At 44.8% G+C, this 57,671-nt stretch carries 54 protein-coding genes (2 of these 54 cut by a window edge); 34 read left to right on the plus strand and 20 right to left on the minus strand.

The genetic code is table 11. From position 1 onward, the window contains the following. Positions 1 to 530: the 5' portion of a class I SAM-dependent methyltransferase gene (locus OM416_RS00275; RefSeq protein ID WP_264926019.1), read on the minus strand. Its footprint begins 145 nt before the window's first position; only the first 530 of its 675 coding nucleotides appear in the window; the start codon lies at positions 528 to 530; its stop codon lies beyond the left edge, outside the window. 194 nt (positions 531 to 724) lie between these two features. Between OM416_RS00275 and OM416_RS00280 the strand changes: the two genes are divergently transcribed. The 4 genes from OM416_RS00280 to OM416_RS00295 all read left to right on the plus strand — a co-directional run bounded on the left by OM416_RS00280 (position 725) and on the right by OM416_RS00295 (position 5,833). Next, positions 725 to 1,705 (plus strand): SDR family NAD(P)-dependent oxidoreductase, encoded by a 981-nt coding sequence (locus tag OM416_RS00280; protein WP_264926021.1) that lies wholly within the window; start codon positions 725 to 727, stop codon positions 1,703 to 1,705. 231 nt (positions 1,706 to 1,936) lie between these two features. Next, entirely contained in the window at positions 1,937 to 3,967 is a 2,031-nt protein-coding gene (locus tag OM416_RS00285) for a methyl-accepting chemotaxis protein (protein ID WP_264926023.1), read from the plus strand. A gap of 114 nt (positions 3,968 to 4,081) precedes the next feature. Next, positions 4,082 to 4,990 carry a UDP-N-acetylmuramate dehydrogenase gene (gene murB, locus OM416_RS00290; protein WP_413775757.1) on the plus strand — a complete coding sequence of 303 codons (909 nt, stop codon included), beginning with the start codon at positions 4,082 to 4,084 and terminating at the stop codon, positions 4,988 to 4,990. Between the two features lie 147 nt (positions 4,991 to 5,137). Further along, positions 5,138 to 5,833, plus strand: a complete 696-nt coding sequence (locus tag OM416_RS00295) for a hypothetical protein (protein ID WP_264926027.1) — start codon at positions 5,138 to 5,140, stop codon at positions 5,831 to 5,833. Positions 5,834 to 5,884: 51 nt separating this feature from the next. Here OM416_RS00295 and OM416_RS00300 read toward each other — a convergent pair whose 3' ends face one another. The 4 genes from OM416_RS00300 to OM416_RS00315 form a co-directional block, all read right to left on the minus strand. Next, a complete protein-coding gene (locus OM416_RS00300; protein WP_264926029.1) occupies positions 5,885 to 8,134 on the minus strand; it encodes an FtsX-like permease family protein in 2,250 nt (749 codons plus the stop codon). Positions 8,135 to 8,164: 30 nt separating this feature from the next. Then, the gene (locus tag OM416_RS00305; RefSeq protein ID WP_264926031.1) at positions 8,165 to 8,863 is read right to left on the minus strand and encodes an ABC transporter ATP-binding protein; all 699 of its coding nucleotides are present in this window, start codon (positions 8,861 to 8,863) and stop codon (positions 8,165 to 8,167) included. Continuing rightward, positions 8,820 to 9,452 (minus strand): TetR/AcrR family transcriptional regulator, encoded by a 633-nt coding sequence (locus OM416_RS00310; RefSeq protein WP_264926033.1) that lies wholly within the window; start codon positions 9,450 to 9,452, stop codon positions 8,820 to 8,822. The genes OM416_RS00305 and OM416_RS00310 overlap by 44 nt, the downstream gene beginning before the upstream one ends. A 212-nt stretch (positions 9,453 to 9,664) precedes the next feature. Beyond that, positions 9,665 to 10,471, minus strand: a complete 807-nt coding sequence (locus OM416_RS00315; RefSeq protein ID WP_413775737.1) for a DUF817 domain-containing protein — start codon at positions 10,469 to 10,471, stop codon at positions 9,665 to 9,667. Between the two features lie 250 nt (positions 10,472 to 10,721). Between OM416_RS00315 and OM416_RS00320 the strand changes: the two genes are divergently transcribed. From OM416_RS00320 to OM416_RS00355, 8 genes are all read left to right on the plus strand, one after another. Further along, positions 10,722 to 11,057, plus strand: coding sequence for an antibiotic biosynthesis monooxygenase (locus tag OM416_RS00320; RefSeq protein WP_264926037.1), 336 nt, complete (start codon positions 10,722 to 10,724; stop codon positions 11,055 to 11,057). 135 nt (positions 11,058 to 11,192) lie between these two features. Next, positions 11,193 to 11,537, plus strand: a complete 345-nt coding sequence (locus OM416_RS00325) for a YojF family protein (protein ID WP_076331086.1) — start codon at positions 11,193 to 11,195, stop codon at positions 11,535 to 11,537. Between the two features lie 23 nt (positions 11,538 to 11,560). Then, entirely contained in the window at positions 11,561 to 12,235 is a 675-nt protein-coding gene (bshB2, locus tag OM416_RS00330; protein WP_264926044.1) for a bacillithiol biosynthesis deacetylase BshB2, read from the plus strand. A gap of 318 nt (positions 12,236 to 12,553) precedes the next feature. After that, on the plus strand, positions 12,554 to 13,942 hold the full coding sequence (locus OM416_RS00335) for a nitrous oxide reductase family maturation protein NosD (RefSeq protein WP_264926046.1): 1,389 nt from the start codon (positions 12,554 to 12,556) through the stop codon (positions 13,940 to 13,942). Next, positions 13,939 to 14,520 carry a nitrous oxide reductase accessory protein NosL gene (locus tag OM416_RS00340; protein ID WP_264926048.1) on the plus strand — a complete coding sequence of 194 codons (582 nt, stop codon included), beginning with the start codon at positions 13,939 to 13,941 and terminating at the stop codon, positions 14,518 to 14,520. The genes OM416_RS00335 and OM416_RS00340 overlap by 4 nt, the downstream gene beginning before the upstream one ends. 28 nt (positions 14,521 to 14,548) lie before the next feature. Then, the gene (locus tag OM416_RS00345; protein WP_264926050.1) at positions 14,549 to 15,370 is read left to right on the plus strand and encodes an ABC transporter permease; all 822 of its coding nucleotides are present in this window, start codon (positions 14,549 to 14,551) and stop codon (positions 15,368 to 15,370) included. Continuing rightward, positions 15,363 to 16,076: an ABC transporter ATP-binding protein gene (locus tag OM416_RS00350; protein WP_264926052.1), complete on the plus strand. Its 714-nt coding sequence runs from the start codon at positions 15,363 to 15,365 to the stop codon at positions 16,074 to 16,076. Before OM416_RS00345 ends, OM416_RS00350 begins: the two co-directional genes overlap by 8 nt. Before the next feature lie 2 nt (positions 16,077 to 16,078). Continuing rightward, on the plus strand, positions 16,079 to 16,630 hold the full coding sequence (locus tag OM416_RS00355) for a TlpA family protein disulfide reductase (protein ID WP_264926053.1): 552 nt from the start codon (positions 16,079 to 16,081) through the stop codon (positions 16,628 to 16,630). A gap of 162 nt (positions 16,631 to 16,792) precedes the next feature. Here OM416_RS00355 and metE read toward each other — a convergent pair whose 3' ends face one another. Then, on the minus strand, positions 16,793 to 19,087 hold the full coding sequence (gene metE / locus OM416_RS00360) for a 5-methyltetrahydropteroyltriglutamate--homocysteine S-methyltransferase (RefSeq protein WP_264926056.1): 2,295 nt from the start codon (positions 19,085 to 19,087) through the stop codon (positions 16,793 to 16,795). Between the two features lie 192 nt (positions 19,088 to 19,279). On the opposite strand from metE, the gene OM416_RS00365 reads away from it, so the two are divergent. Further along, entirely contained in the window at positions 19,280 to 19,903 is a 624-nt protein-coding gene (locus tag OM416_RS00365; RefSeq protein WP_264926058.1) for a hypothetical protein, read from the plus strand. A gap of 85 nt (positions 19,904 to 19,988) precedes the next feature. Here the strand turns inward: OM416_RS00365 and OM416_RS00370 are convergent, their stop codons facing one another. Beyond that, on the minus strand, positions 19,989 to 20,654 hold the full coding sequence (locus OM416_RS00370; protein ID WP_264926060.1) for an MBL fold metallo-hydrolase: 666 nt from the start codon (positions 20,652 to 20,654) through the stop codon (positions 19,989 to 19,991). 205 nt (positions 20,655 to 20,859) lie between these two features. Here OM416_RS00370 and OM416_RS00375 point away from each other — a divergent pair, with 205 nt between their 5' ends. Further along, a complete protein-coding gene (locus tag OM416_RS00375) occupies positions 20,860 to 21,330 on the plus strand; it encodes a GNAT family N-acetyltransferase (RefSeq protein WP_264926062.1) in 471 nt (156 codons plus the stop codon). 121 nt (positions 21,331 to 21,451) lie between these two features. On the opposite strand, the gene OM416_RS00380 is transcribed toward OM416_RS00375, so the two are convergent. Next, positions 21,452 to 21,817, minus strand: coding sequence for a winged helix-turn-helix transcriptional regulator (locus tag OM416_RS00380; RefSeq protein WP_264928743.1), 366 nt, complete (start codon positions 21,815 to 21,817; stop codon positions 21,452 to 21,454). Positions 21,818 to 21,922: 105 nt separating this feature from the next. On the opposite strand from OM416_RS00380, the gene OM416_RS00385 reads away from it, so the two are divergent. Beyond that, a complete protein-coding gene (locus tag OM416_RS00385) occupies positions 21,923 to 22,780 on the plus strand; it encodes an arginase family protein (RefSeq protein ID WP_264926064.1) in 858 nt (285 codons plus the stop codon). Positions 22,781 to 22,925: 145 nt separating this feature from the next. Continuing rightward, positions 22,926 to 24,104, plus strand: a complete 1,179-nt coding sequence (locus OM416_RS00390; protein WP_264926066.1) for an MFS transporter — start codon at positions 22,926 to 22,928, stop codon at positions 24,102 to 24,104. Positions 24,105 to 24,188: 84 nt separating this feature from the next. On the opposite strand, the gene OM416_RS00395 is transcribed toward OM416_RS00390, so the two are convergent. Further along, the gene (locus OM416_RS00395) at positions 24,189 to 25,001 is read right to left on the minus strand and encodes an undecaprenyl-diphosphate phosphatase (RefSeq protein ID WP_062834346.1); all 813 of its coding nucleotides are present in this window, start codon (positions 24,999 to 25,001) and stop codon (positions 24,189 to 24,191) included. A 211-nt stretch (positions 25,002 to 25,212) separates the two neighbouring features. On the opposite strand from OM416_RS00395, the gene OM416_RS00400 reads away from it, so the two are divergent. The 5 genes from OM416_RS00400 (at position 25,213) to OM416_RS00420 (ending at position 29,160) form a co-directional block, all read left to right on the plus strand. Beyond that, entirely contained in the window at positions 25,213 to 26,241 is a 1,029-nt protein-coding gene (locus OM416_RS00400) for an ABC transporter substrate-binding protein (RefSeq protein WP_264926070.1), read from the plus strand. A gap of 185 nt (positions 26,242 to 26,426) precedes the next feature. Continuing rightward, entirely contained in the window at positions 26,427 to 26,852 is a 426-nt protein-coding gene (locus OM416_RS00405; protein ID WP_264926072.1) for a MarR family winged helix-turn-helix transcriptional regulator, read from the plus strand. 137 nt (positions 26,853 to 26,989) lie between these two features. Then, the gene (locus OM416_RS00410; protein ID WP_264926074.1) at positions 26,990 to 27,634 is read left to right on the plus strand and encodes an SDR family oxidoreductase; all 645 of its coding nucleotides are present in this window, start codon (positions 26,990 to 26,992) and stop codon (positions 27,632 to 27,634) included. 50 nt (positions 27,635 to 27,684) lie between these two features. Then, positions 27,685 to 28,050 (plus strand): rhodanese-like domain-containing protein, encoded by a 366-nt coding sequence (locus OM416_RS00415; RefSeq protein ID WP_264926076.1) that lies wholly within the window; start codon positions 27,685 to 27,687, stop codon positions 28,048 to 28,050. A gap of 87 nt (positions 28,051 to 28,137) precedes the next feature. Next, positions 28,138 to 29,160 carry an NADH:flavin oxidoreductase/NADH oxidase gene (locus tag OM416_RS00420; protein WP_264928745.1) on the plus strand — a complete coding sequence of 341 codons (1,023 nt, stop codon included), beginning with the start codon at positions 28,138 to 28,140 and terminating at the stop codon, positions 29,158 to 29,160. Positions 29,161 to 29,299: 139 nt separating this feature from the next. Here OM416_RS00420 and OM416_RS00425 read toward each other — a convergent pair whose 3' ends face one another. Further along, positions 29,300 to 30,223 carry an AraC family transcriptional regulator gene (locus tag OM416_RS00425; RefSeq protein WP_264926078.1) on the minus strand — a complete coding sequence of 308 codons (924 nt, stop codon included), beginning with the start codon at positions 30,221 to 30,223 and terminating at the stop codon, positions 29,300 to 29,302. Positions 30,224 to 30,514: 291 nt separating this feature from the next. Between OM416_RS00425 and OM416_RS00430 the strand changes: the two genes are divergently transcribed. Continuing rightward, entirely contained in the window at positions 30,515 to 31,093 is a 579-nt protein-coding gene (locus OM416_RS00430; protein WP_264926080.1) for a TetR/AcrR family transcriptional regulator, read from the plus strand. A gap of 99 nt (positions 31,094 to 31,192) precedes the next feature. Here OM416_RS00430 and OM416_RS00435 read toward each other — a convergent pair whose 3' ends face one another. Continuing rightward, positions 31,193 to 31,606: a MerR family transcriptional regulator gene (locus OM416_RS00435; RefSeq protein ID WP_264926082.1), complete on the minus strand. Its 414-nt coding sequence runs from the start codon at positions 31,604 to 31,606 to the stop codon at positions 31,193 to 31,195. A 192-nt stretch (positions 31,607 to 31,798) separates the two neighbouring features. On the opposite strand from OM416_RS00435, the gene OM416_RS00440 reads away from it, so the two are divergent. The 3 genes from OM416_RS00440 (at position 31,799) to OM416_RS00450 (ending at position 33,955) form a co-directional block, all read left to right on the plus strand. Next, positions 31,799 to 32,839: an NAD(P)-dependent alcohol dehydrogenase gene (locus tag OM416_RS00440; RefSeq protein ID WP_264926084.1), complete on the plus strand. Its 1,041-nt coding sequence runs from the start codon at positions 31,799 to 31,801 to the stop codon at positions 32,837 to 32,839. A 178-nt stretch (positions 32,840 to 33,017) separates the two neighbouring features. Continuing rightward, positions 33,018 to 33,491 (plus strand): HIT family protein, encoded by a 474-nt coding sequence (locus OM416_RS00445; protein ID WP_264926086.1) that lies wholly within the window; start codon positions 33,018 to 33,020, stop codon positions 33,489 to 33,491. A gap of 92 nt (positions 33,492 to 33,583) precedes the next feature. Continuing rightward, positions 33,584 to 33,955 (plus strand): iron chaperone, encoded by a 372-nt coding sequence (locus tag OM416_RS00450; RefSeq protein ID WP_264926087.1) that lies wholly within the window; start codon positions 33,584 to 33,586, stop codon positions 33,953 to 33,955. Between the two features lie 73 nt (positions 33,956 to 34,028). Here the strand turns inward: OM416_RS00450 and OM416_RS00455 are convergent, their stop codons facing one another. The 3 genes from OM416_RS00455 to OM416_RS00465 all read right to left on the minus strand — a co-directional run bounded on the left by OM416_RS00455 (position 34,029) and on the right by OM416_RS00465 (position 36,581). Continuing rightward, on the minus strand, positions 34,029 to 35,009 hold the full coding sequence (locus OM416_RS00455) for an aldo/keto reductase (RefSeq protein ID WP_264926089.1): 981 nt from the start codon (positions 35,007 to 35,009) through the stop codon (positions 34,029 to 34,031). Positions 35,010 to 35,238: 229 nt separating this feature from the next. Next, on the minus strand, positions 35,239 to 36,117 hold the full coding sequence (locus OM416_RS00460; RefSeq protein ID WP_264926091.1) for an SDR family oxidoreductase: 879 nt from the start codon (positions 36,115 to 36,117) through the stop codon (positions 35,239 to 35,241). A 146-nt stretch (positions 36,118 to 36,263) separates the two neighbouring features. Continuing rightward, a complete protein-coding gene (locus tag OM416_RS00465; RefSeq protein ID WP_091016372.1) occupies positions 36,264 to 36,581 on the minus strand; it encodes a winged helix-turn-helix transcriptional regulator in 318 nt (105 codons plus the stop codon). 358 nt (positions 36,582 to 36,939) lie between these two features. On the opposite strand from OM416_RS00465, the gene helD reads away from it, so the two are divergent. Both helD and OM416_RS00475 read left to right on the plus strand, forming a co-directional pair. Next, entirely contained in the window at positions 36,940 to 39,354 is a 2,415-nt protein-coding gene (gene helD, locus OM416_RS00470) for an RNA polymerase recycling motor HelD (protein WP_264926094.1), read from the plus strand. Between the two features lie 221 nt (positions 39,355 to 39,575). Then, positions 39,576 to 40,280: an SDR family oxidoreductase gene (locus OM416_RS00475; RefSeq protein WP_264926096.1), complete on the plus strand. Its 705-nt coding sequence runs from the start codon at positions 39,576 to 39,578 to the stop codon at positions 40,278 to 40,280. Between the two features lie 117 nt (positions 40,281 to 40,397). Here the strand turns inward: OM416_RS00475 and OM416_RS00480 are convergent, their stop codons facing one another. The 3 genes from OM416_RS00480 to OM416_RS00490 form a co-directional block, all read right to left on the minus strand. After that, positions 40,398 to 41,228, minus strand: a complete 831-nt coding sequence (locus OM416_RS00480) for a carbohydrate ABC transporter permease (protein WP_017688542.1) — start codon at positions 41,226 to 41,228, stop codon at positions 40,398 to 40,400. Between the two features lies 1 nt (position 41,229). Beyond that, positions 41,230 to 42,102, minus strand: a complete 873-nt coding sequence (locus OM416_RS00485) for a carbohydrate ABC transporter permease (protein WP_264926106.1) — start codon at positions 42,100 to 42,102, stop codon at positions 41,230 to 41,232. 68 nt (positions 42,103 to 42,170) lie between these two features. Further along, entirely contained in the window at positions 42,171 to 43,484 is a 1,314-nt protein-coding gene (locus tag OM416_RS00490; RefSeq protein ID WP_264926108.1) for an ABC transporter substrate-binding protein, read from the minus strand. A 206-nt stretch (positions 43,485 to 43,690) separates the two neighbouring features. Between OM416_RS00490 and OM416_RS00495 the strand changes: the two genes are divergently transcribed. From OM416_RS00495 to OM416_RS00505, 3 genes are all read left to right on the plus strand, one after another. Further along, entirely contained in the window at positions 43,691 to 45,454 is a 1,764-nt protein-coding gene (locus OM416_RS00495; RefSeq protein ID WP_264926111.1) for a sensor histidine kinase, read from the plus strand. A gap of 16 nt (positions 45,455 to 45,470) precedes the next feature. Next, positions 45,471 to 46,997 carry a response regulator gene (locus OM416_RS00500; protein WP_264926113.1) on the plus strand — a complete coding sequence of 509 codons (1,527 nt, stop codon included), beginning with the start codon at positions 45,471 to 45,473 and terminating at the stop codon, positions 46,995 to 46,997. 240 nt (positions 46,998 to 47,237) lie between these two features. After that, on the plus strand, positions 47,238 to 49,223 hold the full coding sequence (locus OM416_RS00505) for a methyl-accepting chemotaxis protein (protein WP_264926115.1): 1,986 nt from the start codon (positions 47,238 to 47,240) through the stop codon (positions 49,221 to 49,223). Positions 49,224 to 49,304: 81 nt separating this feature from the next. Here the strand turns inward: OM416_RS00505 and OM416_RS00510 are convergent, their stop codons facing one another. Beyond that, the gene (locus OM416_RS00510) at positions 49,305 to 50,171 is read right to left on the minus strand and encodes an AraC family transcriptional regulator (RefSeq protein WP_264926117.1); all 867 of its coding nucleotides are present in this window, start codon (positions 50,169 to 50,171) and stop codon (positions 49,305 to 49,307) included. Positions 50,172 to 50,415: 244 nt separating this feature from the next. Between OM416_RS00510 and OM416_RS00515 the strand changes: the two genes are divergently transcribed. Both OM416_RS00515 and OM416_RS00520 read left to right on the plus strand, forming a co-directional pair. Beyond that, the gene (locus tag OM416_RS00515; protein WP_264926120.1) at positions 50,416 to 51,615 is read left to right on the plus strand and encodes an MFS transporter; all 1,200 of its coding nucleotides are present in this window, start codon (positions 50,416 to 50,418) and stop codon (positions 51,613 to 51,615) included. Between the two features lie 214 nt (positions 51,616 to 51,829). Beyond that, positions 51,830 to 52,585: a gamma-glutamyl-gamma-aminobutyrate hydrolase family protein gene (locus tag OM416_RS00520; protein WP_264926122.1), complete on the plus strand. Its 756-nt coding sequence runs from the start codon at positions 51,830 to 51,832 to the stop codon at positions 52,583 to 52,585. Between the two features lie 116 nt (positions 52,586 to 52,701). On the opposite strand, the gene OM416_RS00525 is transcribed toward OM416_RS00520, so the two are convergent. Together OM416_RS00525 and OM416_RS00530 are read right to left on the minus strand one after the other, a co-directional pair. Then, positions 52,702 to 55,026: an MMPL family transporter gene (locus OM416_RS00525; RefSeq protein ID WP_264926124.1), complete on the minus strand. Its 2,325-nt coding sequence runs from the start codon at positions 55,024 to 55,026 to the stop codon at positions 52,702 to 52,704. Between the two features lie 20 nt (positions 55,027 to 55,046). After that, entirely contained in the window at positions 55,047 to 55,694 is a 648-nt protein-coding gene (locus OM416_RS00530; RefSeq protein WP_264926126.1) for a TetR/AcrR family transcriptional regulator, read from the minus strand. A 232-nt stretch (positions 55,695 to 55,926) separates the two neighbouring features. Here OM416_RS00530 and OM416_RS00535 point away from each other — a divergent pair, with 232 nt between their 5' ends. After that, positions 55,927 to 56,820 (plus strand): TetR/AcrR family transcriptional regulator, encoded by an 894-nt coding sequence (locus tag OM416_RS00535; protein WP_264926128.1) that lies wholly within the window; start codon positions 55,927 to 55,929, stop codon positions 56,818 to 56,820. A gap of 218 nt (positions 56,821 to 57,038) precedes the next feature. Then, on the plus strand, positions 57,039 to 57,671 hold the 5' portion of the coding sequence (locus OM416_RS00540; protein ID WP_264926130.1) for a cytochrome P450 family protein. 627 nt of this gene lie beyond the right edge of the window; the window shows 633 of its 1,260 coding nt (coding positions 1–633); the start codon lies at positions 57,039 to 57,041; its stop codon lies beyond the right edge, outside the window.

A 57,671-nucleotide genomic window follows, 5' to 3' on the forward strand; every position in this document is an offset into this window, starting at 1 on the left:
GCTTCCTCAGACAGACCACTTCGATGAATCCCTTCTAGCCAGCAATGGCGGTAATAGCTATCCGTATCGGGGGTTCTTCCCTGAACCTGGTCTGCGTTGATGAAGCGTCCACCTGGTTCTAACAGCTGGTGCACAGTTTCAAATACCTTTTTCTTGTCAGCGTGTGTGAGATGGTGAATAGACAGGGAGGAAATAATCATATCGTAGGAACTGGTAAAATCGTAGTTGGAGTAATCCCCGACGACATACTGTACTTGGTTAGTATCAGCAAATCTTCGACGTGCTCCTTCGAGCATTTGATCACTAATATCGATCAGGGTTAATCGCGCGTTGGGATACTTTTGCAGGACCAATCCGGAGAGCAGTCCCGTTCCTGCACCCAGATCAAGAATACGTGGAGAATCAAGCGGGCTTACCATTAGATCCAGGGCCATTCCATAAAAATCATCAAAACAAGGGATAAGCTGCTTACGCTGCACATCATAATCTTGGGCTACCTTATCAAACAGCTGCTTTACTGAGAATTGCATATGCTCATCACTCCTTCAGGTTTTCTCCATAGTTTACAAACGGGAAGTGATCAAGGGAAATATCGATTATGGATAAGTTCATAGGTTGGACCTATGGGTTCCGAGCCCCTACCATGGGTAATAACCCATTTGACTTAGAGCACACTCTAAGGTGTAGACTAGCAGCAGAAACGATTCCAAAGGAGATGAACAGAATGACACAGGAGAATAATTTTAAAACTTTACAACATAAAATCGGCTCTGGCTTCAACCATAACAGCACAGCGCAGGATGTATTGAGAGATATGGACTTATCAGGGCAACTTGCTATTGTAACGGGTGGCTATTCAGGATTGGGGTTGGAGACGACACGCGCGCTTGTGAATGCGGGAGCACGTGTCGTGGTTACTGCGCGTCGTCCAGCGGTCGCAAAAGAAGCACTAGCTGGTTTGGAAGGCGTTGAAATAGACGAATTGGACCTCGCTGATTTATCCAGCGTTCGTGCTTTTGCAGAGCGGTTTCTATCGAGTGATCGGAGCATCGACATGCTTATTCTTAACGCTGGCATCATGGCTTGTCCGGAGACGCGGGTAGGTCCTGGTTGGGAAGCTCAATTTGCAACCAATCATCTGGGACACTTTGCCCTGACTAATCTGTTATGGCCAGCACTCGCAAGTCAGAGGGGAGCACGAGTTGTTTCCTTGGCATCAGCTGGACATCATTTCTCGCCGATTCGTTGGGAGGACATCCAATTTGAGCATGGTTATGAGAAATTCCCTGCCTATGGACAGTCCAAAACAGCAACGATTTTATTCAGCGTTGAGTTGGATAGACGTGGTGCTGAGCAAGGCGTACGGGCTTTTTCTGTTCATCCAGGCGGAATTCTGACACCACTACAGCGTCATATGCCAAAAGAGGAAATGATTGCACTGGGCTGGATCGATGAATCTGGACAAGTGGCTAATCCAGCATTTAAAACACCTGAGCAAGGGGCAGCGACGCAGGTCTGGGCAGCAACCTCTCCTCAGCTTGAGGGAAAAGGCGGCGTCTACTGCGAGGATTGTGACATCAGTGAATTGGCTCCTGCGGATGGAGGCTTCTATGGGGTCAAGGAGTATGCGATTGATCCCGAACAAGCTACTCGTTTATGGGAGCTATCGGCCAAGCTGACTCAAACGGACATTGAGCTCACCTGAACATGTAGTTAACTTGTGAAAGAGAAAACGATATTGCATGAGAAACGCCTTGCGGTGTATATCCAGCCCAGATGCTGGTTCCGCAAGGCGTTTTTTGTTTATTTCTGAAAACATCCATTTAAATCCATGAAAATTTTCATATATCTTTAAGTTAAAACTAATCGTATCCTCATCTACTTCATGCTTAATAGAGGATAAGCTACGATACATCATACATAAGGAGAAACGCCTATGAAAATCAAGAAAAAACTCGGTACGGTCAGGAACCGTCTGGTAGCATCATTTTTAATCGTATTGTTGCTTCCCAGTCTGGTTATCGGAGGATTCGCCTATCTGACCGCCAAACAGCAAGTAGATACACAGCTCGCCAACATGGCCGACACGGACATATCGCTCGTTAGCAGCATGGTCAACCAATACATACAAGCTAAACAATCAGATGTGGGTCTCTTAGCCGAATCCATTGCATCGATGAATCCGGAAACCGCATTAAAAGCCTATACCAATAACCATTTGGAGGTCGAATCGGCGATCTTCGTTAACAGCGACGGACAGCATGTATACGCTTCTTCCAGTCAGAGCCAGCCAGACAACGATAAACCTCTGGAGAGCGAATACTATACGAAGGCGATTGCCGCTCCAGGACAGGTTGTTCTGACAGAGCCGTTCACTTCGGAACAGTCGGGTAACACGGTAGTGACCTTAGCGAAAGCGTCCAGTGACAGCAAGTCAGTCGTCGCCGTAACCCTGGATTTAAGCACTCTGCAAGAAACTGTAGGCCAGATTAAAATTGGAGATAACGGCTTTGTCGTCATTTTTGGCGCGAATGGCTCCATGATCGTAACTCCACCGTGGGGAGCTGATGGTCCACAGGGTGAGGAAGCGGAAACTGCTAGTGCAACAACGGTCAACGCTTCTTCCGATGCAGAACAAGACAGCCCTCAAGGTGAGGGAGGACCCGGGACAACGATGTTTGAGGGCGACTCCGGGCAAATTGATCAAAGTTCTCCTGAAGGAGAAACACGCCAACTCGTCTATATTACCAATCAGCTTACAGGCTGGAAAATCGCAGGGGATCGCTCGCCGATCGAGATCGTACAAGCAGCCAAACCCATCTGGAACAATACATTGATGGTCATCTCTTTGTTTGCCCTGTTAGGTATAGGGATGACCATTTTGATCGTGCGTTCTATCACGAAACCGCTCAAAACATTGAATGATGTATCTGGGGAAGTCAGTCGGGGAGATTTGAGCCGAAGCGCAGCCATCCATTCGAATGACGAACTGGGTCAGTTGGGTGATGCCTTCAACCTGATGGTCGGTTCCCTGAATTCCATTGTATCCGAAGTGCAAAATTCGTCTAATCAACTGGTCGACGCTTCAGAACAGTTATCCGCTAATGCAGGTCAAAGTGCTACGGCAACAGGGCATATCCCTGAAACGATTGAACAGATGGCAGAAGGTGCTGACAGACAGGTCGCGCTGGTTGAAGAAAGTCTGCGTACCATTCATCATGTGGCGGAGCAAATCGGTCATATCGCCAATAACGCCTCAGCAACAGCTATAGCTACAGAACAGGTTGCAGAGAAATCCAAGGAAGGCGGACAGGCCATCAATGGCGCTGTGACACAAATGGGAACCATCCACCATTCCGTCAACCGTGTGTCGGATGTTATTAACCATCTGGTTCAGACTTCGTTGGAAATCGGGCAAATTATTAAGGTGATCTCCGACATCTCCCGTCAGACCAATTTACTGGCTTTGAATGCTTCCATTGAGGCTGCAAGGGCAGGTGAGCACGGTAAAGGTTTTGCCGTTGTAGCCAGAGAAGTAGGCGCACTCGCGGAGCAGGCAGCTAATTCAGCGAAGCAAGTCACTACACTAATTGGCAGCATCAACGAAGGAATCCAGCATGCGGATCAATCCATGGTTGAGGCGATTGGTGAAGTTTCCAAAGGGCTGAACGTAATGACTACAACGGGCCAGCTCTTTGACGAAATCACCTTGTCCGTGGATACGGTGAATAGCAAAGCCAGCGAGGTGTCCACCATGGCCGATGATATCGTTCAAGAAACCTCCCATGTGGTAGCGAAAATCGAGGACATTTCTCATGTTTCCCGGGAAACGGCGGAAGGAGCACAGACGGTATCTGCGGCAACCGAGCAACAGCTTGCTTCAATGCAAGAGATTAGTTCATCTTCATCTTATCTGGCTCGCATGGCATCACGTCTTCAGGAACTCACGGAAAAGTTCAAAATCTAAAGAGAATGCGATTAATTATAATGAAAACAACATAATCTCAAACAAAATCTCCTATTTAGCATATAATAAAGAAGGAGCATCTCAATTCGCGATGGTGCAATTATTTCTTTATGAATTCAGGGAGAGAAAATCATGAATATTTTTGAACATCAGATACCTATGGAAAAAGTGAAATTCAATGAACCGTTAAAAAATCACACGTTTATTAAAATTGGTGGTAACGCAGATATTCTCATCCATCCAACAACGATAGACGAAATCACAAAAATCGTAGAGATTGCCAACATACATCAATTGCCTCTGACGGTTATTGGCAAAGGGTCGAACGTCATCATTAAAGACGGGGGCATCCGAGGAGTAACGATTTCTCTTAGCCACTTCGATCAGATTAAAGTGAATGAGGACAGCATGATTGCGCAAAGCGGCGTTGATATCATTGATGTATCCAGACTCGCTTTGGAGCACAACTTGACCGGTTTGGAGTTTGCTTGTGGCATTCCCGGCAGCACGGGGGGCGCACTTTACATGAATGCTGGTGCTTATGGCGGTCAGATCGCTGATGTAGTTGAACGTGCGACTGTGATCACCAAAGACGGCAAAGTGTTGGAGATCCCGCGAGAAGAGATGAAGTTTGGTTATCGAAATAGTCTCTTCAAGATGGATCACTATATCATACTGGAGGCCGAATTCGGGCTCAAAAAAGGAAACAAGGATGACATTGCAAGCAAAATGAAGGAATTAACGTTCCTGAGAGAATCCAAGCAGCCGCTGGAGTACCCTTCTTGCGGGAGTGTATTTAAACGTCCTGAAGGACATTTTGCTGGAAAACTGATTCAGGATTGCAACTTGCAGGGCACTCGCATTGGAGGCGCTGAAATCTCCATGAAGCATGCTGGTTTTATCGTAAATGTGGATCACGCTACTGCCCAGGATTATATGGATCTGATCCAATTTATTCAGAAGAAAGTATATGATACGTTCCATGTTGAATTGGAAACCGAAGTAATCTTTCTGGGAGAATAACTTCGATGAACGACTTGAAAGGTCGCCTTTGGCGGCCTTTTTTGATTGTGGAGATTGCACGAAATAAAGTGCCTGTATGCTAATTATGGTAATATTAGAATGATTTTGTTTAATATTTCATCGTTATCATAAGGAGTGAATATGGAGATGTTCAAGCGTAACAGAAGAATTTTACTAATCGCGGCAATGGTGATTTTACTGTCGCTCTTGACAGTCGTTACGTATATGTACATGAATGAACGATCTGGCGGACTAGCTGATCGAAGGATATCCAAAGTTTGGGGATTGAATGAAACAATACATATTCCTATAGCGAACAGTCCTGAAGGGGCCGTTCAAGAATTTAGAGGCAAATTTTATACCTCGCAATTCATTCATCAGGAGGCTGTGGATGGGGGCATGATTTTGTTCGCACAAAAAAAAGGTCGAGATAATAACAGTAATCTTCAGATGGAGTTTGCCCGGAAGAACATTTTCGGATGGAAATGGGTATGGGGCGGAGGATATTCCATCAGTGAACCTCTACAAGCTAAGTTTGCTTTGAATTATATGAGCATACCGAAACTAGAAAAAGTCTCGGCCCCGTTTCCCATGCTGTTTGGTGACATCATAGACTCAACTATCCGACGTGTAACTGTTGAAATCAAAGAAAATGGAAAGCCCGAGACATTCGATGCGAAGCTCGTTGAGACAGGTGAGAACCAACAAATCTGGTACGTGTTCCTGCCTTCATCAGCGAATCCCCCTTATACGATCAAAGCATATGATGAAAAGGGGAACCTCATAAGCAACAAGGATATTGAAGAGTCAGATGGCAGTGGCTCATTACTTGTCGGTGAATAACTTCGATGATGTACGAAGAGCCGCCTTTTGGCGGCTTTTTTACGTATCAACCTATTCATGACTGGGGATACATTCAAGCCCTAAGCCTTTCGTCTGCTTGAACACTTTTCGCTTAAATAAGGAGACGACCAACTGATATTGAAGCAAAATTATTGTGAGGATCAGGATAAGAATCCACCAGTGAATCTGGAACGGGATATAATCCCCGGTTTGTAATGAGATCATACGCAAGATCGCACGCGCTGTTAGGATTGCAAAGGGTACAGCGAGCATATACAGAAGGACAAACAGTGGCTTGTATACATCGACGAGCATACGGTTAATGTCCCGATGGCTGTATCCAAGTAATCGAAGGATATGCATATCCTTCTGGCTATCCTGAACGTTAAGCAGAATGACCAGATATATCAGCAGGAAACCGACAAGTATCCCTGCCACTTGATTAATGACAGCACTGGATTGGCTCGATACTGCATCGCTACGCAGAGCAGCTAACTTGTTCTCGGCAGTAACCACTCGTGCATTTGAATCCTGAGAACTATCGTTACTGTATTCCCCGTTATGCATAGATGGGCTAACGTTCATCCACCTCGCTAATTGTGTTTTGGATGTATAGATTGTATCTGCTTCACCATTTCGGCTAATCTCCCGGACAGAGACGTTATGCGGTTGATGATTAATGATCAGTTGAACGGTATCTCCGGATTGGATTCCATACAACCTGCAGGTCGCTTCACTCACTACAATACCATCCAGCTCAGCAGGCAGAATTAGGGTGTTTTCATGATTCATGAATTGCACCTGTGTTCCCTGATTGTCCATGCCGACCAACTCTCCTGAGAATTCTTGACCATCAACTCCTATTAGTTGGACGGACTGTCTAAGGTAGTACATGCTAGTTCCATGCGAGGTTGCTTCATCTTCCCTCAGATCCGGGTAGCGGATATCGTACATGTAGTTCATGCCTGTCGTCTGCGATTCCAGGGCGACACCGCTCGATTGATACAATGAAGCACTCATGATAAATAACAAGGTCATCAGAAAGATTGCTGTTGCACTTAAAAATATGGCATTCCACTTGCGAAGTACGACGCGCAGAGGAAGCCTTAATGTTTCCGGCAAAAGGCCAATTACGGATTGAAAAGCTGCGGTTAATCTTCCGTTCGGGAGAGGTTTAATCGTGTTATGCATGACATAAAAGGTTTCCTGGCGTAAAAAAGGGAAGATTGCCATCCAGGTGACCAGCACCGTTCCGATGACAGGGATCCAAAGCCCGAACAAGATAGAACGGAGTTCCAGGCCACGTTCCCAGAAGGGAAAGGAGTACATTTGAGCATACATTTGGATTAGGACAGACGAACCGAAGAAACCCAAAACCATCCCGACGAGTCCTCCCGCGGTCGATAGGATCAGTGAATAAACGAGTGGTGCGCAGCTGATCTGTCTTGCCGTATATCCCAATGCCTTGAAGCAACCGAAATCTTGACGGTGAAGGCGGATGAAACGGGTGTAGAACATGTAGAAAATAAACAAAGTAATGAGTGTGAACAAAAAAAGAAAGCTGTGGGCCAGGCTTTGATTGGAATCGATTGCGATCAGTGGTTCAGTGCTACTTTCAAGACCAGAATCGAAAGCTAAATATGAGAAGGCGGGGTCACTACTTAAGCGCAATTCAGCTGAGCCGGAGTCCACACCTGGTTTGAACTGTGCTGCGTAATAACGCTCTTCCTGACCGTTTATCATATGGTACATATCAGGGGTAACGACTCCAAATGTGGCTTGATTATAATCCTGCTTCAGGTCATTGAAAGGAATAAACGATTGGTAGTCTGGCAAAAACATGGAGCCAACGATGGTGAGATTGTGATTGCCAATCGTAATCGAGTCTCCTATAGTCAGGGCATGATTATCCATATACTGCAGCATTAGGGCAACTTCCGTAGAAGCTACCGGCAGTCGGCCTTCCAATAGATAAGGTACATTAAGCATCTGGGGTGGAGCTAGCAGATAATAATTTGTACTGATTTGTGTAACTTTCTTGAATCTTTTTTCCTCGATAATAGCTTCTGTATGTATCTTCTCCAACACACGTGAACGATCTGTATCCTCTTGCAATTGGAAACGGAAATCTTCCAAATGCTGTGTCTCTGCGTATTCTTGAATACGAACCTGATTACGATCCACCGAGAATTCTACAAAGAAATACATAAACGAAGTCAGCACAACCATGAGAAATAGCAGGATGGTGTATCCACAGTTTTGCTTCAATAAACGGTACACATGCTTGTTAAGATAGCGCACTAGTCTTCCGCCTTCCCATTGTGAGTATCACTATGCCCAATGCATCTGCGCAGCAGTAATCGGGTGCTCGTTCAATCGATCCTGATAGATGGAGCCGTTCTTGATTGTAATTACGCGCTGAGCAGTCTTGGCAATTTCAGGGTTATGGGTGATGAACACAATGGTCACTCCGTATTGCTGGCGGGCAAGATGAAGAAGCGCTATCACATTTTTGCTGTTCATCTCGTCCAATGCACCCGTGGCTTCGTCGCAGAACAAGATACGGGGTCTCTTAATTAATGCCCGTGCGATGGCTACCCGCTGCTGCTGCCCACCAGACAGTTGACCGGGAAACTGATTCAATATGTCCTCTATCCCCAGAAGGGCAGCAAGCTCCTTAACCGTGTGGGGTTCCCCTGTGCCAGAGAGCCCAATGTATATATTTTCTCGAACCGTAAGATGGGAGAGCAGGTGGTAGTGTTGGAAAATGTGCCCCAGATGCAGTCTGCGAAAGTCGGCAAGTGAATCCTCGTTCAGTTCAGTAATGTCCTGGTCATTGATGAAGACGTGACCGTCCGAGGGTCTGAGCAGTCCTGACATCAGATTTAGCAGCGTGGATTTTCCGGAGCCACTTGGGCCAATGATGGCTGTAAATTCACCTTCGGCGAGATCCAGACTGATTTCACTGAGTGTCATTTCATTTTTCTTAAAATGTTTCGTTACGTTCTGAACGGATATGGCGATGTTCATTAGGCACGCTTCTTTCATAAAGATGAGTTTGGATGAAATCTAGCTGTTCGCGAATAAAATCTTCAGTCAGATGAGTAGACAGGGCAAGCACTCGTAGTCCCTCCAGAAAAATAACAATATGAGCAGCGGCCGTGCGGCTTGCCTGAACCTGTATTTCACCACGTTTGACCCCATAGTCGATCAGTCGACTAAGCTCTGTGATGCTATGATCCTGCTGACGGTGAAGCAACTCGCGATCTTCTGCATCGCGGTGTGACAAGAAGAACTCATACGCAGCGGTCATGATACTGTCATTGATCTCCGCCAGCTCGATCTGTTGACTTGACCAGAAAGCATCCATGATCTGCTGAAATGGCGTAGCCGCTTCCATCTGGGCTGTAAAAGCTTCTTGCGTCTGTTGGCTGTTTTCCATCAATAACGTTCTGAATATCTCCTCTGTGGAGTTAAAATAACGATAGAGGCCTCCTCGGCTAATTCCGCATTGATCCACAATGTCTGTCATGGTGACAGCATGGAATCCTTTCCTTACAAATACCTGATATGCGCCTGCAAGGATCATCATTTTTTTGGACAACGATTTTTGGGTCATAGTTTCCTCCTAATGTAACAGAATCCAAAAGTGACACTGTTGTCTCTTTTTTTGATTTTATGACACTGGCGTCACTTTTGTCAATTGAAATTGTCATCATGTGGGGAGGGGATATTTAAAGAATATTAACATAGCAAAAAACAGCGGCATTCGAAGACGTATACTCCAGTCTAAGCGTGCTGCTGTTCTTATGGTTAGGGATGTAATGGTGGTTAGATGGGTTTTGGATCATCTGCGGTTCTATTGGCCTTCACATATTTGAGCTGCGCAACGATGATGACACTGATGATCACCAGCAGGAACCACGAACTGATCTTGCTAAAGCTAACCAGTTGCCAGGCATCATGCTGATCAGGGTATTTCCAGGCATTGAAGAATGTAGCGATGTTCTCTGCAGTCCAGATGAAGAACCCGACAATGATAAATGCGAGCGATAACGGCATTCTATAGGTCGTTGCCCGTACCCGGTAGATAATCCACGTTTTCCAGAAGACAATAAATACAAGCGCCGTCAACCACCAGCGAAAATCGGGAATAAAATGATGCGTGAAAAAGTTAATATAGATGGCTGCTCCGAGCAGAACGGAAGGTAATAAACCAGGCCATCCGGTCATGTCCATGCGCAGTCTTCGCCACACCTGACACATAAAACTGGCTACACTTGCATACATAAATCCACTATACAGAGGAACCCCAAGGATTTTGGTATAAGCTTGCTCAGGGTATGACCATGATCCCATCCATACTTTATAGATTTCCAGCACCAAGCCAATAATGTGAAATACACAGATGACCTTGATTTCATCCCGGGTTTCCAAGCCACTTCGATACATCAGGTACTGCACACCAAGCAGTACAAGCAGAATGGCATCATATCGATGCAGGAAAGGAATCGGGATTACGCTGGAGAGAGCCAATGTTCCAAAGATCGCTACAGGAAATATGCAGCTCATGGCCTGATGATAGCCGAAATGAAGTAGTTGTATTAGAGGTTTCAATTCAAGTTTCGCTCCTTTCATAACACGTTTGAGCATAATTCAATAATATGATTTAAGGGTGTTCATCATGGGAGTTTTTTTGCCTACACTTCATAATATAGAGTTCATCGGTGAATAAAAAGAGAAAAAAACACGCAAATCTGTTCTTGTTTTCAAATTAAAACGAATACCCTTCATTGATAATGATTTTCAATTAGATTAGAATGAAAGAATAAAAAGCTCACACGTCTCGCATAACGAGAGGCATGTGACTCTACCAGGAGGAATGAATATGTTGATTCAAACTCGAAGCATTATTGTCCAAAAGGGATATAGCGATAAGATTGTGGAACGTTTCAGTGGTCCAACTCCTGTTGTGGACATGCCCGGTCTAATTGATTTTAGTGTCATGGTCAACAAGAAAAGTACAGAGAACGAAGAAGTAATGGTCATCATTCGCTGGGAATCGGAAGAAGCATGGAAGAACTGGGAGAAAAGTGATGTTCATATCAAAGGCCATCGTGAGAAGAGAACACAGGAGAAACCTGATTATCTAATAAGTACAACCGTAAATATGTATCAGGTACAGACCGTGAAGACAGGTAACGGTTCCGGACAAGGGTCATAATCAGGCAGCGATTCTTGGAATTGGGCAATTCTATGAAAAGGCTCTATGAGAGTGTGATAGGGTCGCTCCATGTATATTCTCTCGTGGTTATGTTAAAATGAAATTCGTACAATTACATTAGACAAGGAGGCCGCTATGCAACCGATCAAACCTCAAGACATTCAACTCCGGATCAATCAACTTGCTGATCAGGACTTATACGTACATCTAGAACTTACGTCAGGTGCTTACGCACAACACATGGACAGTACAAAACATCCAGCATCGGCATTCATTACTAATGCGGCCATACGATATACGCAGGGGTCCATTTCAGGTACAGGTCCATACCGTGTTGGTCTGAAAACGACGCAGGGATGGCTTTACGCCGAAGGACTTACACATATTGATGAGCAGGAACAAGAAAGACTGATTCTCGCCGGTCACGACAGCCAAGGTAAACTAGTTGTGGCGTTACAATTAAGCCGAGAGATGTTCTGATGAAAGCGGAGGATTGAATAACCATGAATACTACACACAACGAGCATGAGCGCATCTTGGTGGTATATCCACATCCAGATGATGAAGCTTTCTCTGTATCGGGAACGTTAGCCAAATACATAGATGGCGGTGCCCATGTAACCTATGCTTGTCTAACACTTGGCGAGATGGGGCGCAACATGGGGATTCCTCCATTTGCCAACCGAGTGACGTTGCCTGGCATCCGTAAACAGGAACTCATCGAAGCTTCTGAAGCGATTGGTATTCAGGACCTCAGGATGCTGGGCTTCCACGATAAAATGCTGGAGTTCGAAGACCCACAGTTACTGGAAGACACCATCATGTCACTACTGAAAGAGTTAAACCCCACGCTGGTCATTACGTTCTATCCAGGGTACAGTGTTCATCCCGATCATGATGCAACGGGAGCTTCTGTTATACGTACAATTGCTAAAGTTCCAGTAGCTGAGCGTCCAGTGGTTCACTGTGTGGCATTCGCTAATAATCAGGAACAGTACATTGGCAAGCCGGATGTATTCGTTGACGTAACCGAATTTTTGGACAGAAAGATGGCGTCCATTCGTGCCCATCGTTCACAATTCCAGGCAGCGGAGCTTGTCGGAAATACTGAGCTGAATGATGAAGAAATCAAGCGTCGTTTCGGTAAAGAAACATTTTGGACCTACCCATTTGAATGATATAATTACGTAGAAGTCGCCTATATGGCGGCTTTTTTTGTTTGACATCACAATATCGACACAAAAATGTAGGGTCTATAGCCTGATTGAGCTATATGGAAAAAAAATCGTTTTAAGTACACTATGATCAGGATTGTGATAACGCTTCATTTATTGCGTTGCTTCGATGGATGAGGAATGTGGAGGGTTGATTATGAGTGGAAAGGAGGGATGGTGTGTACAACCAACGTATATTTGGGGTAAACGTAAGACCTGTTGAACACAATGCCACAGCAATGAGTATCTGCAACAAGGAGCTAGAATTGCGTAGGAAGTTATATGCCTAATCCTTGGGTGAAGTTAGGTACATTCGAGAGTCGTAGGAAGAGTCGGGTTCGGGGACTAGTTTTTCTAATCGGAATGATGATTGTCTTATTGTCTTTCCCGTATGGTACGGCCACGGCCGTCTCCGGAGAGCGTGATCTGATTCCGCTTCAGCCTATGATTGACCGTTCTGCGCCAGGAGAAGTGATTGTACTTGCATCAGGTCGATATTCAGGCCCTGTAACGATGGATAGGAACATCACCATTCAGGGTGATCCTACGGTCATAGTCGTGAATGAGGAAGCCACCTCTACGATAACCATTCGGTCGGATGGGGTCAAGTTGAGCGGGTTTACAGTTGAGCATGATGCGAATGAACAGACCGCAGCGATTCAGATTGAAGGGAAAAATAGTGAAATCACGGATCTGCATATTCAGACTCAGGGTTATGGGATGATCATCCGGAATTCGAGTCAGGCGACGATTCAGCGGAACAACATTACTTGGGTCGGGTCTGATTCTGCAACCAGCAGCCAGAAGGGCAATGGTATTGATCTGTATAACTCCCATGATAGCTATATTGAAGGCAATGAGATCACCGGCATGAGGGATGGAATCTATCTGGAGAACAGTCGCAAGTCTATCGTGCAAAATAACAGGCTGTTACATACAAGGTACGGCATCCACTGTATGTACTTTGACGGCTCTTCTGTCATGGACAATACCGGAGAGGAGAACATGACAGGTGCCATGATCATGGGCGTCAAGAATACGGTCATATCGGGCAATTCTTTTCGCAAACAGAGTACTAATGTTCATTCCCAAGGGATTTTATTGTATGACGTGCATCAATCCTCAATTCACAACAATGTGGTGGAGGGTAATCGTGTCGGCATGAATATTGCAGAATCCTCGGGCAATGAGATCCGTGGCAATGCGGTGCTTCGGAATTTCGTTGGCATCCAGCTCGTTCTGGCAGAAGCTAATGAGTTTACACGTAACCGAATGGTGTCCAATGTCATTGAAGCTTCCGCGCTGGATAGCCCGAATAATGTCTTGATGGAGAACTACTGGGATTCCTTTCAGGGGCTCGATCTGAATCGGGATGGGATCAGTGAAATTTCCTATGCCATCAATCCTTTTTATGAGCAACTGGTCAGTCGAAATTCAGCGTATCAGCTCTTTTTTCAATCGCCGGGTATGGTCTTTCTGAGTGACTTATTTACAGAGGGCAGAGAACAATGGACTACCGACAAGGCGCCACGAATGAGCATGGATACGGGATCTGATTTGAACATGTCAGTGGAAAGGGCAGCAGGATCCAATGTGGTGTGGATGCTTGGTTTAATTCTGCTGGGCATAGCAACTTTTATAATCATCTATATGGGGGTATTACGAAAATGAACAAAAGCTTGAACAGAAGATGGACATTGGTCATGGTACTTATGTTTGGCATGGTATTGTTAACCGCTTGCGGAACAAAATACGCGGCATTGCCGATCAATGAAGACGTGGATATCTGTGCGATCTGTAAAATGCAGGTGAAGGACGATGCGTATGCAACGCAGCTCACTACGAAAGACGGCCAAAATTACAAGTTCGATGACATCGGGTGCATGAACCAGTGGAAAACAGAAAATGGCACGGACAATATCGGCATGGACTATGTTCGTGATTATAATGACAAGGAATGGATTGAATACAGCAAAGCCACGTATGTATACGATGCTTCATTGCGCACGCCTATGGCCTATGGAATTCTTAACTTTAAGGACAAGCCTTCGGCCGAAGCTTTCATTGCAGAGCAAGGTGTAGGGACCATTATGACCGCTGAGGATCTTGCTTCTCATGACTGGAAACAGAATACAGAGAATATGGACATGATGGGTGAACACGGGCATGATGCACACGGACATGGTGAAGAAGGGGCAAGTGAAGGAACACACCAGGAAGGTGAGATGGAAGAAGAGTCGGGTCAATAGGTATGACAATAGAAAATGGTGATCAATGATGGCAGATATGATACAGATTGCAAGACGAGAAGTGAAGATGGGATTTCGCAATCCATGGGCCTATTCGTTTCTAATCCTTTTTTGCACATTTAGCTTAAGCTTGTTACTCCTGAATTCGCAGAATCTGGTTCAAGGATATTCGGGCACAACAGGTTCGATGTTGAATCTTATTCTCTACCTTTTGCCATTAATGACGTTGTTCCTCGGTTCCTTCTCATTAACATCCGAAAAAGAAGACGGTAGCTGGCAACTGCTGTCCACGTATCCCATCGGCACGATGTCCTTTATTGTAGGGAAGTATCTTGGGCTGTCGATTGTTTTGATCACCATTGTTGCGTTTGGATACGGCCTGATGGGGGTGATTAGCGGGTTAATTGGGAATCCACTGGATGTCATGACATATCTTCTCTTTCTGGCATTTTCTTGTGGACTGGTGTTGTTATTCCTGACGCTGGCTCTATTTATCGGTTCGTTGTCACGCAATCGGTGGCAGGCGTTAACCATATCCGTGACCGTATGGTTCTTCGCTGTCATTGGATGGCCGACGTTATTGCTCTCTGTGCTGGGATTGATGCCTTATCTGTGGGTCAAACCGCTGTTGATTATACTAACGCTCATCAATCCGGCTGAGCTGGTGCGATTGTTTGTCGTGATCAAACTGGGAGGCGGCTCCATTCTGGGACCGGAATATTATCAATGGGTGGAATGGGTGCAGCAACCAAGTGGCAGTTGGATTTTCATCGGGATATGCCTGTTCTGGATTGCCTGCTCTGTCCTGGCGGTATACGCGATCTGGGAGAGGGGGCGTTCTCATGGATAAAGTGGGACTCGAAGTGATGGGATTGTGCAAATCTATTAAAAAGCAGACCATCGTTGAGGATATTTCCTTTCACATGAATTCTGGCCAAGTGCTTGCCCTCTGTGGAGGGAATGGTGCAGGAAAGAGCACGGTGCTGCGTATGATCGCTGGAATTCTTCGGCCGACCACGGGTGAAGTTGTCGTGAATAATGTTCGTTGGTTAAAGGAGCGCAAGCGTTATTCGCAGCAGATTGGATATATGCCGGATGATTATCAATTTAATCAGGGACTGAATGCAGAGGAAGTACTTCTATTCTGGGCTTCTCTGAGGAAAGTTCCCAAGGAGAGAGTACAGGAAGTACTGACCATGGTAGGTTTGGCGGATCAAAAGAACAAACGGGTTACGACCTTCTCCAAAGGCATGCGCCAACGTGTGTTATTCGCCCAGGCTGTGCTGTCGAAACCTCCACTGCTCATCATGGATGAGCCGACGAATGGATTGGACCCATTCTGGATGCAGGAACTAGCTCAGCTGCTCAAGGGAATCAAGCAGGATGGCCACATGGTCGTGTTCTCGACCCATCAGTTGGAGATTGCAGACGATATTGCGGATCAGGTGATATTCATGAACCATGGACGCAATGTTGGAGAGGGCTCTACTCACGATTTCCGTGATCAATTCGGTTCGCTCCATGCAGCATTTCATCAAAGTCTTGGCTTAAAGTGAAGGTGAGTTTATTGCAGAAGAAGAGGTTTAATAACAGGCGTATACTTACAATTTTGATTGGTGTGATCGCTTTGCTCACAGGTGTATGGGCCGTTTTTGAAAATATGTCGACACCCGAGTCTCAGCGAGGCAACGCTATTCAAGCAGGTGCAGTAGCTCCTGAGTTCACAGCGATTAATTCAGCAGGCGAACAAGTCAGACTGTCCGATTATCGAGGTAAAGCCGTCATGATTAACTTTTGGGCTTCATGGTGCACACCCTGTGTAAGGGAGATGCCGCTCGTTCACCAGATTGCTCAGGATTATCAGAACGACGTGGAAACCCTGTTTGTCAACGTGGGAGAATCGAAGGGCACGATTCGTGAGTTTATGGATAAGCAGGCGTTTGATTTTCCTGTGATCATTGATGTGACGGGCAACATATCAGGCATGTATCGAATTACAGGTTTGCCGGCAACGATGGTTATTGATAAGGACGGGGAGTTCCGTCATATATTGCTCGGTGAACTGACCGAAGATACACCGTTGCAGCAATGGCTGGAAGAGAGTATCTAGTCGTAAGCGTTGGATGGTGAGAAAAGGGCAGGAACGCCTGAGATCGCCAATGTTACAAGTGAAATGAATGTACGTTAAAAGTAACCACATAAAAAGCCGGACACCCCATTTAACGAAGGGGTGTCCGGCTTTACTTTTGAAGCTATGCTGCTTCGCAGCCGATTACAATACAGCAGCTGAAGCGTGATTGGTACGAGCGATTCTGGTTGCATCAACCATGTTGCGCAGGGAAGCGACCGTTTCTTCCTGTCCACGGGTTTTCAATCCGCAGTCCGGGTTAATCCAGAACAGCTTCGGATCAAGAACGCGTAGGGCACGTTCAATCATGCTGCTCATTTCATCCACACTCGGAACCCTTGGGCTATGGATATCATATACGCCAAGACCGATACCGAGCTCATACGTATTTTCTTCAAAACTATGAATCAGTTCACCGTGACTACGGGATGTCTCAATGGAGATAACATCCGCATCCATAGCTTCAATGGAATCAATCATGTCATGGAATTCGCAATAGCACATATGCGTATGGATTTGAGTCGTTTCATGCACTGTGCATGTAGAGATACGGAACGCTTTGACAGCCCAAGCCAGGTAATCGGCTTGTTCATTTTCTTTCAGCGGAAGCCCTTCACGAACAGCTGGCTCGTCAACCTGGATCATGCCAATGCCTGCCTGTTCAAGTGCCTCGACTTCCTGTCTCAACGCATACGCCAATTGATAGGCAATCTGCTCACGAGCAATGTCTTCGCGTACGAATGACCAGTTCATGATGGTAATTGGGCCAGTCAGCATGCCTTTGACAGGACGCTCAGTCTGCGATTGGGCATATTTCGTTTCTTCCACCGTCATTTCACCAGTAAACGCAACATCGCCGAAGATAATAGGTGGCTTCACGCAACGTGAACCGTACGATTGTACCCATCCAAACTGTGTAAAGGCAAAGCCGGCCAGTTTCTCGCCAAAGAATTCAACCATGTCGGTACGTTCAAACTCACCATGTACCAACACGTCAATTCCGATCTCTTCCTGAATCTTAATCCAGATATCAATCTGCTCCCGGATGAAAGCAGCATACTGCTCGTTGTTCAATTCGCCTTTACGCCACAACTGACGTGCTTTTCTGACTTCAGCAGATTGTGGGAAACTACCAATCGTTGTTGTCGGGAAGAGTGGCAATTGCCATTTGGCCTGTTGGGCTTCATGACGCTCTGCAAAAGGACGGGAGCGCTCTGGCTGTTGAACACTGATGGAAGCAACGGCTTTCTGTACAGCGGTACGGTTCCGATCTTCGGATTGCTGAAGCGCTTGAAGGGTAAGCTCTGCTTCGTTAATTTTAGCGGTGATTTCTGCACTTGGTGAAGATAAGGCTGTAGTCAAAAGAACAATCTCATCCAGCTTTTCATCTGCAAATGCAAGTGCATTCTTCAGTTCGGATGTAAGTTTTGCCTCACGGTCTGTCGTAACTGGCACATGCAGCAGGCTGCATGACGATTGCACGATGATACGTTCAGGCGTCACGAATTCAGCCAGTTCATTCAGCAACTTCAGTTTTCCTTGAAGGGAAGCTTTCCAGATCCCACGTCCATCAATAATACCTGCACCGAGCACTTTGTCTGCCGGGAAACCGGATGTCCGAATGGACTGTGTGTTACCAGAGAGACCGTGTACAAAATCAAGTCCTAGACCTTGAACTGGCAATGCCACGATGTCACTGTAGTTTTCAACAGATTCAAAGTACGTTTGCAGCATGATATTCAGACCTGGAACGGCTGTTGCAAATGTTTCATATATTTTATTCAGACGCTGTACGTCTTCATCGCTTAATTTGGTTACCAGAATAGGCTCGTCGATCTGCACCCACTGAACGCCTTCGTTCGAAAGTTCTTGAAGCAATTGAGTATAGAGTGGGAGCAAGCGGTCCAACCAAGCGTCTGTCTCGGTTTTATCATAGCCTTTGGAGAGCTTCAGGAAGGTTAACGGTCCAACAATAACCGGTTTTCCTTCAATGCCGAGTTTTTCTTTTGCTTCACGATAAGCGAGAAGCGGTTTGTTCTCCGTCAGAGTTGGGGAAGCCCCGTCCAGTTCAGGTACAATATAGTGATAGTTCGTGTTGAACCATTTTGTCATTTCGCTTGCTGCGGCATCTTTCGTTCCCCGGGCAATACCATAATATACGGACAACGGAACAGAACCACCATCATATGCAAATCGTTTAGGAATAATGCCGAACATTACGGCCGTATCCAGGATATGATCATAATAGCTGAAATCATTCACTGGAATGATGTCGATACCTTTCGCTTGCTGCTTGCGCAAATGATCGATGCGAATCTCTTGCAAACGTGTGTGAAATTCTGTTTCCTCCAGCTTACCTGCCCAGAACGCTTCCAACGCTTTCTTCCATTCCCGATCAGCACCAATACGCGGATATCCCAATACACTACTTTTCGTCATCGCTTAAAACCCCTCTGCTTTTATGTTACACAAAATTTATCACAGATCGGGAGTTATAATGTAATTCCATTAAATTATACCTAGTTATAGCCTAGGGCTATATCAAAGAGATCATTACGTTTGAAATAGACCCCACTAATGTTACAATGGTGAACTACGTTCATACGAATGATTGAAAGGAAGGCGGTACGCATGAATCTCTATCATATTCAGTCCAACGTGCACGGAATCAACAGAGTAGCATCATTTTTGGAAGACAATTACATTGGAATCGCTTGGTCAGGTACAGGAGATCTGGAGCACACGCCCCCTGAGCGATGGAAGGAACAACTGGTTCAGAACGATCGCTTGGATGAGTCGGAATTGGCAGGTACACTTGCGACACTACATACGTTTGTTAACCTCATGCAGGATGGAGATTATGTCTTAATTAGCGATGATGAATGGACGTATGTCGGGGATATCGGGGATTATTACTACGACGATTCCGCTGGTTCTGAAGAGGACTTGATCTGTCACCGACGCGGAGTTACATGGCTGGGGCGCATTCCTCTCGCTGAGCTGAACGACAAAGTGCAGGCACTGCAAAATGACTCATCCATCCTTGCGAAGTTTGAGTATCCCATATCACAAGCACAGCTGGATCGCGGACTTGCAGTCAGCGTAGCGGCTGAAGCAACCAACCCACCCTCAACGAGGGTAGATGAAGCCACGATTCAAACAGCTCTCCATGTGCTAAGAGAAGCGTTACACAGTGAAGAAGAAGAGCTGCGAATTCGTGCGGCTACAGCCATTTTACAGTTTGCAAAACAATAGAACGATGCATAATGATAAAGAATTGTAGTGACTAACAGCGACCGGAAGGTTGTTCTGTCATCGGAGTGTCCAGTGTAAATATTCGTTAGTTCATTTTAACTAGCCCTGAGATCTGTTCATTCACATTCACATGACTTCGTCCACCGTGGTAACAAATCACAGATGAAATGTCGAGTTCCATATACTTTTTCAAGGAGCAACGAGCCGTCTCGATATCCAGTGTAGTAGGGCCATGAACGCCCCCGAGTATGCCGTCGACACTGTACATTGAATCTCCAGCGATGAGCGTCTTGCTACCCATCAAATAAAGGCTGATATGACCTGGCGTATGACCAGGTGTATGAATAACGCGAATGCCGCCGCAAAACGGCAGTTCCTGACCATCGATTACCGTTTCATCAACTTTGCCCTTTGGAGGGTACTCAAGGTGAGCGTCTTTGAGAAGAGGGAGCTGCCCCTCAATATACGGCTTATCCAGTTCATGTGCATATACCCTGACATGATCACCACACTCCTGCAAAATCTCTGGAAGACAGCCGATATGGTCCATATCCTGATGTGTCAAAATCACTGCATTAAGTTGGCCAATCGGCACGCCTACCTTTTCGAGTTCAGTACATAAATCGTCATATTGTCCTGGGAAACCGGCATCGATTAACACAGCCATTTCTTCATCCCATATCAGAACAGGGTGAATCAAATTCCCCTCAAAATCAAGCTGAAGCATTTCTATTTCTTTTGAAATTTCCATCGTATCAGACCTCCAAGAGTTGAACTTCATATCTATCGTTTCTCATTGCATTTCTTATGTAAACGAATAGTGACGGCGATAAGATACGCTCGGGTACTTATAGAAATATTCAATGAATGAGGGAATTGACGCTTGCTGTTGGGAATGATAATTTATATATATCAATAAAACCAATAAGTCCAATAAGATAAAGGGGGTATGTGGGATGACACATATCGTGCGTGCAGCAGCTGAGGATATTCGAAGCGAGGATTCACTGCAATTGATTAAGGAACTGAGTGAAGAACTCGGTTTGTTATATGGCGGTGATGGAACAGCGGGATTTCAACTGTCAGACGTTGAAGTGCCACGGGCGGCCTTTATCGTTGCCAGAATCGATGGGTATCCGGTTGGTTGCGGAGCACTTAGACCCCTTGATGAAACATCTGTTGAGGTTAAACGCATGTATACTCGCAGTGGTTACCGTCGTAAGGGGATTGCGCAGGCTATTTTGGCCGAGGCGGATCGTCTTGCAAGCGAACTTGGTTATACCAATCTCAAACTGCAAACAGGTCCCCTTCAGCCGGAAGCAGCAGCGCTGTATGAGCGCGTAGGGTATTATCGAATCCCTATTTTTAGTGGAAATTGGGACAGAGTGTTGGCCTACCAGAAAGATCTGGTGCATGAAAAAGTATAATTCTGCAAACGAGTCACAGCTTCCATTTCACTGAATGGAAAGAGGACAAGAAAAGTCGCCTATGGGCGACTTTTTTTGCGTTTGCACTTTCTAATCTCTCTAAAGGAATAGACCCAAGATTTTAATTCTTTGCGGAATGAAGGATCGAAGGGTCTTGATGTTGGACCCCCCACTCACATAGTCCTTCCAAAACGGGCAAAAGCGTCTCAGCTTTCGCGGTCAGTCGGTACTCCACTTTAGGAGGGACTTGAGGGTACTCTTTCCGTTCCACCATACCATCTGCTTCCAATTCTTTGAGCTGTGAACTTAGCGTTTTATACGTGATGGCGCCGATTTGTCTTTTCAGTTCATTGAAGCGGACAGGCTGGTTATCAGCCAGAAGATACATAATCACCATTTTCCATTTGCCACCAATAACGGACAACGTGTATCCAAAAGGGGTATCTTGAATGTTTTTAACTTTACCGTGGTATTCAGCCATACTCATCATTCACACTATCCTTCCGGGTAGTACCTATCCTAAAAGACCGTACTATTTATTTGTTTGGGCTCAGTTTATACTAACCTTACTTTGAAGTAAAGGGGATTTACGATGACTCAAAATACAATACGTCTGCTTATGCCACAATGGCAAGGTGGAGATAATCCTAACTACTCTTTTGGAGCGGAGCTGCTTGCATGGCTTGCACCTGATAATGATCAACCTCTTATTCATGTTCCTGTTGAGGCTTATGATGGAACATCTCTGGTAAGCGAGAACGGGATAAAAGGCAGAGCACAGCTACTTCAGCAATTGCATGCTGCTCAGCATATCATTCAAGCTCACCAACCTGATCGCATTGTCATGTTTGGCGGTGACTGTTTGGTTGAACAAGCCCCGTTTGCTTATTTAAATGAACGGTATGGCGGAGAACTTGGTTTGATATGGATTGATGCACACGGTGACTTGGTTAAATACGCGGGTTATGACAATGGTCATACATTGCCGCTCGGTAATCTTCTTGGAGAAGGAGATCCGGAGTTTGCCAAACATGTGAAAGTCCATTTGAAGCCTGAACATGTCTTCATGGCCGGGTTGACAACCCCCACGGAACAGGAAACCGAAGTGATTCAAAGATTGGGTATCCGAACGGCTGGAACTGAAGAATTAACTCATGGCATGGATTCGATTAAGAAGTGGATTACAGAAAACGGTATCAAACATCTGGCAATTCATCTTGATCTGGATGTGCTTGATCCCAACATGTTCCGTTCATTGTTATTCGCCAAACCAGGGGAACCTTATGTGTTTTCACCAGCGGGAACCATGCAATTACCTCACTTGCTTCATCTGATCAAAGAACTGTCTGAAGAAACAGATGTAGTTGGATTAGGGATAACTGAACATCTGCCGTGGGATGCCATTAACTTGAAAAATTTGCTTGGAGAAATACCTATCCTGAACCAGTGATGTAGGTTATAAGTCGCCAGAATATATCAGAATACTGATATAAGGAGTCAAAATATAGGAAGATTACAGATAGAAATATCAATATTATTGTATGGGTGGTTCGACGAGAATCAGAAATTAAACAAACTGAGGAGAGTACACCCAGATGGTCACGTTATTGTTAATTATTATCTATCTCGCATTTATAGGGCTGGGATTGCCAGATGCTTTACTTGGCAGTGCCTGGTCCGTTATGAAAAACGATATACATGCGACAACGGAAATGGCAGGTTACATATCGTTAATGATTTCTTTTAGTACAGTCGTGTCCAGTCTCCTAGCCAGCCGATTGTTACACCGATTCGGAACAGGTAAAGTCACATTATTCAGCATCCTCTCAACAACGATCGCGCTGTTGGGGTTCTCGATCTCTGAGAATTTTGTATTCTTGCTGATTCTGGCGATCCCTCTCGGTCTGGGTGCAGGTTCGGTGGATGCGGCACTAAGTAATTATGTAGCATTGCATTTCAAGGCCAAGCATATGAACTGGTTGCATTGTTTCTGGGGAATTGGCGCAGTTACAGGCCCACTTTTTATGGCATATTGGCTGAATCAAGCAAACAACTGGCGTGCGGGATATGTTACTGTGGGGTTGATTTTGCTTGGGATTGCGGTGATCTTATTGTCAACGTTGTCTCTGTGGAAGATCTTCGAGAAGGGAAGAGTAGAGGAGTCAGGCGATGAGAAGAAACGGGTAAGCAACCATGAGGCTATACGTATCCCAGGCGTGAAAATGTCGATGCTGGCCATGCTTTGTTACAATGGCTCCGAAACTGCAGCCGGTCTGTGGATGGCTTCATTCTTCATCGGAAGCAAAGGCGTTTCTCCAGGTACTGCCGCAGCACTATCCTCCCTATTTTTCATTGGCATTATCTTGGGACGCGTAATCTCAGGTTTTCTATCGACTCATGTATCCAGCAAAAATCTCATCAGATATGGTGGAATCGTTGGATGCTTCGGATTGGTTCTCCTGGTTATGCCGATTCCTTATTGGATTGCCGCCGGGGCTTTATTTATCGTGGGATTGGGCGGAGCACCGATCTATCCAAGCATCGTTCATGCGACACCGGAACGCTTCGGAGAGAAAGCTTCCCCAAGTGTAATTGGACTTGAAATGGCTAGTGCCTATACAGGCTCAACACTGATCCCGTTAGGTATGGGGCTCCTAGCCAGCCAATGGGGAATGTCCATGGTACCCCTGATCCTGCTGATTCTGTTCAGTGTCATGTTCGCGGCTACAGAGCTGGTTAACAGAAGCAATAAGGCTACGCGTCTGACCATCTAGCTCTTGCTATGGGTCATTTAGGCTCTGCCACTATACAACAAAGGAACAACCATCGCTGGTTGTTCCTTTTGGTGTGTGGACTTTTTATAAGAAGATCAGTAACAATGTACCTGCTACAAAACAGTAATACGAAAAGTATTTCAGGTTGCCTTTGGCCATAATGCCCATAAACCATCTCATGGAGAAATAGGTGACGAAGAGCGTCGTGATGAATGCAATCAGATAAGGGATCGCCAGCTGTGATCGATTCGGATCATTGGCGATGTCGGATACCCCCATGATGAGTCCACCAATACTTATGGGAATGTACAGCATAAAGGAGAACTTCAAAGCTGTTTCCTGTTTCATGCCGACAGCGATGGACGCAATTACAGTTGCTCCTGAACGGCTAATTCCTGGAATAAGAGCGACCGCCTGAGCCAGACCTACCAACAATGCATCTTTCGTAGACAGATCGCCATCTTGCTTACGACCACGAAGATTACGAATCAACCATAAGGCAACCCCGGTGATCAATAGCGCGATGGAAACGGTATATACGGACGAGAAGATTTCTTCAATCCGATCCTTGAACAGGACCGCAACGACTGCCGCAGGGATCGTACCAATAATTATGTATAAGCAAAACATGAAGTCTGCTCGATATTCTTCTTTACGAGTACGCAGGTAACCAAGAGCACCAATAATCAACTTTTTGATATCTTCCCGGAAAATAAAAATAATAGCGATAAGCGATGCCGTGTTTGTTAGAATTTCAAATGACAATCCATTCTGCTTGATGCCCATGAGTTTCTGAGCGATGATCAGATGACCACTTGAGGAGACGGGAATTGGCTCCGTTGCCCCTTGAACAATACCTAAAAACAAATACTTTAACCACAATATAATCTCTTCCATGTTGTCCTCCTTGAATACGTTTCATTGGCTTTCCAATGATCTCTCTTTTTAATAAAAGTGACTTGTCTACTCTATTGATGATAGCTGTTTAACTTGGTGACTTGCAAGTTAGAGTTCTTAGAGGGGGTGAAATAAACATAGCTTGTCAAATCCTGCATAGCATGATATCGTTGATAACGATTATCAATATCAACGAAGAGGTGGGTTTATTTTGCATAAACAGAGAAAAGCAATATGGATCATGATGGCGCTCATATTCCTGCTTGTACTTAGTGCATGTGGTCAGGCTGCCACGACGAATAGTGCAACCGGGGACAGCACGAATACAGCTGGAGAGACAGAAACAAATACTGATTCGGATTCATCTTCTTCCCCTGATCAAGCGGCAACTGGCAAAGAGGAACTCGTTACATATCAATCGGATGCAGGCGAAGTACAGGTACCTAAGAATCCTAAGCGTATCGTTGATTTGACATCATTCTCGACGGGGTACTTTGTTGCTCTGGATGCACCGGTCGTTGGCGCTTTATCAGGTGCGATGAACAACAAGTATATCAAGGAACAACTTGAAGCAGCGGGCACCAGCGATCTGGGTGAAGAGCCTACCCCGGAAAAGCTGATCAGCTTAAAGCCTGACCTCTTTATCGTGTACACTGGCACAGAGGGCATCGATAAGCTGGAGCAGATTGCACCTGTCGTACAGATTACATTTGGTAAGCGCGATTTCAAAGATCTGATGCTCGAAATGGGTAAGCTCACCAATAGAGAAGACGCAGCTGAAGCTTGGAATGCGCAATGGGAAGCGAAGATCAACGAACTGAAGCCTAAGGTTCAGGAAGCTGTAGGCGATCGCACGGTTTCCATCTTGAATCCGTACGCCAAAGGATTATTTGTATTCGGTCATAACTATGGTCGAGGCGGTGAAATTATTTATGGGGAGTTTGGTCTCAAAGCACCAGCCAAGGCCCAAGCTGAAGCAATTGACAGCGGAACTGGATGGGCTTCGATCTCCATGGAACTATTACCGGAGTATTCGGGTGATATCATCTTCACCAGCCCGTGGTCGGGAGATACAACCGATCCCAAGATCGTGTATGATAATGCACTATGGAAGAACTTGCCTGCGGTGAAGGCCAATCATGTGTTCCAGCTTGACCCCACTTCGGATTCGTACAACGATCCGTTAACATTGGAAGGTCAGCTGCAGTTTATTTCTGACAGCCTGCTTTCGGCGAAGTAATATAAGACTGCATAGATGGTAGTACGGAGCATTTCCAAGCGTCGTTACAAGACGGGGAATGCTCTTTTTTATGAGTGAGTTATTTTATATAGGTCGATCAAGGATGGATTTTGACCAATTTAATTAAGCTTGATACAATAAGATAACGGTAGACGAATATTTAAAATCAAGTGGGGTGATCTAGCTTGCAACAAAAAAGTGAACGTTTGAATGTATGGTTGTCTTTGTCTAACATTCATACCAATCTGAACGAGAAGTTGGAACAAGCCCTTCTTCAAGAATATAACTTATCTTTGAAGGAATTTTATGTTTTAAACTTTATATTTAATGCCGAGGGTAAGGAATTACGCCTACAGCAACTACAAGAACTGGTGGGGTTGAGCCAAAGTGCTACATCCAGGCTTGTCGTAAGGATGGAAGCCAAAGATTGTGGCGCTCTGGAAAGACATGCATGTGAAGATGATCGGCGTGGTATTTACACTCGTATTACGGAGCTTGGAGAGAGTAAATACAAGAAAGCACTTCAAACGTTTAATCAGGTCTTGCAAACCAAATTGGAACAGGATGGATTTGAGACTCGATTAGAGAACCTCACGAAAGAATTGTTCTAAGGCTAGGGTGAATATAGGGTAATGTATTAATTTACCCTATAGGAAGACTTGACACTCATTCATATATCCGTTAAATTAAATGCATGCGCATGCTTTTATTGTAGATGTGGTGATTTATTTATAAGGAGGCATTGAATATGAAGGTGTTCGTCGTGGGATCAAATGGACAAATTGGTCAACAGCTTATCCAGCTTCTGAAGAATAGTGAAGAGCACACCGTACTTGCCATGGTACGAAAACAAGAGCAGGCAGACAAATTGTCAGCACAGGGTGTGGATACGGTGCTTGCCGACTTGGAAGGTACGGTTGATTCGATTGCAAATGCTGCAATGGGTTGTGATGCAATCGTATTTGCAGCCGGCTCTGGCGGTACAACAGGGCATGACAAAACACTCCTGATTGATCTGGATGGTGCCGGGAAAACCATTGAAGCGGCTCAAAAAGCAGGTATTGATCGATTTATCATGGTCAGTGCAATCCAGGCCAATAACCGTGCAAACTGGCATGATAACATCCTGCCGTACTATGCAGCGAAGCATTATGCTGACAAAGTGTTGGAACTCAGCGGATTAACCTACACGATTATCCGTCCAGGCATTTTGAAGAATGAACCAGGAACCGGGAAAATATCTGCTGCTGAGAATATCACATCCGGTAACATTGCTCGTGAAGACGTAGCTCAGGTGATTATGGCAAGTTTGAGTGAGAAGAATACCTATAATCGTTCATTTGATCTAATCGCTGGTGAGATTGCAATACCTGAGGCACTGAGTAGACTCTGATCCAGAATGAAAGATTTTACAATATCAGTAGAGTTAAGAGAGGACTATAAATGATGGGATTCATGCTTTTGTCCTTCATATTAGTTTTTTACATCGCTGTTCGTCCATTTTGGCCGCTAGCTAATCTTAAACATATAGATTATCAAGAATTTCTCAGACAACAGAGTGATTTTCGGCAATATAAGGTGATTGATATCCGAGATGCAACAGATTATTTGGCTGATCCTACTCCGGATACCATTAACATCTCACTGGGACGTCTTGCTTTTACATGGGAAAAATACCTTCTACGAGAAGATAACGTTATTATTATGTCTCCTGGTATACTCCAATCCAAAAAGGCTGCACGTATATTGAGAAAGCGTGGGTTTAAATGTCTTTATGTGATGAAGTACAAGGTTGATGTGATTTCATGAAATATACAGGAATATTAATTATCGAAACTTTGATGCTTGCGCATGCATTATAATTAGTTTGCTATATGAAAAGGGGAGTTTATTTTGCTGACAGATTTGTTTAGTCCATATTCTTTTAAAGGTTTAGAGCTTAAAAACCGGGTTGTAATGGCTCCAATGTGCCAATATTCAGTGGATCAAAAAGATGGTATAGCAACAGATTGGCATTATATGCACTACGTTAGTCGTGCTGTGGGAGGAACAGGTCTCATCATCATTGAAATGACAGATGTGGAGCCGGATGGCCGCATTTCAGACTTTGATCTTGGACTATGGTCGGATGAACAGATCCCGGCTCTGAAGCGGATCGTCGATGCGTGTCACAGTTATGGTGCCAAGGTCGCTATCCAGATTGCTCATGCAGGTCGCAAAGCAGAAGATGCTGAGGTTCCAGTAGCTCCGTCCGCGATCGCCTTTGATGAGAATTCCAAGCAACCTAGAGCGCTCACAACGGATGAGGTTAAAGGAATGGTTGAAAAATTCCGGAGTGCTATAGCTCGTGCTGTAAAAGCGGGATTTGATGCGATTGAGATTCATGGTGCACATGGTTATTTGATTCATCAATTCCACTCTCCACTAACAAACAAGCGCGAAGACGAATATGGTCAAGATTTAACGTTATTTGGCCGGCAGATCATTCAGGCTGCGAAGGCAGAGATGCCCAAAGACATGCCCTTGTTGATGCGTATCTCCGCAAAAGAATATGTAGAAGGTGGCTATGGAATTAACGAAAGTTCCGAGTTTGCCAAAGCATATCAAGAGGCAGGCGTTGATGTATTTGACATCTCATCTGGCGGTGAGGGCCCTATTGCTGCATGGGGCAGACCAGGAACTCATGCGGCATATCAAGTGCCTCTCGCTAAAGCAATCAAAGAGACTCTTGATGTGCCCGTGATTGCTGTTGGAAGACTCGATGATCCTACGTTGGCGAACGCAGTCATCGGAAATGAAGAAGCTGATCTCGTTGCAGTGGGCAGAGGTCTGTTAAGAAATCCTTACTGGGCCTTGGAAGCTGCGTCTGCTTTGCGTAAGGCAACGGACGTTCCAAAACAATATACGACTGGTTTTTAATGTATTAACAATTTTATGTTAATGATTTAACGATCTTCATTAATACATGATTAAGAAAGGACTCCTCTGACAAAACAGAAGGAGTCCTTTTTGTGGTTAAACTAGATGAGGTAAAGGAACGATATTAACCAGTAACCAGTCAAGAGATGGTAGTCGTTTCATCCGCTCTGCCTCTCAAGCGTTTAATATCTTCTCTGGGCGGATATCCGAACATGCGAGAATATTCACGACTGAATTGGGAAGGGCTCTCGTAACCTACCTGAAATGCTACATCTGCTGCATCGGTGGACTTGGATAATAACAAGCGCCGAGCTTCTTGCAGCCTCAGTTGTTTTTGAAACTGAATTGGACTCATGGCAGTCACTTCTTTAAAGTGTCTGTGCAGCGAAGCAGTACTCATATTCGCCAAATCTGCCAGATCCTCAACCCGAAAATTTTGATCAGAGTGATTCATAATATATTCGATAACGTCTCTGATGCGATAGGTGTGGCTGCCCTCCATGGTAGCTTGCTCCAGGGCAATCCCATGGGGTCCCTTCAGAACTTTATAGAGAATTTCCTTTTTGAACAAAGGAGCGAGTAGTGGAATATCTTCTGACTGATCTTCCAACAAACGGGCTAACCTGACGACTGCATCCAGCAGAGACGGCTCAGCTTGGCTGACAAACATCGCTCTTCTTGTCGTTTGCCGCGGCCTTGCTGGGAAATCGGAATGGTTCAATACCTCCAGAATCTCACTGGATGTGAATTCAAGTTTCAGGGCCAAATAGGGAGCCTCAGAGGAGGCTTGAATCACTTGTCCACTAACCGGCAAGTCAACGGTTGCCACGATATAACTTCCTGGACCATATCGGAAACGATCCTGTCCCAGCAGGACCTCTTTCTCACCCTGAAGGATGATGCAGAAGGAAGGTTCATTCACTCTAAATATAGGTTCAGTAACGATCGATTCACGGATTAGAAATAATGAAGGGATCGCAGTTGAGTGCACTCCATCCTTGTTGGAATAACGGTCAATGCGTCTGGCTAATTCGACCTGATGTTCATGTATTCGATCAGACATACATAGTTCTCCTTTTTCGATACAACATAATAAGTTACATTCTATCGTATTTAGACTCTAGGCGGTAGAAAACGGATAGGAATAGGCAAACATTTGATGTGAATGGATAAGACATGGTGATAGCTGGCGCATATTCACAAGTACACAGGTCATGATATACAACAAGTACACAAGTTATACACTTACGGATTAGCTAATACATGATCAGATAAGAATGAAAAGAGGTATCTCTGTACATTTTATTTACTGATCGTTCCCAATGTGTTAGATTGATTTTGGGAGGGAAGTCGAATGGCTAGAAGTAAAGAGTTTGAAGTGAACGAAGTATTGGATAAAGCAATGAAGATCTTCTGGGAACAAGGTTACGAGAAGACGTCGATGAGTGACCTGGTTGAGCATATGGGCATTCATCGCAGAAGTATATATGATACGTTCGACGATAAACATACGCTGTTTTTGCAGGCTATGGATCGCTATAAAGGGAAGATCAGCACGACATTACTTTCAGAAATTAAAGCGTCCAAGACGGCAGTGGAAGCACTGCATAAAATTTTCGATGTTATGATCAGTGAAGCAGAGGATACACCATCGGGTTGCCTGATCGTAAACTCGGCGGTAGAGCTGGGCACACGTGATTCGGATGTAGATACCCGATCTCTTGAATCCTTTAACGACACAGAGCGGATGTTCGAGCAGATTATTCAATGGGGACAGCGTGATGGAGAATTCGCTTCAGACCATGATGCGAAGGAAATGGCTGAGTACCTGCACAATATTTCCGTCGGCATAAGAGCAATGGGAAGAACTTCAATGGATAAAGAAAAATTAAACCGGATTATCGATGTATCGATAAAACTTTTGGAGAAATGATGAGCAGAGACGTACCACAAAAAAGCAGCTTGAAATCCGTCAATGGACTTCAAGCTGCTTTTTTGTGCGCCAATTTTTTAGAAGAAAAAGCATAAGCCATCAATTGGTGATGGCATTTTCTATCGGTTTAATTTTGTGAATCTCTTCGGTTCCAGCTTCCAAAGCCGTTTCGTAGTAGGAGCATTTGTGCTCAATGACTTCCATGGTTCTTCTTAATTCCTCCATTTGTGCTTCCACAATCGCTTTTCGCTCCGTAAACATGTCATATCTTTGCTTCAGCGTGGAGTCCCCTTCAGAGCACCATTCAATGAAGTCCTTAATGTCTCTAATAGGCATTCCCGTTAGTTTCAGGCATTGAATGATCTTTAGAAAATCAATGTCGGAGTCTTTGAACAAGCGTGTTCCGCTCGTGGTACGTTCCACAAAAGGCATGAGTCCTTCCTTATCGTAATAACGCAAAGTATATACCGTAAGGTCTAATTTTTTGGCAACTTCACCGATTGAATAGGTCATTTAGAATGAATTCCTTTCTACATGGGGTAGACTTCGAGTTAACTCTAGGATTGATCCGAGTGAATTCTACCATGCTGTATAACTGCATGTCAAAGTGCAGCGAAGATAAAAAAATAAGATAAACATTTGACCTAGAGTTAACTAGAGGGGGTAAGATTATTTTGAACTTTAAATTACTAGGAGGTCATCCCATTGATTATAGCTAAAGCCAGAGCCGTTGACGGACCAGACCAACAATTCAGAAGTGCTGAAATTAAACGACGTGATCTGGATACCAATGATGTATTGATCGAGATTAAATATGCGGGTATCTGCCATTCTGACATCCACACTGCCCACGGTGAATGGGGTCCTGTGAATTATCCACTCGTTCCTGGACACGAGATTGCCGGCATTATAACCGATGTAGGAACAGGAGTCTCCAAATACAAAGTCGGTGACCGAGTAGGAGTCGGTTGTATGGTTGACTCTTGTGGTGAATGTGTTAACTGTCGCAAAGGTGAAGAGCAATACTGTCTCAAAGGAAATATTCAAACTTACGCTGGCGTAGACAAATACGGTGAGCCTACGCAAGGTGGATATTCAACTCACATTGTTGTCGTAGAGGATTTCGTCGTTCGCATCCCTGATAACATTGCACTTGATGCTGCTGCACCTTTGCTGTGTGCCGGTATTACGACATATTCACCACTTCATCACTGGGGAGCTGGCCCAGGTAAGAAGGTTGCCGTTGTAGGTATGGGTGGTCTAGGTCATATGGCTGTCAAAATTGCACATGCGATGGGCGCGGAAGTAACGGTTCTCTCCCAATCCTTGAGCAAAAAAGAAGATGGACTGCAATTTGGTGCAGATCACTACTTTGCCACAAGTGAACCGGAAACATTCGAGAAACTTGCAGGCACCTTTGATCTGATGATTAACACAGTAAGTGCGAATATTGACATTAACGCTTATTTCTCACTGCTCACACTGGATGGTACACTCGTGAACGTGGGTGCTCCTGCAGAGCCTCTAGCTGTTAACGTATTTTCTCTTATCGGCCATCGCCGTTCATTCGCAGGATCCATGATTGGTGGCATCCGTGAGACGCAGGAAATGCTCGATTTCTGTGCAGAACATGATATTGCGCCTAATATTGAGGTCATCTCCGCTGACCAGATTGACGAAGCTTACAAACGTGTATTGGCTTCCGACGTGAAATATCGCTTTGTTATCGATAACAGCACAATTTAATTGTGAAGTGTGATTATTGATAGTTATAGATAGAAGAAAGCAGCTGCCGATAAGGTCAGCTGCTTTTCTGTTTGTTAATTAAAGGGCCGTTCTATAACCCGCGTTCTTAACGCAACGAACAGAAGATACTTGCGTCTAATAACTAGTTGGAAAAATATGAAAGAGTGGAGTGAAAAAGATGACAGTATCATTTTCACATCAGCCCGAAGGGTACGAATGTCCATTTTGTCGTATTTGGGGTATCGAGCGACCTGATGAGGGAACAAAACAAAGAGATATCATATACCAGAATGAAAAGGTAACGGCATTTATAGCGGGCAAATGGTGGCCAAACAATAAAGGACATGTTCTTATAATTCCTAATCAACATTTCGAGAACATCTTTGAACTCCCCGCGGAGTACGCTGTTGAAATTCATCGCGCGGCTCAGCTTACAGCATTTGCAATGAAAAGTACATATGGATGTGATGGGATTTCGACGCGGCAACATAATGAGCCTGCTGGTAATCAGGATGTATGGCATTATCATCTCCATGTTTACCCGAGATACGTGAATGATCAACTTTATCTGACCAATGGTTCGCAGTCCGATCCAGATGAACGTGCTCTCTATGCGGATAAGTTGCGCTCTTGGATAAAGGATAACATTTAAGGGCAGGTAGGGTTTATGAATTTGATATTCATGATAGAATAAGATTGAATTGGACAAAATATGTAGTAGATTTCTTGTTATAGGGGGAAACAATGGAGACCTTTGCAGAATTTATAGCACGCATCGATAATCCGGAACACCAGGCACGAACGGAAGAAGTTTTGAACTGGATCACTGAAAAATTCCCGAATTTAAAGCAAAAAATAGCCTGGAATCAACCGATGTTTACCGACCATGAGACCTTTATTATTGGCTTTAGTGTATCCAAGCAACACTTGGCTGTCGCTCCCGAGAAGGCAGGAATTATTCGTTTTTCGGAAGAGATCACGCAGGCTGGTTATGATCACACCAAAGAGTTGGTGCGGATGAAGTGGAAACAGGAGATTGATTTTTCGTTACTTGAGAGAATGATTGAGTTCAATATAGCGGATAAGGCAGAATGTTCAACATTTTGGCGTAAATAAATCGCAGTAAAAAAGAAGACCCCAACTTCCGGATACGGAAAGAGGAGGTCTTCTATATTTTAAGCACAAGCGATTATTGAGCACCTACTACGGGGTGAGGTACATAAGGCTCTTCAAGGAATGTTACGTCTTCTGAGGTCAACTTAACGGAAAGAGCACCTACCGCATCTTCCAGATGCGATAATTTGGTGGCACCGATAATGGGAGACGCTACAGTGTCTTTTTGCAGTAACCAGGCAAGAGCAATGTGTGTACGAGGGACACCGTATTTTTCTGCGATGGATGCAACTCGCTCAACAACAAGTCGATCCGCATCGCTTGTCGCATTGTATTTGGATTTCTGTATTTGGTCTGTCTCAGATCGCAGTGTCGATACGGACCAATCACGGGTCAACCTGCCCGAAGCAAGAGGACTGTAGGGAGTCACACCAATCTTTTCTTCTTTGCATAAAGGCAGCATTTCTCGTTCCTCTTCACGGTAGATGAGGTTCAAGTGATTTTGCATGGAGACAAACTTGGTCCAACCATTTTTCTCTGCTACATGCAATGCTTTTTGGAACTGCCATGCAAACATGGCCGAAGCGCCAATATATCTCACTTTACCGGACTTCACCACATCATGTAAGGCTTCCATGGTTTCTTCAATAGGCGTATTGTAGTCCCAACGATGAATGATATACAGATCGACATAATCCGTTTCCAGTCGCTTCAGGCTTTTATCGATCTCACTTAGGATGGCTTTTCTGGAAAGGCCAGAACCGTTTGGTCCTTGATGCATTCGTCCGTGTACTTTGGTTGCAATGACAACCTCATCCCGATTTGCGTAATCTTTCAACGCCCGACCAAGATACTCCTCACTTGTACCCAGAGAATATATATTGGCTGTATCGAAGAAATTAATGCCTAGATCCAGGGCTTTTTTGATCACAGGGCGAGAATTTTCTTCATTTAGTACCCATTCATGAACCCATTTACTGGCGTCCCCAAATCCCATACATCCCAGGCAAAATCGAGATACGTCCAAGCCTGTGTTACCAAGTTTTGTATATTCCATATCATATTCAAATCCTTTCTAATGTTTATTATTGCCACCTGTATGGTGATCTATTTATACATTATTATGTCATATCGAATGAACCAACCTGTACCACATTTCTATCAAAGTTTTGCCTATTCCTATCAGAATCTCTGAATTTTAATCATTTGAATCGGTTGAGGTTCTCATATAAAAAACAAGCCATTCGTTTCTCCGTCGGAGATTCAAATGGCTTGTTCATTAAATATTATTTAATCATTGTTTGATGAATCCAATCACTTATCTTGGTTAATTTAAGATTGGCTTTGATGTTATCCTCCAACTCTTCATACCGGGGAAGAAGATCGGTATGCCCATCGATCCATTGGTACAATCCTTTAAGACCTGCTGCTGTCTCACTTCCCAACAAAGGCTGAATCGCTGCTTCAAAATGATCAAAAGGTAGAGACATGAAGCTGATCTTTTCACCTAATACAGCACTGAATTGTTCCGCTAATTGTTCACCTGTCAGGGCTTCTAATCCGGGTGCTGGGATAATGCTTCCTGCCAGTTCCGAATGAGTCAAGGCATAATAGTGGAATTGAGCTGCATCGTTTAAGCTAATCCAGGAGATCGGCTTGTCTGCTGGTACTGGGTAGGCCAAAACGCCATTGTTCAGTATTCCCGGAATCAGGAAGTTTTCCAAGTATACAATGGGTTCCACAATGATATATGGAAGACCACTTTGCTGCAATTCATGGATAACTTCACGTTTCAATTCAATTCCTTTGGAATGGGTGATAGGGTCAGGAACATAGGTACCCGTGTTAACTACAATCAATTTAACGTTTGCCTGTATAGCAGCATCAATTGCATTTTTGGTATATTGTCTGATCTTTTCTGGTTTGAACTCCACCGGCAGGTTCAGGAATACTTTACTTACACCTTCATGCGCCGTATGGAGCTGTTCCACATCTGATAGATCCCCGATGAAAGCTTCAATGTTTTGTTCCTTTAGTGTTTTGGCTGTTGCCTCATTTCGAGTAATCGTGCGCACCTCACAACCGTGTTGAACGAGTAATTGAGCGACAGCGCCGCCTTGGGAGCCCGATGCTCCATATACTAAAAATCGATCATTCTGTGTCATAGTGGTCAATAACTTCCTTTCAATATGTCATTGGAATGGATGAGTTAATACTCAGCATTGACCTCAGCTTAACGGATTTAGAATAGGAGCGTAAGTACGCACATTAATGATATAAAGTATCCCTTGAGATACTATGGGAAGGCGTTTTACATATGTTTCGATCCCCAATCACCTAGCTGAAACAAGATCGAAGTCAGGCTTTGTCCTTTTTCTGTCAGGGAATATTCGACTTTAGGCGGAACTACAGGGTGGGTAACACGGTTTATTAAACCAGCTTCTTCAAGTTCTCGTAATTGCCTGGTTAACGTGCGATGCGTAATGGGGTCCAGCATTTTCTGTAATTCATTGAATCGAATTGTTGAATGGAGGATGAGCCGATTTATAATTAATAACTTCCATTTCCCACCAATCATATTGACTGCAAATTCAACCGGACAACGGTCCTCCACAGGTTCTATATTCATATTTATGTATCCCTCCCAAAAGCATCAACTCATGTTTCATGTTTCGTTCATTTTATCGAATTTATAAAGGGGTGTATAGCTTACAGCGCAAACCATGCCCAGGACATAAAAAAAGATGCCCCAAGTGTAGCTCAAGGGACATCTTATTCAATATAATTTATTGTTCAATTCAGACAGAGAAGAAAAAAAGCATTGAACGTGAAAAAAAGCCATGATATAATCTATAGCGCAATTGACATTTCGATTAAATATAAAGATTGAATCATTATTTCTCCTAATTTAATTTTACATCCGACATTCCGATTTGTCAATGCTCTTTTTTTGGTCCTAATAAATGGAAAAGGGAGTGGACTCATTCATGGATAAAACAGTGGAATGGAAGTTGGAAGAGGAAAGACTAGTGCAGGTGAGGAACAAACTTCAGGCACGACTCGACGAGCTGGAACCGAAGGTTGCCGGACTACATGAACAGGCTGCCGAAATTCGTAAACGGTTCTGGGAAGAAGTGACGATTAATACGGGTTCGTACACGGATTTTGAAGATGCATTCTATACCATTAATCAGCAATCGAGAGTGTTGGCCGAGAGGGAGCGCGGGCACAAACTGTTAACTCAGCAATGGAAAAATACTAAGAGACTGCTTCCAACACCGTATTTTGGTCGTTTCGACTATAAGGAAAAAGGCATGACTTTTACTGAACAGATCTACATTGGCGTATCATCTTTCATGGATGAGGATGGGTTGAACTTTCTAATCTATGACTGGAGAACGCCAATTGCGAGTTTATACTATGATCACTCTCCCGGGCCAGCAGGCTATGACACACCTTCAGGACGAATCGAGGGCAAGATGGAGCTTAAACGCCAATTCCAGATTCAACATGGGCAGCTTCTTAGCATGTTTGATGCAAACGAAACGATTGGTGACGAATTGTTGCAGCAAGTGCTCGCCAAGGGTGCAGACTCACAAATGAAGAGCATTGTAGCAACCATCCAGAAGGAACAAAATGCGATTATACGTGATGACCGAAGCCGAATGCTTATCGTTCAGGGGGCAGCTGGCAGTGGCAAGACATCAGCTGCGTTACAGCGAGTCGCCTACTTACTTTATAAACATCGCCAGACTGTCAAAGCAGATCAGATTGTACTTTTCTCGCCGAATCCGATGTTTACGAGTTATATCTCGACTGTACTCCCGGAACTTGGGGAAGAGAACATGCAGCAGACGACTTTTCAGGAATATCTGAACTATTGGTTGGATTCCTCCTTACGACCAGAGGATGCCTTTGATCAGATTGAATATGTGCTGACAGCCCAAGAAGATCCAGGTTATGAAGCTCGTCTCGAGGCGATCAAGTACAAAGCTTCCGAGACATTCCTGCAAGTGCTCCAAAACTACGGCACGTGGCTGGGGCGGGAGGGCATGCGGTTCAACGGCATTCAATTTCGGGGACGTGAATTCATCACTGCGGACCGAATTAAGGCCCAGTTTTATAGTTTGGATCAAAATCTTACCTTGTCCAACCGTATTCTTCTTTTGCAGGAATGGTTGCTTAGAGAACTTGTGACGTTGGAACGATTGGAGCGGGAAGCGGACTGGGTTCAGGAGGAGTTGAACTATCTGGACACGGATGAGTACGTGGAAGCTTTCCGCATGCTGCACAAAGAAAAGCCTGTGTTCGATGTAGCGGAAAAATATGCAGCCCGCGAGAACGGAAATAACAAGGCAGTGCAAGATGAGGGTGCCTTTAACTTTGCAGTGCGGGAAGAGGAGCTGCTTCGTCAGAAACTGGTGAAAGGCATGTTTAAACCGTTAAGGAAGAGTATACGGAAATTCCAGTTCGTGGATGTAAAAGGCATCTATGAACAACTCTTTGCGGATGAAGCCACATACAGGGAACAGACGAACGGGGCAATCCCCCCGCAGCATTGGCCTGAGATTTGTAAACAGACCAAGGCAATGATCCTTCAGAACAAGCTGTTCCATGAGGACGCTACTCCTTATTTATATGTAAAAGAGATGATCGAAGGCGTCCGGACGAATACGGAGATTCGTTATGTCTTCGTGGATGAAGGCCAGGATTATTCGGCGTTTCAATACGAATATCTCAAGAAACTGTTTCCTCGTGCCCGCATGACCGTGCTGGGGGATTTCGGGCAAGCGATCTTTATGCAGGCTACGGATTTGGCAGCATCCAACTCGCCACTGGTTCACCTTTACGGAGAAGCCGAAACTACATTAATACGCCTGGTACGCAGTTATCGTTCAACCAGAGAAATTGTTGAATTTACGAAATGCATGTTGCCAGGGGGAGAAGAGATCAGACCGTTTGAAAGGGGAGATCAGAAGCCTCTTTTAACAAGACTGAAGGACGATAAGCTACGTGGTGCGCAGATTCTTGCAGACATCGCCGCGCTTAAGGCGGAGGGGTTCGATTCCATCGCTGTGATTACAAAGACCGCGGCTGAAAGCCGTGACGCCTATGAAAGGTTGCAAAGTCAAGGCGGCGAAGGGTTGCAGCTCATAACAAAGGACACACAGATTTTCGAAAAAGGAATCATGGTTATTCCTGTGTATCTCGCCAAAGGCGTTGAGTTCGGTGCTGTCCTGGTCTATGATGCTTCATCCGTTGTTTACAGCCAGGAATATGATCGCAAGCTCCTCTATACGGCCTGCACACGAGCTATGCACCGACTTCATCTATATAGTACTAGCGAGTGGTCCCCTTTTGTGCAGGCGTTACCTGCGAATCTGTATGACATAAAATCATAATCCATATGTAAATCCGTTCTCAATGAAGGACCAAAGAAAGATGCTCGGAGCCTTATTTCAAAGGTTATCGGGTATCTTCTTTTTATGAAGACATGAATCATAAAAGTTATTCTTTACTGATCGTTCTTAATGTGATAGATTGTTATTGGGAGTTATGAGAATGATCATTCCCATAACAGCTCGAAAATGAATGCATTCTCAATGAGAGGGAGTAATAATAAATGAATATTTCCAAACAAGTTGCTATTGTAAGTGGGGCTAATCGAGGGTTGGGCAAGGAACTTGCTCTTGAATTGCTTGCGCGGGGAACCAAAGTTTACGCTGGCGCACGGAACCCTGAATCCATTGATCTGCCGGGGGCTATTCCACTGCAACTCGATATTACGGATCCACAATCTGTCATGGCTGCTGCTGAGGTAGCTAGTGATGTAACCCTTCTAATCAATAATGCTGGTTCCGCTACGGGTGCTTCTCTGCTCACAGGTGAGCTGAACGATATTCACTTGGAGTTCAATACACATGTATTCGGTACGCTTTCAATGATTCGTGCGTTTGCACCGGTGATTGAGAAGAATGGAGGAGGTTCGATACTGAATATCCTGTCTGCTTTATCCTGGCTCAGTCTTGGTAACTCAGGTGCATATTCAGCTGCAAAATCCGCTCAGTGGGGAATTACAAATGCATTACGTCTGGAATTAGCCCCTAAGAAGGTTAGCGTTGCCGGATTGCACGTGGCGTTCATGGATACGGATATGACGGCAGGTATCGACGCACCGAAAACGAGCCCAACGGATATTGCCAAAATTGCAATAGATTCAATCGAAGCGGATCTCTACGAGATTATTGCTGATGATACCAGTCGGAATGTACAACAGGGTCTTGCTGGTGGTGTTGCTGCCCTTTACCCGCAATTGTTTCAAAAATAGAGAGGTCTAGATGCATTTTCTCTTTATAAATAAAGCAACCCCCACCAGATATGGTGGGGGTTGAGTACGTCATGAATACTCCCATTCTATGCCTTGAGAACCGCGAGAATATGAGGTTTAGCCTTTAACTGCACCGGCAGTGAGGCCGCTGACAATATATTTTTGCCCGAACAGATAGAGGATGAATACAGGCAGTGAAGTGAGCACGAGATTGGCGAAAATCAGGTTCCAGTCCCGGCTGTATTTGCCGTAAAAATTGTAGATTGATAGTGGCATCGTCCATGTGGAGCTGTCGGTCAGGAAGTACACCGGAATCGTAATGTCATTCCAGACGGACATGAACACCATGATCGCTACCGTTGCGTTAACGGGCAGGATGAGCGGTGTGACGATGCGAAAGAATACGCCGAACACACTTGCTCCTTCCAGAAATGCTACTTCGTCCAGCGCTCGTGGAATGGTTTTGATGAATCCACTATATAAGAATACACTGAAAGCCGTGTTTAATGCGGCATAGATTAGAATAACGCTGGTGATGCTGCCGTAGAATCCTAATCCCTGCACGACCCGTATAGTCGTAATAATCGACATCGGCGCAATCAGTCCCATGAAGAAATACATGTAGATCGTGCCGGATAGTTTGGTTTCCCGACGTGCCAGAATGAATGCCGCTGCCGAAGAGGCAACGATATTAATGATGGATGATACTCCAGTAATCAAAATGCTGTTGAAGAACGCTCGCGACAGACCACCTTCTTGGAAGACACGAACATAGTTCGAGAACTGCCATGTCTCGGGGAAACTCAGGGAGAAGCTGAGCACTTCGGCGCTGGTTTTGAATGAACCAAAGATCAGAATGACAAGCGGCAACAGAACGATAAGGGAGGCTAGAATCAGGAAACCTTCCACGATATAGTTGCGGATGGCGAGTTTGCGTGTATAGCCCATGTTATTCCGTAACCTCCTTACGCCGCATGAAGATCAATAGCGGTATAGCAATTATTGTAACGACCACGAACAGAAGTGTGTTGACCGCGGTTCCGAGTCCCCAGTTGCCTTCGCCGAAAGATCGCAGAATGATCGTACCCACGACCTGGGAAGCGTTACCTGGGCCACCACCGGTCATGACATATACTTCGGAGAATACTTTAAGTCCACCGATCAATGTCAGCATCAGGTTAATGTTAATCGCGGGCAGCAAGAGTGGCAGTGTGATCTTGAAAAAACTTCTCCACGAGCTTGCGCCATCAATCTTGGCTGCTTCGTAATATTCTTGAGAAATGGACTGCAGACCAGCCAGATAGATGGCCATCTGGAACCCGGCGCTCTGCCAGATCGAGACGATGGCAATTGTCCAGATGACAATGGATGGGTTGGTCAGCCAAGCTTGGCTTAACGAATGTAACCCGACTGACTCCAACAAATTGTTAATCGTACCTTCGGTACGCAACATGGGTGTGAACAGAATGCTGATCACAAGAATGCTGAGTATGGAAGGGGAGTAGAAGATCGCGCGCAGCAGGTTCTTTGTTCTTAATCGCATGTTAAGGCCTACGGCCAGCAATAGGCCGATGACATTCTTGCCCACGACGGTAACAATCGCAAATATCACAGTGTTTTTCAGCGCCAGAATGAGCGTTTTGTCCGAGAAAATTTTCTCGAAATTATCCCACCCGATGAACTTCAGCTCCAGTCGATCCAGCCGCCAATCCGTGAATGAGTAATAGAAAGCGGCGAGAGCAGGTACGACGAAAAAGATGGAGTATATAATCAGTGCGGGAAATATCATGTAATACGAATACAAATTTTTAGTCCTTTTCATGTCTCACACTCCGTTATAGCTAGGCAGCATAACGATCGTCCATGTTATGCTGCCTTATATTTCACTCTTTAGAAACCAGCTACACCTTTATCCTGCATCAACTGACTGAACTTCTCATCCCAGGATTTAAGTACTTCTTCCGGTGACAAACCACCTGCAAATTGATCTTGTAACAACCGGTACAGTTCGTTACGATCAACCTGCATGTATGCATCCGTTGTTAGCACGGTTTTCTTCGGCGTAATATAATTGTCAACAATATCCTGCTTGTAGGCCGGTAACTCCGGCGTTGTAACGTCACTGAAATTGGATACGTAAGCTTTGGCATCCACGATCTGTTGTGCAACTTCCTTGGAAGCGATGTAGTCCAAGAACTGTTTGGCTTCTTCCAAGTGTTTGGACTTCTTCGGTATGAACAGTTGTCCGCCGAGTGGACTTGCACCGAGACTGGCATTGTCCGACGATGGAATCGGGAATACGCCCAGTTCCATGCTTGGATCTTGCTCGGCCACACCTTCGATTAACCAATCGCCCATAAACATCATGGCAACTTCCTTGTTCAAGAATTTACCTACAGCCATGTCATAGCTGTCGCTGAGCACATCCGAGTTGGTGTACCCCTTGGTATACACTTCATATTGTTGTTCCAAGAATGTTTTGAATTCCGGAATATCCGACCATTTTTTCTTGTTGCTGTTCAAGTCATCAAAAAATGTGGGATCATTTTTGGCTACAAAATCGGCAAAAGCTGCAGCAGGCCAGATGTTGGCAGCCCAGGCATCTTTGTAAGGCATGAATACAGGCGTAATGCCACTCGCTTTAATTTTTTCACAAATTGCCAAGAATTCTTCGTAGTTGGTTGGAATCGACAACCCGAGTTCTTCAAAGATTTGTTTGTTGTAAACGACCCCTTGCATTCCGGTATCCTGGCTGACATGGAAACTGTAGAGGTGTCCACCAGAAGAGAGGACGTCTTTGTTCACAATTCTGCTCGCCCAAGGCTCGTTATCCAGAATCTCGAAGTTACGTTCAAGGTTCAGGTCCGTGACTGCGCTCGCCAGATTGTACTGAATAATGTCAGGTGTTTCATCTACAGCCAGTTTGGTTTGCAGTACCGTCGTCGTTTGTTCCGCTGGAATCAACTGCAAATTGACGCGAATGTTCGTTTGTTTTTCGAATGCATCGAGAATGTCTTGCTGGATGAAGGCAGAGTCCTGAGAACTTTTAGAGATCGCCAGCTCCAGTGTGACTTTGCCACCCTTACTATCCCCGCCAGCAGCTGTACCGGAATCCGTACCTCCTGATCCACAAGCGGTTAACGAGATGGATAATAAACTGGCCAGAATAATGGAAATCGCCTTTTTTCTTTTTATTGTTTTCAATGCAAATCCCCCTCTAAAACGTGTAGTGAATCCGTTTACAAGTCCGATTATAGATTCTTTTCTCTCCCCGGTACATGTCTGTGCTTGAACGTTGATGTGTAAAATTCTGAACTTGAAATCGCTATCATTTCATGAAGTACCGTGATAGAGTAGACATGAATGTAAGGGATTTCACATCATGTCGGAACAGGAGGGCACCTCTGAGAATGGCGAAGCTCATACATAAAGCAACTCAATTCAGTTTGCAGACGAAGGTGTTTTTGACGTTTCTGGCTCTACTTTTGTTCGTACTGGGCTGTTTCATCGTGTATGTAAATGTCATCGTTGTCCGTCCGCTCAAACTGAAAACGGAGCAGGATACGCTCGTGACGGCTACGAAAGTAAGAGAGCAGGTGGACCTTTACGTAGAACAGCAGAACCAGATGTCGCAGCGAATATTGTCCAGCAAAGACATTTTTGCAGCCATGGACAAGAGCTCCTCAGCTCATAGTAATTATGAAAGACTGAAGCAGATTCGGATCATCAAAGACATCATGTTTCAGGCCATCGGGCCGAGCATGAATATCATGGACATGTCCATTTATGACAAGCAAGGCGTTCTCCTGACGTCATATCTGGGTTCGGGCAATCCTCCGGCGATTTTGAACACCATGATGAAGAGTAGCCAGATCGGACGGGATTGGACGGAAAGTGGTTTTGTTCTGTTGCGCCAAGCCGATACCATTTCCTTTGTTCGCACAATTAATGATCAGAACGGCAAGGTGTATGGATACCTAAGTATTCAGATGGAACAGGCCTATATACAGAACCTAACGGAAGGCATAACAGCAGGAGATGTCTATATTTTGAATGAACAAGGGGAGCAGATGACAGGCTCGGAAGCAGGTGTGACATTTGCCAATTGGACAAAGCCTGCATCAGACGAGGGACTGGATGTCGACAAAGACGACAATTATATCACGCATTCCACATCACCCAGTACAGGTTGGATCACGTATATCATAACACCCAAAAAATCCGTACTGGGCTCTATCCATTCAGTTCAGACGATGTCCATTCTGCTGATTACGGCACTGATGCTGGTTTCATTTGTGTATATATTCTTGTCGACACGTAACCTGCTGCTGCCTATCCGCAAGCTCCGCAGTCAGATCTGGCGTATGAACTATAGCAATATGAATCTGAAAGTGGATGAAACGCCGAAAAATAATGATCTGTTATTGCTGAATGAAGCCTTTCAGGATCTGATGGAGCGGCTACAGCAATCCATTGACCGTGAAAAATCAGCACTTCATGAAGAAGTAAAGGCGCGTAATTCGGCGCTGCAAGCCCAGATCGCTCCTCATTTTATTCATAATGTTCTATATCTGATCAGTATTGCTGCGCAAGAGGGGAAGACCAAAGTCGTATCAGATATGTGCAAGCACCTCTCGGACAGTCTGCGTTATATTGTCTCTTCACCATACGCACATGTGACCTTGGCTGAGGAGCTTCAACATACGAGGCATTATTTGTCCCTTGTACAACAAAAGTACGAAGAGGATCTGGAGTGGGACATCCGTGCGGACGAGTTGGCGAACGAAATCCGGTTGCCACGGTTGGTCATTCAGCCTTTTGTGGAAAACTGCATAGAACATGCCTTTGCCAACACCGCACCACCTTGGCGTATCCAGATTACCGTGAAGCAATATAACGGATTATGGGCATTGGAGATCAAGGATAACGGGGAAGGCTTTCGACCGGATAAGATTCAGGAGATTTTAGCCAATATTCAGACATCGGGGACCGGAATGAACCAGACTGCCGATCGTGCCACAGCCCTTGGTAACATGGGGATTATCAACAGTGTCAATCGACTCAAACTAATGTATAACAACCGGCTCTTTATTAATATATTTAACAATCATACAGAAGAAGAACATGGAGCAACGATTCAGATCATCGGCTCATTGACGAAGGATTTTTACTAGCTAGGAGGTATAGGCGATGTATAACGTTATGATCGTTGAGGATAGCAAACCGATATTACGTAATATTAAAATGCTCTTGGAGACGCTGAGCTTCCCGATTCGCGTAGCAGCTACGGCAACGAATGGGGAAGAAGCCTTGGCAGCGTTAAAACAGGAACCGATTGATCTGCTGTTGACCGATATTCGAATGCCGAAAATGGATGGCTTATCCCTGATAGAGCAAGCCAAACTTGCCAACCCAGAGCTGAAGGTCATTCTGATTAGTGGTTATAGCGATTTTGAATATACAAGAAAAGCATTAAACTTGAAAGTATTTGACTATTTGCTAAAACCTGTAGAGCGAGAGGCATTGGAAGAGGTTATGGGTCGGGTAATTGAACAACTCGACCAACAGATGTCCAAGGACCTGCTGGATTTGCAGGAAATCATTCATCCCCAATGTGAGACTGCGCCGAAACAAGGAGAGCATTTTCCTCCTTTATTCAGCCAGATGATGATGATTATATACAAACAGCCCTTCACCGCAGGACATGAACGATGGGTACAGGTGGAGCTTGAGAGTATAATGCAGGATTTTTTTAGATTCCAATCTTGTCGTGTGTACACCAGTCAAACCCCGTATCAATTTGTCGCTTTCGTCAACAAGAGTGCACTTGACTTGTACTCTTCCGTACATGAATGTCTTGAATCGTTGCGACGGCATCTGATGGCGCATGACATTGATGCCTTAATCGGAGGACAACTGCTGTTCGCAGAGTCTGGTAATCTTCCTGAACACTATCACCGCATGTCGTCCATAGTGTCTGAGCAGCAACGGTTGAAACAAGGATTAGCGCTGGATACCGGGAATCCGGTGTCGATGGCCAGATCTGAGACAGGCTGCCTGGATTCGGTGTTGGAAGCTGCTTTTGTACAGATGATACAGGCTCGTCAGAAAGAACGATTTACGCTCAAGCTATCCGAATTGCTGAATCGATGGGCGGAGGAGAATGTACATATCACCGAGGTGGAGCGGTTTATCGGATTGATTGTAGACACGTTCGCTCATCTGTACGAGGAACAAGGGTCTGGCATGAGATTGGGTCTGGAGCTTCGGGCAAGACAATTCGCTGAGGCACATTCCTACGCTGATTTTTGCCGGGAACTGACGGAATGGACGGGACAGTGCTTCGATATGCTGCAATCCCACGTTCGAAAAAGCAAGGCGATCCTGTTCGAGCAGATTGACGATTACGTAAAACTGAATAAATACTCTCCATTGTCGATCAACGACATTGCCATGAAATTTCACGTTAGCCCGTCGTATGTCAGCAGAGTAATCAAGAATGCAACGCAAATTACGTTTGTTCAGTATTACACCCAGCTTCGCATTCAGGAAGCCTGCAGATTGATGGAATGCCAACCGGACATGAAGTTCAAGGAAGTATCCGATCTGCTGTCGTTCAGTGATCAGCACTATTTCTCGAAGGTGTTCAAGGAATATACGGGGCTAAGTCCTACCGAATATAAACAACAGCTGTCTGGTAGTAAGACCCAATCATAGCTAACAAACCCTTTTTATCTATGGTATAATACAAAACAAATACGGCTTGTTACTGAATTCATTCAGGCAATACCTATGTATATACATGCTCAACGTTTCTTTGAGTGTGTGTATACATGGGTTTTTTGCGTTTACTTGCTGATTGATTCTACTAAAATGAATAAAGAGAGGGCGATTCATTTGAAAAAGGCAAAGAAAGAAAGTTCATTTTTGAAGAAAGGAGGAACCGTTTTACGTTTAATGAGCACCAGACTAATTGCAGCTTTCCTTATGGTACTCATCATCCCAACTGCACTTATCGGATATTTTTCATATGATAGTGCCAAAAATCAAGTGCAACAAAAAATGACAGATCCCATCAATACCATTTTAACCATGACAGGGCAGCACATTAACAATCTGGTGGGGGAAAAAGCATCATTATTGAATTATATCGACAGCATGTATGGAAACACCCCCAGCCAGCCCAACAACGAAGTGGTACAAGTAGGAATCGACCAATTATCTGATACATATCCTGATATTTTGGCCATAACCGTGGGCAACGACCAAGGTGGTGTTATATCATCTCCAGCAATAGCGGATGCAACATACGATCCACGCAGCACAGAATGGTATGCCAATGGTGAAAGTAACAATGGATCACTCTATTTTTCGAGTATTATGAAAGATCCGGAATCCGGGAAGATTTATGTAGAGATTTCAAAAGCTCTGTCAAATGAACAAGGTGTAGCAAGTATTAAACTTGATCTGGAGCGATTAGCAAATGAAATATCGAATGTGGATGTAGGAGGCAATGGAAGTCTGATTGTGGTTGACTCTAATCGAACCATCGCGGCTTGGTCCGGTGCCATTGTAAAAGGTGGGGGAGGAGAGCTCGGCGGAGCACTCATCGAGGGAATTCCAGTCCATCCGAATACGGCTTCGAGTTCCGATGAACCGATGACATTCTTCCAATTTGTTAGAACGGATCTGGCGTATGATCTGGAGGTATATAACGGCGTTAATGCGTTGACTGGTTGGAATGTGATTGCTTTGATGGGCCATGAAGACTTTATCGCCGCAGCGAAACCTATTATGGTATCGAGTCTAACCGTCATTGCTATATCTGTATTGATTGCAGCAGTAATTATTTTCTTCATTTTGCGATCTTTTATCGTACCTATGCAAAAACTGAGAAAGGCAACTCGCAGTGTAAGCGAAGGGAATCTGTCTGAACGAGTGAATCTTAAAACCGAAAACGAATTTGGTATATTGGCAAATGATTTTGACCAAATGACCAGTTCTCTTCAATCGGTAGTTGCTGAACTTCATCAGACATCATCGTTGTTAAGCCACTCTTCCCAAATGATTCAGGAGAGTACTGAACAAACGACCCAATCGGTTCAACATGTAGCTGAAACCATGCAACAGACTGCCGAATCAGCTATTGTTGGGGCGGAAAATTCGGAACAGACAGCGAATGCAGTCGAAGAGATGGCCAGAGGTATCAGTACAATCGCAGAATCTGCGAGTGCGATTGTGGATTCGGCTGAAGAGACGGAGCGCGCTGTCACTAACGGTGGAAAAACGATAAACCAGGTCGGAGCACAAATGGAACATATTCTCGTAGCTGTTGAAGAAACCTCGGCATTGATTAACGAACTGTCCAGTCTATCGGCTGAAGCCAATCGAATGAATAAAGCGATTGCGGATATCTCTCGGCAAACCAATCTTCTGTCACTGAATGCTTCTATTGAAGCATCAAGAGCAGGAGAACACGGAAAAGGTTTTGCTGTCGTTGCAGGTGAGGTGCGTACGTTATCTATGCAATCCAAACAAAGTGCGGATGAGATTGGCGCTACCATTGGCAAAATGCTCGATCTGATTGCGAAATCCACATCTCTCATGAATGATAAAGTTCGCAATCAAGTTGGTGAGGGAATGCGGATCAGCCAAGAAGCTTCTGCGACCATATCCAACATTGAACAATATACAACGCATATCGTGGATCAAATTCAGGATATTTCCGCTGTCTCAGAACAGTTGTCAGCCAGTACGGAAGAAGTCTCGGCTACCGTTGCCGCGATGAGTCATATCTCTAAAGTGTCAGCTGACAGTGCTCAGACGACTTCAGCAGCAGCCCAAGAGCAAATGGCGGCGATGGAGGAGATATCGGCATCATCTGCACAGTTATCCAAAACAGCTGAGAACATGCAAGAATTGGTTCGCCGGTTTAAGCTTTAGAGTAGATGTATGTAAGTGTGTAAGGAAAAGTGAATAGCCAAGGCGCTCCATTTGGGGAGCGTCTTTTTGCGCTTAGAGAGATTAGTAAGAATGTGACGGCTCATCCCCAAACATATCCTTTTGATTCTTTTTTCGAAAACTTCGCGGGGATTCACCAACTGTTTTGGTGAATAGAATCGTAAAGTAATTCGGGTTATCGTAACCAACCAGTTTGGCAATTTCCCATACTTTTTTGTTGGTTGAGACTAATAATCGGGTGGCTTCACCCATTCTTCGTTGAATCAGGTAGTGATAAGGCGAGGTGCCATAGTGATTTTTATACATATGAATTAAGTAATAAAAATCGATGTGAAATTGATCTGCCAATTCCTTCAGTTTAATGCTTTGCCGATAGTTGGTATCCAAATAGTCCTTAATGCTCTCAACAAGGGTGTTACTCCGGACACTCTCTCCATCAGGAAGCTGCTGACGGGACTGCCGATCGATGATCATAAGGATAGCTTTCAACACATGCCCAGAAATAGACTCGTATCCATGTTCCCGGATTGAAAATTCATTGAAGAGAGTCTGCATTAACGAATGAAGCTCATCGGAATATCGGTTGGCTCGAATGATCGGCTCGTTAGAGGGAGGAATGACCCAATCCTCGTGGGTACCTTCTGTAAAACGAAACCCACAATAAAAGGTGGATAACGGGAATTCAGGATTGGACTTCTCCTCGTGAAGAGTACCCTTGTTATAAATGAGCATGTCGCCTTTTTGAGCCCAGTGTTTGGTGCCGTCAATGGTGAACAATCCTTTGCCTTCAGTTACGTAGATAATCTCGTGCAGATCGTCATGTTTGTGAGTCGGAAAGCTCCAATGGGGATTGTCGGCCAGTTTTCCTACATAAATAATGGTGCAATCTCCATTTGCATGCAGTTGGCCGGATTCGTGGTGTGTGTTCATCTATGTCTTCCCTTCAGAATCTGTAATGATAGTCTGTGTTGAAATGACAACATACATAATGTTTTGCAATAAAACCACAACAACCTTGATTGTCGTCATGGCAATCTGACAGTACAATTTCACTATCCAAAATGTACTATATATCGAAAGTGGAGGGATGGGAAAGCAGAAAATACATGAATTAATGATGGTAGACAGAATTAAAGCGTTTGCAACAATAGAAAGGAATCGTGAGTATTGATTTATGACTAAAAATAGAGAGAACCTACTTATTTTAACGCTTACGCTCGTTAGCTTTGTATTGGGAACAACCGAGTATGTCATCGTGGGTGTGTTGAAGGAAATTGAAAGTTACATGAGAGTATCACTTGCTGCCGCGGGCATGCTTGTCTCCGGTTTTGCGATTGCATACGCAGTGGGTACACCATTTGCCGTGGCCTTCTTGGCTAAAATATCCAGAAGAAGTTCCATATTGATTGGATTCGGAATCGTATTAGCATTAAATCTGTTGACCGTGTTCTCAACAACGTTCTATTCTCTGATGGCTATTCGCATCGTGTCGGCCGTTGCTTGTGGACTTACGATATCGCTTTCGATCTCGATCGTAAGCGACGCAGTGAACCGGGAGCGAAGAGGGGAAGCTATCGCTTGGATTCTGGGTGGATTTTCAATCGCGAATGTACTGGGTGTGCCGCTCGGTACATTTATCGGACAACATCTGAGTTGGTCCATGACGTTCGTCGTTACGGCATGCATTGGTGTTGTGCCGTTGGTATTCATGTTCCGTATTTTGCCACGCCGAACAACAACGATCGCCGGTTCGTTCAGTGATCAGATGTCTCTCTTTTTAAAACCACGGATATTGCTGGCCTGTCTGATCCCGGTACTGGGAAACAGCTGTATTTTCGTCGTTTTTACGTACATTACGCCACTCCTTAGTGAGACAATGGGTGTCCCTGTACAATGGATTAGTGCCATACTCCTGATCTATGGCGCCTGTAGCATCCTGAGTAACTGGATTGGTGCCAAAATAGCCAAGGGTGACTTCCTACCCAAGCTCAAGCGACTTTTCGTCATCCAAGCCATCCTGTTCCTGGGCATGAGTTTTACCGTTTCTAATGTGTGGATGGGCTTGGCATTCCTGTTCCTGATTGGATGTGTGTCATCCTCGATGAGCGCGGCATCCCAGTTATATTTGTTTGATGTGTCTGGAACGATCGCGCCGGGGTCCAAAGCATTCGCATCTACACTCCTGCCTGTGGCAGCCAACGTGGGTATAGCGCTAGGCTCCGGTGTCGGCGGGATTGCCGTCAACATGGGTGGTGTGCAGTGGGTGCCTCCAGTGGCTGTGATGCTTGCGTTGCTTGCTTTTGTCATTACACAAATATGCCAGCGTTCCATCCAATTGAATTCATATGAAGAAACCATTGTAAAAGCAGCTTAGATGAGATGATTTTTAGACTAATGGGATGAATGTATATATGTGAGATTTGAACGACAAACAAAGTCGCTGTTCTAGCGGCTCTGTTTGTTTTTATTTTTCCAGCACTCCGGATGATACCGGTTCGTAGATTATAAAGGTAGGAAAATGCAATAATTCAGTGAATTTGTATATGAAGAGATCTGATAAAATGAATGAAAAGATAGGAGGGGAACCCATGAAAAAGCCGATGATCGGTGTGCTGCCTTTGTACGATACAGACAAAAAAAGTTACTGGATGCTTCCGAATTATATGAACGCCATAGAGGAAGCTGGTGGGATTCCAATTATGCTGCCTTTGACAACGGATATCGAGATTATAGCAACTCTGGCTGATGAGTTCGATGGGTTCCTGTTCACAGGCGGACATGATCTCAATCCTGAGCTCTATCATGAGCATGCAGAGATCGCCTGTGGGGAGTTGTGTATTGAACGCGATATTATGGAGTCTAACCTGTTACAAAAAGTGATTGAGCTTGATAAGCCTGCCTTTGGCATCTGCCGAGGACTGCAGCTATTTAACGTTATTATGGGTGGAACGTTGTATCAAGACATTCCAACCAGCCTTCAACTTCATGTGAACAAGATCGTTACTCACAAGCAAAGTCCGCCTTACTCGAATCTTGTACATGATGTACATATAGAGCAAAATAATTTGCTTCATGATATCTTGCAAACCGATACGATACAAGTGAACAGCTATCACCATCAGGGAATCAAGAAGTTATCGGATAAATTAACTGCCGTGGCAGTCGCTGAAGATGGACTCGTTGAGTCGGTAGTCATGGCAGGCCGCTCGTTTGTTTTGGCCGTGCAGTGGCATCCAGAGTATAGCTACAAAGTAGATGACTATAGTCAGAAGTTATTTGCGGCATTTGTTAATGCTGCTAAATCCCCACGCTATAATATCCTTATTGAAGACATAACCGCATAAAAAAGATTAGGAACAGAAAAAAGACCTCCTGTTTATAAAAAACAGAGGAGGTCTTTGTATTGGTGAATATAGTCGTAATAGTAATCATGGTATTCCCACTCTATTGGCAGGATTATTTATTTTAATCTAGACTTGGTGTTGGCATGCTCTTCAGCATGAAGGGAAGCAATCAGCTTCTCGCCTTCAACATCCAGGTTCGGCAGGATGCGATCCAGCCATTTCGGAAGTGCCCAAGCTTTGTCTCCAAAAATAGCCATGATGGCAGGGACCAAGCCCATACGGATGATGAAAGCATCAATCAGAATGCCTACCGCCAAGGTGAAACCAATCTGCTTGATCATGACATCATCGGTGAAGATGAATCCTGCGAATACAGAGACCATGATCACCGCTGCGGCAACAACCACGCGACTAACCTGGTTGTACCCATGAACGACGGATTCGGTTCCGCGTTGACCATGAACATATGACTCCCGCATGGAGCTAACGAGGAAGACCTGATAGTCCATCGCGAGGCCGTACAGGATACCTGTCACGATGATCGGCATAAAGCTCAGCAGCGGGCCGCCGGTATCGAAACCAAAGAGCGAATGCAGCCAGCCCCATTGGAATACAGCAGTCGTGATTCCGAATGTAGCCAGGATACTAAGCAGGAAGCCAATTGTTGCTTTGATGGGAACGATGATCGAACGGAATACGAGTAACAGGATGATCAGTGACAGCAGGATGATAATGCCTACATAGATAGGGAACACCTGCGCCAGTTTGGCTGACATATCGATGTTAACAGCTGTAAGTCCAGTAACTCCGAGCTTCACATCATAGTTCTGAGCGATACCGGAATCAGCCGAGCGCAGATCATTGACCAGTGTTTTAGTTAGCGCATCGTTAGGACCTGTTTTTGGAATGAGACTAAAGATCGCCAAATCTTCTGTCATCCCAAGTGGTGTAACCTGTGCAACGTTGTTTTGACCTTGCAGCTCCATCATCAGACCACCCAAGAGTTCCGGGGTGACTTTGGTGGAAGATTGATTAGGCTCTGCGACCAGAATAAGTGGTCCGTTGAATCCTTCTCCGAAGCCTTCCGAGATGGCATCATAACTCTGTCTTGCGTCTGTATCGAGATTCGCTGAGGAAGCGCCAGGGATACCCATTTCCATTTTCGCGATCGGTGTGGCCGCAAAACCAAGAATGACGATGATGGCGATAATGGTAGCCCAACGATTCTTGATAACGAATTTCACCCATCTGTCCGCAACTCCGTGGCTAGTGGCTTTAGGATGTTTCGTGCTTTTCTCACGAGCTTTGGCGGAACAGATGCGTTCTCCTACCAATCCCAGCAAAGCCGGCAACAGGGTTAAAGCAACGAATACGTTGATGAGCACGGTGGCAGCTGCGACCAAAGCCATCGTAGACAAGAAGGTGAGACCGATGACAAGCATACCGCACAGTGCAATAATGACCGTTAATCCGGCAAAAAATACCGCGCTGCCCGATGTGCCAATGGCTCTTGCCGTTGCTTCTTTTGCGCTCAAGCCTTGATCAATAATCATTCGACGCTGGCGATTGACAATGAAGAGCGCATAGTCGATTCCGACAGCCAATCCAACCATAAGAGCCAGAACGGAAGTGACACTAGGCATTTCAATGAATTTGGAGATTGAGAACGCACCACCAACTCCAATGGCAACACCGAGGAGTGCTGTGATCAGAGGCAGACCTGCTGCAACGACGGAGCCAAGGGTGATCAGCAATACAATCACAGCAATGACCAGTCCAACAATCTCAGCCGAGCCGACCCCAATTGATACCGCTTTGAGCGTTTCGCCCGGCAGCACCGTAATATTGGTTCCTTGCTCTACCGTCATAACGGACTGAATCACGGAATCAAATACATCTTGCGTGATGGCAGACTGTTCGATTGTAAATTGGAACTGGAACAGTGCGATACTGCCGTCCGAAGAGATCAGCATGCCAGGTACAGGAACACCATCCACCATTAAAGGTCCATAGGGAGGAGGTGTGGTTGTTGCGGCTTGCGCCGAATCAGTAGCCTGAGCATTCTGAGCCATCTCAGCTGTAGCACCTGAATTACCCGCTTCAGCTGCGTAGTCCGCAGGGTTAATGACTTTGTCTAATCCGTAAACTTCATTAACACCTTTCATCATGGCCGCCAAACGTTCAGGCGTATCCAAACGCTCGTTGTCCGGTGCTTTGAACACAACGCTTCCTTGACCGCCGGAGGCGGCTGGTAGTTCTTTTGCCAATTGATCCAGAACCTTCTGCGACTCTGTACCTTCAATCTTCATTTCAGAACTGATGTGAATACCATTGATGCTGATCATGGAGATGACAATTCCCAGAATTAAAACCCAGCCAATGATGAAGGTTGCAGGTTTGCTAAAAGCGGTTTTCCCCACTCGATATAATAATGTAGACATTTCTCTATTTTACACTCCCTCTAAGATGAATGTGGATGGTTAGCTTGTTCGAATCCTGTTCGCAAGTGACCAAACATGGTTTCTAAAAATTGATCGAACGTTACAGCACCGGGCTTGGTATCTTCAGTAATGGTTTGTCCGGGCAGCAACACATTGAGTCTTCCATCAATTAATGGCAGTATGGTGCCGTACATTGCATTAATTAGAAGATAAGTATAAATCTCGTCGTGCTTTCCGTTAGATAAGTCTAATAAGGTTTCTTGTGCCTGCGTCTGCATGCGGTGCATGGCTCCAAGGTAGTGCGGTTCAAGCACGGGATAGGTCTGGGATAGCGATAGTAGCTGATGTAGTCTTCCTATTAGTTCTGTTGTAAGCTGCATTTTGATCAGGTCATACAGTACGTCAAGCAAGGAGACATTTTCGGGCATTTCGCTAAGTAGAGCTTCGAGTTCCGTTGTATTCTGAACGGATGTTGCGCCTCTTGCTACGGCTTCTTCTTTACATGTGAAGTAGTTTGCAAATGTTCTACGTGAACAACCCACCTGATGTACGATATCTTCCACCGTAAAGCCATCAAGGCCATGTTCAAGGGTAAGTTCAAATGCAGCAACAGCAAGCGCCCTTTCAGTTGCTTCTTTTTTCAAATGTCGCAAGTTTCTTTTGGTCATTATTCTCCGCTTATGCGTTCACCTCCAGCACCACTATGGTGTAATTATGTTTATGAAGAGCATCCACACTGAGCATGCACGTTGTGAGGTTTATCATAACAAAAATTTGCCCAATGTGCAAATTTACTCATTGTGCAATTATTTTGATGTTACGGACAGGCTTCGAATCAATACTTCAACTCCTGAGGAATGAATGTTAAAATCAGAGAAAAACCTGGGGCGATGACGGGACATGAGTAGTCGTAAACAAAGTTTATTGGAAACAGCACTTGCACTATTTTTAGAGCATAGTTATGCAAATACAACAATTCAGATGATCTTGGATCAATCGGGTGTATCCAAAGGCACATTTTACAAATTCTTCAGTTCGAAAGAAGACTGTTTATATTCGATTATTGATCAGCGTATGCAAGAGGATGTTTTCATTCGTAAAGAGCTTGAGCAAAATCACTATACATCGGATTATGACTTGCTCGTAGATCAGATTGCTATTCCTATGTCCGTACCTAATAAAGAGCGAGTATGGGAATTATATTGGACTGGTTTTTATTCCGGGGAGATCAACTCAGCGAAACTAGCTACAGTTCAGCTAAATTGGCTGTCTACACGCTTGATTCAGGTGTACGGGAAGGACATCAGCTTGTATGCCAACGAAGGTGCCATATTGTGCTATGGCATATTACATCAGATTGCCAACACTTCGAGAAGTCTAAATACACAAAAACCGGTATGGAGCGAAGTTGTTCCCAAAGTATTAACGTACATTGAAGTGATACTAAGAACAATGCACCAGAGAAATGAACATATTTTCGACTTTCAGTCTCTCTATTTCCTGAATGCGGACGAGCGTAACCGTGATATGGGTCTGGATATCGATACTCTGTTGGAGGAATTGGAAGAGTTCAACAAGCGTGTTCAAAAGTCCAAGGAATCTGCACCTTTGAAGCAACTCTCGAAAGGGCTTTTGGCGCTTTTACAGGATAAAGAGGATTTAAATATTCCCGTAATCGAAGTTGTACTTCAAGCATTTCACAAAGAGTACAAATCCAGTGCTTTTCAAGCAGAAGCCAATAGACTCACTGAAGCTTGCTGGTGGTTTTTGGAACTGGTGAAACAACGTCATTAATATGGGGGTTGGCCCAAAAGCCGACCTTTTTTTTATGTTTTTTGTGCTTATAATTACCTTTATTATACTAATCGTATATTAATAAAGTTCTTTTATAACAGTTGTTTAATGCTGTTTAATCTATTGAATTTGAAATTAAATATACGAGTAGTATATAATCGAAATGAACATATATTTCCATAGATTTGAAATAACTTCACTTCGAAAGGAAGATTATTATGAATCATTCGAATAACCAGACATCAGAAAAAACAGAATTTAATTTATTTAGCGAAGAAAATAGTAAAGATCCATTTGCTATATTTGCACAGATGCGTTCCAAAGGATCCGTTGTCCCGATCCCTAATCCGATGGGTGGAGCAGGGCAAACCTGGATTGTAACTCGGATGGACGTTGCCATGGAAGTGTTGAAAGATCATTCTCGATTTACGGTAGATATGAACTCTATTGATAGTGGCAATGATATTCGAAAGAATCTCTCAGGCGAGCTTGGCTCATCCGAACCCCAGACCTTTTTTACCGGAAAGTCGATGCTCTTTGTTGATGAACCGGATCACCGAAGACTCCGTAGCCTGGTTTCCAAAGCGTTCACGCCTAGGTATATGGAAAGCCTACGTCCACGCGTCCAGGAAATTGCCGATGAATTAATTGACCAATTTCAAGGAAAAGGAGAGATGGATCTTGTAAAAGATTATGCCTATCCTTTCCCAATCAATGTTATTTCTGAGATGCTAGGTATACCTCTGGAAGACCGACCTCAGATCCATGTATGGTCTGAAGCTATTGCGAAAGGTCTTGGTTTTGGTAAACAGGACCCTGCCGTAGCACAACACTTGCGATCATTCGCAGAG

The sequence above is a fragment of the Paenibacillus sp. LS1 genome (genome assembly GCF_026013365.1).
In the GTDB taxonomy this organism is placed as follows: Bacteria; Bacillota; Bacilli; order Paenibacillales; family Paenibacillaceae; genus Paenibacillus.

What these genes read in the sequence shown, in the direction of transcription:
- OM416_RS00280 (WP_264926021.1), top strand. Translation starts at nt 725, where the DNA reads ATGACACAGGAGAATAATTTTAAAACTTTACAACATAAAATCGGCTCT.
- OM416_RS00285 (WP_264926023.1), top strand. Translation starts at nt 1,937, where the DNA reads ATGAAAATCAAGAAAAAACTCGGTACGGTCAGGAACCGTCTGGTAGCA.
- OM416_RS00295 (WP_264926027.1), top strand. Translation starts at nt 5,138, where the DNA reads ATGTTCAAGCGTAACAGAAGAATTTTACTAATCGCGGCAATGGTGATT.
- OM416_RS00305 (WP_264926031.1), bottom strand. Translation starts at nt 8,863, where the DNA reads ATGAACATCGCCATATCCGTTCAGAACGTAACGAAACATTTTAAGAAA.
- OM416_RS00310 (WP_264926033.1), bottom strand. Translation starts at nt 9,452, where the DNA reads ATGACCCAAAAATCGTTGTCCAAAAAAATGATGATCCTTGCAGGCGCA.
- OM416_RS00315 (WP_413775737.1), bottom strand. Translation starts at nt 10,471, where the DNA reads ATGAAAGGAGCGAAACTTGAATTGAAACCTCTAATACAACTACTTCAT.
- OM416_RS00320 (WP_264926037.1), top strand. Translation starts at nt 10,722, where the DNA reads ATGTTGATTCAAACTCGAAGCATTATTGTCCAAAAGGGATATAGCGAT.
- OM416_RS00325 (WP_076331086.1), top strand. Translation starts at nt 11,193, where the DNA reads ATGCAACCGATCAAACCTCAAGACATTCAACTCCGGATCAATCAACTT.
- bshB2 (WP_264926044.1), top strand. Translation starts at nt 11,561, where the DNA reads ATGAATACTACACACAACGAGCATGAGCGCATCTTGGTGGTATATCCA.
- OM416_RS00335 (WP_264926046.1), top strand. Translation starts at nt 12,554, where the DNA reads ATGCCTAATCCTTGGGTGAAGTTAGGTACATTCGAGAGTCGTAGGAAG.
- OM416_RS00340 (WP_264926048.1), top strand. Translation starts at nt 13,939, where the DNA reads ATGAACAAAAGCTTGAACAGAAGATGGACATTGGTCATGGTACTTATG.
- OM416_RS00345 (WP_264926050.1), top strand. Translation starts at nt 14,549, where the DNA reads ATGGCAGATATGATACAGATTGCAAGACGAGAAGTGAAGATGGGATTT.
- OM416_RS00350 (WP_264926052.1), top strand. Translation starts at nt 15,363, where the DNA reads ATGGATAAAGTGGGACTCGAAGTGATGGGATTGTGCAAATCTATTAAA.
- metE (WP_264926056.1), bottom strand. Translation starts at nt 19,087, where the DNA reads ATGACGAAAAGTAGTGTATTGGGATATCCGCGTATTGGTGCTGATCGG.
- OM416_RS00365 (WP_264926058.1), top strand. Translation starts at nt 19,280, where the DNA reads ATGAATCTCTATCATATTCAGTCCAACGTGCACGGAATCAACAGAGTA.
- OM416_RS00370 (WP_264926060.1), bottom strand. Translation starts at nt 20,654, where the DNA reads ATGGAAATTTCAAAAGAAATAGAAATGCTTCAGCTTGATTTTGAGGGG.
- OM416_RS00375 (WP_264926062.1), top strand. Translation starts at nt 20,860, where the DNA reads ATGACACATATCGTGCGTGCAGCAGCTGAGGATATTCGAAGCGAGGAT.
- OM416_RS00380 (WP_264928743.1), bottom strand. Translation starts at nt 21,817, where the DNA reads ATGAGTATGGCTGAATACCACGGTAAAGTTAAAAACATTCAAGATACC.
- OM416_RS00385 (WP_264926064.1), top strand. Translation starts at nt 21,923, where the DNA reads ATGACTCAAAATACAATACGTCTGCTTATGCCACAATGGCAAGGTGGA.
- OM416_RS00390 (WP_264926066.1), top strand. Translation starts at nt 22,926, where the DNA reads ATGGTCACGTTATTGTTAATTATTATCTATCTCGCATTTATAGGGCTG.
- OM416_RS00395 (WP_062834346.1), bottom strand. Translation starts at nt 25,001, where the DNA reads ATGGAAGAGATTATATTGTGGTTAAAGTATTTGTTTTTAGGTATTGTT.
- OM416_RS00410 (WP_264926074.1), top strand. Translation starts at nt 26,990, where the DNA reads ATGAAGGTGTTCGTCGTGGGATCAAATGGACAAATTGGTCAACAGCTT.
- OM416_RS00415 (WP_264926076.1), top strand. Translation starts at nt 27,685, where the DNA reads ATGATGGGATTCATGCTTTTGTCCTTCATATTAGTTTTTTACATCGCT.
- OM416_RS00425 (WP_264926078.1), bottom strand. Translation starts at nt 30,223, where the DNA reads ATGTCTGATCGAATACATGAACATCAGGTCGAATTAGCCAGACGCATT.
- OM416_RS00430 (WP_264926080.1), top strand. Translation starts at nt 30,515, where the DNA reads ATGGCTAGAAGTAAAGAGTTTGAAGTGAACGAAGTATTGGATAAAGCA.
- OM416_RS00435 (WP_264926082.1), bottom strand. Translation starts at nt 31,606, where the DNA reads ATGACCTATTCAATCGGTGAAGTTGCCAAAAAATTAGACCTTACGGTA.
- OM416_RS00445 (WP_264926086.1), top strand. Translation starts at nt 33,018, where the DNA reads ATGACAGTATCATTTTCACATCAGCCCGAAGGGTACGAATGTCCATTT.
- OM416_RS00450 (WP_264926087.1), top strand. Translation starts at nt 33,584, where the DNA reads ATGGAGACCTTTGCAGAATTTATAGCACGCATCGATAATCCGGAACAC.
- OM416_RS00455 (WP_264926089.1), bottom strand. Translation starts at nt 35,009, where the DNA reads ATGGAATATACAAAACTTGGTAACACAGGCTTGGACGTATCTCGATTT.
- OM416_RS00460 (WP_264926091.1), bottom strand. Translation starts at nt 36,117, where the DNA reads ATGACACAGAATGATCGATTTTTAGTATATGGAGCATCGGGCTCCCAA.
- OM416_RS00465 (WP_091016372.1), bottom strand. Translation starts at nt 36,581, where the DNA reads ATGAATATAGAACCTGTGGAGGACCGTTGTCCGGTTGAATTTGCAGTC.
- helD (WP_264926094.1), top strand. Translation starts at nt 36,940, where the DNA reads ATGGATAAAACAGTGGAATGGAAGTTGGAAGAGGAAAGACTAGTGCAG.
- OM416_RS00475 (WP_264926096.1), top strand. Translation starts at nt 39,576, where the DNA reads ATGAATATTTCCAAACAAGTTGCTATTGTAAGTGGGGCTAATCGAGGG.
- OM416_RS00480 (WP_017688542.1), bottom strand. Translation starts at nt 41,228, where the DNA reads ATGGGCTATACACGCAAACTCGCCATCCGCAACTATATCGTGGAAGGT.
- OM416_RS00485 (WP_264926106.1), bottom strand. Translation starts at nt 42,102, where the DNA reads ATGAAAAGGACTAAAAATTTGTATTCGTATTACATGATATTTCCCGCA.
- OM416_RS00495 (WP_264926111.1), top strand. Translation starts at nt 43,691, where the DNA reads ATGGCGAAGCTCATACATAAAGCAACTCAATTCAGTTTGCAGACGAAG.
- OM416_RS00500 (WP_264926113.1), top strand. Translation starts at nt 45,471, where the DNA reads ATGTATAACGTTATGATCGTTGAGGATAGCAAACCGATATTACGTAAT.
- OM416_RS00505 (WP_264926115.1), top strand. Translation starts at nt 47,238, where the DNA reads ATGAGCACCAGACTAATTGCAGCTTTCCTTATGGTACTCATCATCCCA.
- OM416_RS00510 (WP_264926117.1), bottom strand. Translation starts at nt 50,171, where the DNA reads ATGAACACACACCACGAATCCGGCCAACTGCATGCAAATGGAGATTGC.
- OM416_RS00515 (WP_264926120.1), top strand. Translation starts at nt 50,416, where the DNA reads ATGACTAAAAATAGAGAGAACCTACTTATTTTAACGCTTACGCTCGTT.
- OM416_RS00520 (WP_264926122.1), top strand. Translation starts at nt 51,830, where the DNA reads ATGAAAAAGCCGATGATCGGTGTGCTGCCTTTGTACGATACAGACAAA.
- OM416_RS00525 (WP_264926124.1), bottom strand. Translation starts at nt 55,026, where the DNA reads ATGTCTACATTATTATATCGAGTGGGGAAAACCGCTTTTAGCAAACCT.
- OM416_RS00530 (WP_264926126.1), bottom strand. Translation starts at nt 55,694, where the DNA reads ATGACCAAAAGAAACTTGCGACATTTGAAAAAAGAAGCAACTGAAAGG.
- OM416_RS00535 (WP_264926128.1), top strand. Translation starts at nt 55,927, where the DNA reads ATGAGTAGTCGTAAACAAAGTTTATTGGAAACAGCACTTGCACTATTT.